The following is a 47,022-nucleotide window of genomic DNA, read 5'->3' as shown; positions in this document are numbered from 1 at the left end:
GCGGTGGTCATGGCTCAGGTGAGACGCCCGGTCCCATTCCGAACCCGGAAGCTAAGGCCTGACACGGCGAGGGTACTGCACTCGATAGGGTGTGGGAGACTAGCACGCTGCCGCATTATTCTTTTTAGCGGGGAACGTTTGTTCCCCGCTTTTTTATTATCCCCCCGCATACTGTTATGGGTTATAATCCTCCAAACACGCGCTAGTATCCTCATGTTTGGAGTGTAGAGCGAGGGTTAACCCTCCAAACATGAGATAAACTCCGGCAAATGTTCCAAAAAACCACCAAAACAACAACAAACGCCGGAAATTTTCCGGTAAATGTTCCAAATCACTAAACCGATTTTTCCTTTACAGTCATGTAATGTAAATGTCGAAATCTCGCCAGAAAGCGATTAAAACTTTACAGTCGTGTAAAGGAATAATCGCGCGCTAAATCGCAGCGCTCAGGCAGGCGCTTTGACCGAGCTTGAAATCATTGGGATTTCAAGCTCCTTCAAAGCGTGATTTGGCTCAATTGTGAAGCACGGTGTGCTTAACGCTCGCGCGGGTAACGCGCTCGCTACTGAGCTTGCGTTGAAAGCACATCGGTGCTTTCAACCCTGAGCAAGCTCAGCGAATCGAAGTGACTTCTCGCGCATTATGCAGCTCGAAGTCGTCGATTCGCAAATCAGCCGAACGGCTACCAATAGCCGTGAGGAATAAACGCTCACTACTGAGCTTGCGTTGAAAGCACCCCGTGCTTTCAACTTGAGCAAGCTCGGCGCTCCGAGTTGCCTTCGCGCGCTAAATCGCAGCGCTCAGGCAGGTCGTCGCGCATGCCAAACAAATTGCAATATAAGCATACGTTGCTCCTGCAGTACGTAATCTGCGCTAGTAACGTATAATCCCGTTTTTTCGTTACTAGCGCAGTCAGTGCTCTGCACGAGTAACACTCAATAACGTTTTTTCGTTACTGGTGCAGAAACTAAACTGTGATATGTACACGCATTTTAGGGAATAACCGCAATTTCCAACAATCAATTAATACAAAAGCCTGCTGAATTATGCAAATTGTTGCAAACCAGCAGGCTATTTTGTAGTTTTGAAACTTTAGTTTTCGCTTGATTTGGTTAGTAACTATTAGTCAATCAAACCATACAAGCGATCACCGGCGTCGCCAAGACCTGGAACGATATAAGATTTGTCGTTCAGATGCTCGTCAACAGCGCAAACAACAACCTTAAAATCAATGGAAGGATCAAGTTCCTTCTCCAAACGCTCCAAGCCTTCTGGGGCTGCCAAAATGTTAATAGCAGTAACATCTTTAGCGCCGCGCTCAGCCAAATAGTGTGTAGCGGCAATAAGAGTGCCACCGGTGGCAAGCATTGGGTCAAGAAGGAAGCACTGACGTCCAGTCAAATCTTCTGGCAAACGGTTGGCATAAGTGATGATATCGAGCGTCTGCTCGTCGCGCTTCATACCAAGGAATCCAACCTCAGCGGTTGGAAGAAGACGAGTCATGCCGTCGAGCATACCGAGGCCTGCGCGCAAAACCGGCACAACCATTGGGCGTGGACGGTTCAAATGCTTACCGGTCATTTTGCAAATAGGAGTTTCAATCTCACGATCGCTAACTTCCAAATTGCGGGTTGCTTCGTACGCTTCGAGGGTTACCAATTCGGAAACCAACTCGCGGAAAATGTTAGAAGGTGTATTCTTATCGCGCAAAACGGTGAGCTTGTGGTCCACCAGCGGATGATGTAAAACATGAAGATCCATACCTTCTAGATTAGTGCAAGCATTGCATGTTAAGCTAGCGGCGTGCCGTTACTTTTGTGCAAAATATAAACAAATGTGAGTAAAAAATATATTTTATCTAAAACTCGCTAGCAAAAATCTAAAATCAAAAATCTAAACTTCAAACTTTAAAACAAAAAACGATACTGACTTGCGAAAGCGCCTGTCGGCGCAAACGCCGCTCGCAGCGGCAAAAAATGGAGCCCGGGGCTTAAACACAAGCCAGCATCATTTTGAGTATACATTGTTTTTTATTCTCACGCGCCGCGCAATTCTAATCGTAAATAATTTATTCCAGTTTTCCTGCTCGCCACAGTTTTGCGCCATGAGCAAAAGATAACGAAAGTGCGTGAAGATTTGCTGCAGTATGCAACTTGCGTGCAATCTTTTGAGTGTGGCTAACGCTTTTATTCTGTTCATCCAACTTTTTTGCGTAAACTCGCATACCGCGCGCAATAATCGAAGTAAAAGCTGAAGCGCGATACAGTGCTACAGCAAAGTCGCCCGTAAAAGCACCCGAAAGAATAGAATCTGCAAGGCGTGCAATATCTTCCCCAGTAGGCGCTTCGTCAATTCCTGTAATAGCTGAAGCACTCGTAGCTTCAGGCTCCCCAAGGCTCCAATATTCAGCGTAAGCCTCGCGCTGCTTACGCAACGACATGCGTAACAAATATAGTCGCCACAACATTCCGGGGAGAGACTCGGCTTCTGCGTGACTCCACAAATCTGCAATAACTTCAATACCCTCATTCTCAACTAAATTCAGCACGCGCTCAACGATTTCCGGAGATTGCGTTTTATGCACGCGATTAAGCAAAACGGCAGCGGAAGTGCGGCTAATTTCATGCACAATTTGCGGATCGGTGCCACCTTCAATTTGCGCGAGCATTGCTGGGTCCATTTGTGCAGGTCGGCTTGGGCGAGCAGATCCCGTAGGACTTGGCATAAAAGCCGCGCGGCCCGAATGAATGGAACTCGATTGCGAATTAAGACTAGTAGACACTTGGAATAACCTTTTCAATATCAATAATGCGAGGACCTTGAGGAGTGTTTGTCAGGTGCAAAACCACGGCACTTCCAGTTGGCATATAAGGCGATTTTTGACTAAGGATGCGTTTGTGTGCTCGAGGTTTTGTAATTTTGCGCAAGTAATCGAAGAATGTGCCGATAACTGGGCGATGCAAGCACATGACGGTCGTGTTGTTGGCCGTGTTGTTGGTTGCGCTTTCGTTCGCGTTTTGTGCGTTGCGCTCAAGATTTTGTATTTCGTTCACAAGAACAGACAACGTAGATTTTGGTTGCTTTTCGTGACAATCTTCAGTAAGTTCCGCAACCTGTTCTATAGGAAGCGAAGAGTCGTGTGCAAAAGCTGCAACTGTTTCTACGCAACGCTTCCAAGGAGACGATATGATTTTATTCGGCGCGTAGCAGGCAAGTTCACGGCCTAGAGCGTATGAAGCGGCAGCACCCAGAGGTGTGATTGGTCGAGTTGCTTCACTTCCTTGCCAAGTTTTTCGAGACTCAGCTTTTCCGTGACGTACCAAAAGCAACGTGCTGTATTCTGCTTGGCCAGCGTGGAGCTTCTCTAAGAAAGCGTCTAGCACTTCGCGGTCGCTATCGTGCGTAAGTTTTTTGCGAGCCTTAGAAGGAGTGAGCCACAGAATATTGCCAATTTCCGTAGGTTTTGCTGGCTTAATTGGTCCGAAAGCAGGTAAGCGTTTTGCTGCGGTTGGCTTGTCGATTTCACGCATCATCCAATAGTGGATTCGTTTAATAACTTCCGGTTGTGTATTGTGTGAACCATTGCCATTTTTAGCAGTTTGCTTTTTGCCCTCGTGCTCGAGCGGGTATTCGATTTGTGTGATATGGGGGCCGAGAACAACGGAGTAGCCTGTTTCTTCGCCAACTTCGCGCACTGCAGTGTGGCGATGTGATTCGTTTGGCTCGTTCTTGCCCTTTGGCCAGCTCCAATCGTCGTATTTAGGGCGGTAAACAAGGCAAAGTTCGAAGTCGTCGTCGCTTAGTTTGTTTGCCTGGATTGGCTTTATTGGTTGGCTGCTCGGGTTCCCCGTCTCGCCAGCGTTTGAGCTACCTGTAATATTGCGCCTGCGATAAATAATGCCGCCAGCCGCTTCAACGTATCGCGTCGTCACTACACTCATGTTCACTATTTTAGCGGTTTTCTTTCGCAATTTTTAGTTGCGCTGTAACCTTTTACTTTTGTCACAGTCATAGCAGTAACAAAAAGTTGTTATTGCTTTATAATCCTTAAATTTGCTAAAACTGGCAAATGGTGGCGTAAAAAACCTCCTAAAACTGGCAAATGGGGGAGTAAAAGGCATGCTAAAACTGGCAGATGATGCTGTAGAAGATTTCGGCTATTGCCGGAACGCTTGAAATTTAGCTGAGATAACAATTTACAGTGCTATTTGTGTTGGATATTACCGAAGCTGGTGCCGTAGTCGATATGCTTGGGACTCCGGCTTCAACTTCCAATCCTTAAGAAAAGATAGTTGTATTAACGCATAACTTGTGAGATATACTAAAAAGCATGATTGCACAAACTTTTGAAGCGCTCGCAAAGTCGCGATTTTCTGCACGTGATTTTCTAAATAAACCGGTCGATTCTAAGATACTTGAAACTATTTTGCAAACAGCTGCACAATCGCCGAGCTGGTCTAACACTCGTGGCTACATGCTCGCTATTGCTCAAGGAGAACGCAAGCAGCAGCTTATTGATGCATATACGCAAAAATGCAAAGCAATGTTTCGCACTAAAGACGCAACTCTTAGCGAAGAAGAACGCCTTATAGCCCAGAAAATGAGCCAGCCGGATGGAGATTTTCCTGTAATGGCTCCGTATCCGCAATCGCTTAAAGAACGCAGCGCTCGTTTAGGATTGGCGTTGTATAAACATTTAAATATTGATCGCAAAGATTTTCCTGCTCGAAATGCTCACACTTTGCGCAACTTCCAGGCATTTGGTGCGCCAGTTATGGGATTTGTGCTTGTTCGCCGCGATTTTCTGCCGTTTGCTGCGCTGGATGCTGGAATTATGTTGCAAACGTTACTGTTGGCTGCCAAAGAGCAAGGCGTAGATTCATGTCCACTTGGCGTTCTTGCTACATGGCGTTCACCGCTTGACGAAGTATTCAACATTCCGCCGGAGTATGCGCTGATTACTGGTTTTGCGCTGGGGTATGCGTCTGAAGCGCACGTAAATGCTTTCCGCGCGGAGCATCCGCCAATCGAACTTGTGCAAGAAAAGTAACTTCGCACAAACCAATCTATCTTGCAAACCCAAAGTACTTTGGAAAATATCAGATAGAAGTGTGTGCATTGCGGTTATGGATTTATACGATTTTTTGTATGCAATGCCTATTTACTGAATTGATAAATAGGCATATACTTATATGTGTGAAGCGAAAAGAGTTGGAGAAAAGACTTAATTAATGAGTGTTACTGAGCATGATAATGCAACAAATTGTTTGCAAAAGGTTACCGCTATAGCTCGCAGATGCGATGACTGGTGGGCTATAGAAGTGCCGGAAATACCAGGATTGTTTACTCAAGTACGTAGACTTGATCAGGTTGCAGCAATGGTAAAAGATGCTGCTGCAACTTTAAATGTTAAAGTAAATGGCGTGGAAGTAACTCCGAAACTTAGTGAGCAAGATGAGCTTATGCTTCAACGTATGTTAGATGCAAAATCTGCAGCTATAAAAACTCAGCAAGAGGCATCTATACTTATGCGTGAAACGGTTCGCATACTAAGGAATCAGGGCTTGACGGTTCGTGATGTTGCAGAGCTTACGGGGGTTACTCCGCAGCGAATAAGTTCGCTTAAAGCTTAGTGATTTAAAGCAATGTGGTTGAGGCTATGCGCAAGTAAGTCGCTTAGTAGTGTATAAACTCTATGCAAAATAAATAAATAACGGATAAATAAGTAAAGGTCAAGCCGTAGGATGCATGGCTACAACTTGACCTTTGAAAATTGCGATATGTTTTTAAGTTAAAATCGCAATCTAATGCTTTTATTTATTCTTGGCAATTCCAAGAGCTTTTGAACTTTCATCCTTGTCAAGGCCTATAAATAAAAGCACGATTATGCCAATAATCAGCGGAACATAACCGTATCCAGATCCGTGGATTATGCCGAATATTTCCATAAGCCCATTTGCTATTACGGCTAGTGAAGATACTATAAAATATAGCTGCGCGCACCACGGTTTTTTAATGAGAAACATGGTTGCAAGTCCAAATAATCCAGCGATAATTTGAGGCACTCCCCATAGATAATCATTACGCATTACAATCAGTGCAATTCCGCTAGCAAGAAATACGCCATTGGCTATTGTCCAAAATACGGATGGAATTTGTGCTTTTGTATATTCTGAATTACTCATATTTTTCCTACTATAGCAACATCATAATTGCTTTTGTTACAACCCAAGCCATCCAATCTGGCATCCCTGCTGATTTGCAGGCATTATAAATTCCGTCTTCAATCTTTCCAGTCCAATGCTCCAAAAATTTTATAAGCTCATTTAATCCTAAATGACTTTTAATGAATTGTTTAACTTGCTTAGGTAGTTTATGATAAATAGTTTTAATTGTTTTAACTACAAGACTAATTTTTCCACGTTCTTGTAATATGTTACGAAGCTCTGCTTGCGTTGGTTCTGCGTTAGATGCTGGAATTTTAATGAGATATCCATTAACTACATACACGCGGTAACCATCTTTTGTTGTGATGTGTTCGCATGCTATGTTTTTTTCAACGGTGCTATCTGTTGGCTCAAGAGCGAGTGCAGTAGAAGAAGGAACAACAATACTGCTAAAAATTAATGAAGCAGATAATACGCATGCTATAGCTAACTTCTTCATAATATGCCTTTCTGTACGAGAAGTAACTGTTTATGCCAAAAACCTTGACAATTTATAAATTAATGGCGTGCTAAAAGGTAAACAATATCTTGTCTAGGAAAACCTTTACAAATAATTACTATCTAAAACTGCTTAAGATTCATTAATCTTTTAAACTGAATCAGTAAGGCATACTATCTATACAGTTATGTTCATTTTTGAAAGGGATAACTGCATTACATTCCCAATACTTACCAAAGGCTCGAAAATAGAGTGAACCGCCTAAATGCTTTAGGGTATCGCGATGAAGCAGAAGTCCTTTTTGAGATACTGAGCGAATTGCATCTTTACTTTTCCCGCCCAAAAATCGAACATTGAACTGTTTTATAACAATTTGTTTTTCACGTATCGAAATTCTGATGTAATAAACTAAAGAAGCATATTTTCGCATGTTCAAATATAGTTCTTCGATTAATTCAATAACTTCACAGATGATTTCATCGCTAATGTCTTCAGGAATATCGTTACTAGATATATTGCATATTGATTTTCCTTTTAATCCACAAGATGTGTTGATTGAGTCGTTCATTTGTAGTGTATCTTCAATGTGCTGGATGAACTCGCTTCGAGCATCTTGCTTAGCAGTATTTCCACGTAGAATGTCGATAATATTATGTCCTTCTTCAAAAGCCTGATCTGCCAAATCATTTATTGCCTCAATAGCACTTCGCTGTTTTTTAGAAATAGACTTGTCAAGTAATGCTATTTTACTTTGTAGTGCAATATCTGCAATCTTATTAGTTAATCTATCGTGCATTCGCACAGCCAGATGAAGATTATTAATTGTTTGCTTATCTTTTTCATAAAGAACCATTTTTTGGTGAGAAATGCGCAAAATAATACCAGTGCAAACGCAAAATATATTTATTAAAAGGTAAGCAATAAGATACTTGAAAGACAAAGTTGATAAGTATCGGTATGCAACGTAGTGTAACGCATCTATTACTAAGAATAAAGGTAGTGTAAATTGAATCGGATATAAATACGAAATAAAAACAAATGATATGATTAGCCCGAAAGTTACTGGTGGAAGATTCAGACTAGGAATAACAAGAATGCTTAGATGTACAAAAATATAGAACATGCTCATAAAATGCGGGAGCAAGCAAAGAAACAGATTTATAGCAGCAAGAATCATGTAAACTATGACAAGTTGTATTGTGATATTGTCGCTATTTGAGTAAATATATGCATCCATTGTGCTCGACAAGCATCCCAATAGTAAAAATGTTTTATTGTCAATAAGCTTTTCTCGCAAACGACGCATTAAGAAAATAATCATTGTGTATCATTTCCTAAATATTCATCATGCAGCCATGTAGTAATAAGTCGTGAACGATTTGTCACATTCAATTTTTTGAACACGCGACGAAGGATAGTTTCCACAGTACAAGTTTCAACAAATAAACGTTTAGCGATTTGCGCATTAGTCATGCCTTTACTGCACAACTTTACAATTTCAGTCTCATGATCCGTTAAAGCAAGGCGTCCATTTTTGGGCTTATTTTGCAAACGTTGAAATGCTGTCATCGTGTCGTCAAAATGAAAATCTCCTATTATTTGTGGCTTGAATGTGCCATGGGCAATACTGCTAAGCATGGCGCAAATAGTTTCTGGGTGGTTCTTTCCAACAATGCCTTGTGCGCCTGCTGTTGATGCTTTTAAAGCATAATCGTTGATAGGGAATGAAGTTATAGCAATTATTATTGGGAGTGAGTATCTTCTTCGCAATTCGTATAATATTTTGATTCCCGAAACCCCAGACATATACATGTCAATTAGCAGCACGTCCGGGCATTGATTTTGACAAAACTGAATTGCTTGATCGGCAAACGTGGACAACCAGCAAATATTGCAGGACGGAACAACCTGTTCAATATATGTTTTTAGGCCGTGTAGACAAAAACAATCATCATCAACAATGCCAACAGTAATATGCTTTGCTATCATATTGCTCCTTTAGAAAAGCATTATTTAAGTAATAATAGTACTTGAATTTGTATGATGAATATCTTGTCTAGGAAAACCTTTACAAAGCAGATTGTATAAAGGTAGTTACTGGAGCTTACGGGGGTTACTCCGCAGCGAATAAGTTCGCTTAAAGCTTAGTGATTCAAAGCAATGTGGTTGAGGCTATGCGCAAGTCAATCGCTCAGTAGTGTATAAACTCTATGCAAAATAAATCATTCTCTGGTATTACGCAAGCTCCAAGAATCATAAATAAAATCATCATTTAGTGTGATGCAAACTCTTTACGTCGATTATAGGCTATTAAGCAAAAGCTGAAATCCTCAATAAAGTGTCAATCATAAAAGCGTTAATTGCAGCATTAACGAGCCCTTTATTTATTTTGGATCAGTTTGAGAGGCTTGTTTCGACGCATCCTATGCGTTTACGAGTTTGGAGAGTAAGGAGCTTTGTGTTATGCGTAAGTTTACGAAAGTATTCTTGTTAGCTGCTCTGCCAGTGTGTTTGCTTACTGCATGCTCTGGTAGAGCAGTTGATAATAGTCAACAGCAGGCATCACATGATTCAGTTCCACTTGTTTCAGTCAAAAAACAGCCTTTAACACAAGTTGTGTCTGGTAAAGCAGCAATAGAACAATCGTCTACCTTTGTTATAACTGCTGTAGGTAGAGGGAATTTTTCTCCATCGGTAAAAGCAGGAAGTGCTGTAAAAGCTGGAAGTATTTTAGGCTACAATGCCGGTAACAAAATTATTGCTCCCGTAGACGCTAAAGTTGTGTCAGTAGCTGAATCATCTGCGGACGTGCCTAAATCTTTCCCACTATTCACTCTTAAATATGAAGGTTTTTCAATAAGCCTTAACGCAAAAGCTTTACTTCGTTCTGCGGATATTACAGATGTTAAAGGTCGCTTCCAAGTTGAAGACGGTGTTGGACCAACCAATTGTTTGCAAATAGTACAAAGCGGTGGAACTTCTACCGATATTGCAGCTTTGGGTAGTAGCAAGAATGATAATGCTGATTCGACTCAAACAGATGAGTCGAGTGTGCAAAGTACACCTAGTGTATCGTCAAAAGTTTTAACGTGTTTAATAGATAAAAGCGCAGAAGTAGAATCAGGCCAAAATGCGACGCTTGTTTTTAATGGCAAGCATAAACAATCGGTTCTAACGCTGCCCGTTAGTGCGGTTGCTGGAAGAGTTCAAAAAGGCTTAGTCTCATACAAAAAAGGCGATAATTGGGAGCATAAAGAAGTTGGTCTTGGAATCAGTGACGGCGCTAATATTGAAATTACGTCTGGCTTGAATGAGGGTGATGTTGTAGCAGGTGTTTCTCCTGATCTCATTCCAGGAGTGCAATGATTATGGGAAACAATCCTGTTCCACTGGTTGAACTACAAGACGTGTCAGCGCGTGTAAAACTAGGCAATGGCGAATGGCTTACCACTGTCAACTCTGCGTCTATGCTACTTAATCAAGGTGAAACATACGCGGTAGTTGGCAGGTCTGGATCTGGCAAAACGAGCCTTATTTCTATTATTGGATTTTTGAATAAAAATTTTACTGGAAAATACTATTATTCTGGCAAGTCAATCCAAAAGTGTAGTGATAATACAGTATCGCATATGCGCGCTAGAAATATTGGTTTTGTTTTTCAAAACTATTCGCTTATTAAGCATTTAAGTATTAGAGAAAATGTTGAGTTGCCGCTTTTATACGCAGGACTACAACAAAGCAAGCAGAAAAGAAGAAAAACGATAGAAGAAGCATTATGTGCTGTTGGATTGCAAGATAAACTAAACGAATACCCTGGAAGTCTATCAGGCGGTGAACAGCAGAGAGTTGCGATAGCGCGTGCTCTCGTCACTAATCCCGAATTACTTATTTGTGACGAGCCAACTGGTGCGCTCGATAGTAGTACGGGAGAAAAAGTGCTTCAAGTGTTGCATGATCGTGTTCAAGAATCTGGAACAACATTACTATTAGTCACTCATGATATGAAAGTGGCTCGTTCTTGCTCTCACATTTTTACTATGGAAGGCGGTGTTCTTTATGATCATGCTGCTTAAAGATTTGCGCCTGTCTCCTATGAGATCCTTCCTCACAGGTTTTTCAATGTTTATAGGCATCATTGCCGTTATTGCGTCAGTGCTTATCGGCACGGTTGGTAAGGACTATCTTATTGCAACTAACGAACAGCTAAACGGTCGTAGACCAACATACGAGATTACTTTTTCAGCACAAAATTTTGACGAATATTCAGTATTTAACAAATTCTTAAATCGCATTGAATCCGCAAACCGTAACGCTAACGTTATGCTACAACCAAACACTGGACTACTGTTTAGCGCTTCTATGCCAGCCTCGAATAGTGTAAAAATAAGCAAAGAATATAAGACAAGCAATCTTCAATATGTTGACGCTGTTTACACTACGGCAGGATACAACAAAGTTTATAACTTACCTATTGTAAGTGGAAGATGGTTTAGTAATAGCGCTAAAAGCAACGCATTAGAAATGGTAGTAAACCAATCTGCTAGCAAAAGATACAAGATTGGTGAAGTAGCATTTATTACTTCTCGCAAAACAACACAAATGAGTCCTATAAGGATTGTTGGAGTTGTGAACGATGGCGTAGACTCAGCAAAAGTATACGTGAATATTCTAGGATTATTACGTTACGCTTCAACTCTTTGGGAATATTCTGGAAAAGAAGCTCAAGGTTCAATCTACTGGTTGAATAAAGAAAATCGTTCTCAAAAATCAATTAAATCTTATGTTTCAGATGCTCTTTACGACTGTTGTAGTGGACAAGTAAACGAAATTAGAAGACATGATAATAGTGATGATTACGAGAATGTGATAACAGTATTGCAATTAAGTTTTGCTATCGTAGCAGCATTATTGCTTTTTGTTTCCGCGCTAGGTTTAATCAATATTGGTTTAGCATCGTTGGAGCAGCGCACGCATGAACTGCTTATACGCAGAGCTTTGGGTGCTACTAGATGGTCGATTGCTTCACTCGTGTTAGGCAGTGCGATCATTTTAGCGCTGATAGTTTCGATTGCTGCTGTTGCTGTTTCTTTTGGTCTTGTGTCTATAGCATCAAGTTTTTGGGATGCAGCAAGCCCAGTTAGTCCGCCAGTTTACCCATATGAAGCTGCTATTGGAGCTGTTATTGCGGCTTTTATTACAGCGCTTGCTGGAAGTGTGGTGCCGGCAATAAAAGCATCGCGTTTACAACCAGCATTAGCATTGCGTTAATTTTCAAAAAATAAGAAAGAAGGAATAATGAATAATCATACTATTGGTAAAGCAACTCTTATTGTTGGTGTGCTTAGTGCGCTTCTTATGTTTAATGCGTGTGGAGGAGTAGGCAACAATAATGCGAGTGGTGTGGGTGGTGAGCGCTCGCAAAATAGTTCGCCTAGAGAGATTGTTGATTTTGCTCATATAGAGAAGGAATATCAGGAATCTGTGGCAAAGCTTAGTTGGCCTGAAAAATATAAAGCTCCTGCAAACTTGGTTGGAGAAGAAAAAGACGGTCAGTTCCAGAGTGGATATGGTGATACGCAAGCATCTAATTATTATCAGTGTGCTTGGGAACGGCAATGGCTAGATACGTATGCTAGTGATGAACAAGCGGCAAGTAAAGCTTTGCATGAGCTTGAAAAAGTGCCTAGCATGCCGTTTATGGGTCCAGATCGTTGTGATGATGCAACGCGAAACTTTTTCAAAGAGCACATGCGTAAAGCAAAACTGGGAGATCCGTCAGGATTCCAACAGGATGTGCAAACTAATTGCCCTGTGATGTAGTTGCATTTGCATAGCTTTATTGTGCTTTCGCACTAAATAGCTTGTTATATGCTTCTTTTTACCCATGTTGATGGTGTCCAATAATCTTTGGTAAGCATTGATGGGTATGTTTGTTTACGAGTTTGAATAATCCATAAGGCTATACCTGTTGAAATAAGTATTACGCCAGCTGCAATCATTATGAATAATGATGAATTTAGATTTCCCCATGCTAGTACGCTTGCATACCCTACGATAATGCCGCATTGCTCCATAATAGAAGTAAAAGTAGTAGTCGCGCCGAGAATGTGTGTTGGTATGCCGTCGAGAAGAGCTGTTTGCCCATAGACAATAGTTGCGTCAAAAATAATACCTGCAATGAAAGCAGAGCAAAGAAAAAGAGCAATCCAATTATTAAGTGCAAAAATAAGTAAAGGAATAGAAAGGAATCCAGGTAATAAAATAGAGTATAAAATCTCATAATGTAGCACAATATATTTGCATAATAGCGAACCTACAATCATGCCAATGTTAAATATGCTGACTATTGATCCCCATGTGGATGCCGAATGAAAAAGTGTGAGACAATGGTGTGCTCCCATTAGTCTGAATGCAGCAAGCCATGAGCCTGATTGTAATGCTGATACTACTCCTAAGACTATTAACCATGGTGTAGATTTCATATAGTGTAGAGAAGCTGCAAAACCAGCAGTTTTATTGCTTCCTGTTTTCGTATTGTTTGCGCTATTTTGTGTTTGCTGGTTTAGATTAACTAACAGTAGAGGTAGCGCCGCTAGTATCATCACAATAGCAATGCTCGTAAAGAAAATGAGCGGGTTGCATATATCAACAAATATGCCAGTAATCGCAGGTGCAGCAAGCCTGCTGAGATTAATCCACATGCGCATGCTTGCTAAAAATTTGGTTTTTTCGCCAGTCGGTGCGCTATACGCCATCAATACTTTTTGATTAGGCGAAGAAAATGCGGTAAAGAACCCGAATATTATGCCGAGTAGTGTAACCGTAATAGCAATAAGATTATGCTGTGCTACTAAAGCGAAACCGTATCCAGTGCACAACAAGGCAAAACAGAACGTTAGCGCTATAAACAATCTAGTTGGTGGATATTTATCTGCAATAATTCCGCCAAGCGGTGCTGCTACGCAGGTCATAAGTGCTACGGAAACCGCGTTAAGCGCTGCGTGAGATAAGTCGACATGTATTAAAAGATATAGACTTACGCCAAATCTACAGCTTGTTATAAGAAAAGCATTAAGCGATAAAACGGATATAATCAAACCCGATCGTACTCGTGTTCCAGCGTTCATTACGTGCTTTTCTTTCATATTATGAATGATATGTGTCTATTGATATTTACACCTTTATGTACACCTTTTTCTGGACTGCGAGTGTAATGAGTGTTCTGTTGCTGTGTTTTACTCTTAACTACTCTTAACTACTCTTAACTACTCTTAACTGTGCTGAGCCCTACTCTTGTATAGCTTTGTTGGGTTTTTGCTGTGTTTGTTGCTGTGTTTTACTCTTAACTACTCTTAACTACTCTTAACTACTCTTAACTACTCTTAACTGTTTTTTGTGCTTGATCTAATCTTTTATGCGCGCATAATATTGCTTAGGATCAAGTTTAGAATTTCCATGCCACAGTAGAGCGTGTTTATTAGCAAGTCCACGTAATAATTTTCGCGCTGTAGCTTCGCTCATATTAATAAGATTTGCAGCTGTTTTTACGGTAATTCGATCATTGCTATATGAATATGCGAGAATCTTTCGCTCATTCTCATTGAACTCGCCATTATTTAGTTTTTCCTCTAACTCATTTATATGATCGTCCATGCGCATTTGACGCGAAGCATAGTTATTTTCTAACGTCAGCAATAAAGAGTAAGGATTTTGCTGGCTGTATTGAGGATCATTGAGATAAAATTCCGCCATTTCCTCATAAATTCTATTAATTCCTTCATTGAGTTCTCGAACCCAGCCGAAGTTAACTAGCGCGCGAGCAATACGAGGATTCCTAGCGTAGCGCGTATGTCGCATATTCTCTAATGTCACAATATCTGGCAAGGAGCCAGGGCTGAATATCTCGAATCGATCGTCAAACATGCTAACGCGAATATAATCGCCTCTTAATGAATAATCGCGATGTGCTACGGCGTTAACAATTCCTTCAAACCAAGCAAATTCTGGATATTCTGGTACGACTTTGAATCTTCCATCGTTTCCAAGATATTCAAATTCGCGCAATTGCGCTCGTATAGCTGTTTGTGATTGGCGAATAATTGTTGGAATCGGTCCGTCAAAGGTTTGATCTTTAACAATATTCATTCGTGCTCCAGTCTCACGATGTGTTCCTTCATATCGCAAGAATCTCAGACGAGCTTGTGGGAAATAATAGCTTGGATTTTTGCCAAACATTAGAATTGATGCGGCAGTTAGTTGACCTTGATGCATAAATCCGCGAGCTTCTAATACTTGCTGATTAGGTAAATGCTCGCAATTAAGTTGTTTTTTATATTCATTCAACAATTGTTCATCAAGATCTGCCAGGTTAGCATCTGGAATCAGATTATCCTCGAATAATCTTTCGCCTTTAGCATACTCTAATTGCTTAATTTGAGAGTAATTTTGTTTGACGCTTTTATCTCCAATTCTTAAATAAACTTCTTCACTTCGGTTTTTAATAAGTCTATTTTTTGAGCAATCAATATGAATGATGAATAATGCATTTTTGCCATCTTTGGATTCATAGTCTAACTTACTGTAATCGATTGAAGGCTGGCCAATGATATCTTGTTGGATTGCTAGTTCATATTCGTCTAAAGAATGAGCTTCCGTATAATTTGTGCCAGATAATTCGCCATTATCATCGATGCCGATAGCTAATGTGCCTCCGTCTGCGTTGGCAAAGGCAATGACGTGTTTTAATATATCTTTAGGTTTTATGCGAGCACTTTTGCGATCAAAATACTGACCTTCTTTCAGGTCTTTAATATCTTCAATCTTGTACTCTTCCATTGTTCCGCCTTGAATATCGAAGCATTACTGCGCGATTTTTATACGAATAATTCTTGTGATTACTATATCAAAAGAAGGATATAGAGAGTGTTATTATTTCAAGGATTTGACTGGAATGCCATGTGAGTAAATTAGGAGTATTTACAGCGTGTTATTAAGTACATTGTTGTTTTACTCTTAACTACTCCGAAGTGTGTTGAGCCCTACTCTTGTATAGCTTTGTTGGGTTTTCTTTGTGTTTGTTGCGGTGTTTTACTCCGAAATACTCCGAAATACTCCGAAATGTACCTACTTGCGTTAGCTGTTTGTACTGTGATTTGTAGTGCTGCAGTTTGCAAGCAAGATGCATAATTACTGGCGATAGTAGGAGAGGAAGCTGGAGAGTTTGCCCATTGCGTCGCGAAGCGTTTGCAAGCGCGGCAAGTAGACTACGCGGAAGTAGCCTGGGGTCTGCCAATTAAAGCCTTTGCCGTGCACAATCAGCAGCTTCTGATCGCGAAGCAAATCAAGCGCAAACTGTTCGTCGTCGTGAATGTTGTAGCGAGCAGGATCAAGCTTTACAAACATGTAGAAAGCAGCGTCTGGCCGCTCGACGCTTACGCCATCCATCTCCTGAAGCGCGTTATAGCAGTATTCGCGCTGCTCATACACGCGACCGCCCGGCTCCAAATACTTCTCAACGCTCTGGTATCCGCCCAAAGCAGTCTGAATAATCGACTGCGCAGGAACATTCGAGCACAATCGCATATTAGACAGCATGTTAAGCCCCATAATGTAGTCGCGAGCCTTGGATTTATCTCCCGAAAGGCTCATCCAACCAATACGGAAGCCAGCAATCATGTGCGACTTAGAAAGTCCGCTAAAAGTTACGCAGAACACGTCTGGAGCAAGAGAAGCAATCGAAATATGCTTCTTGCCGTCCATAACAAGACGGTCGTAAATCTCGTCCGCAAAAATAATCAAATTAAACTCGCGCGCAATCTTAACAATTTCTTCCAAAACTTCGCGACTATACAGCACGCCCGTAGGATTATTCGGGTTAATAATCACGATTGCTTTAGTGCGAGGCGTGATTTTAGAGCGAATATCGGCAATATCCGGGTACCAATGCGACTTTTCGTCACACATATAGTGCACAGGAGTGCCGCCAGCCAAGCTCGCGCACGCAGTCCACAACGGGTAGTCCGGGCTTGGAATAAGAATCTCGTCGCCGCAATCAAGCAGCGCTTGCATAGAAAGATTAATCAGCTCGGAAACGCCGTTTCCAGTGTAAATATCTTCCATTTGCACGCCTGGAATGCCCTTAATCTGATCGTATTGCATAATCGCCTTGCGCGCGGAGAAAAGTCCGCGGCTATCCGAGTAGCCTTCGCAATCAATAAGCTGCTGCTGCATGTCGTAAATTACTTCGTCTGGAGCGCGGAACCCGAAAGGCGCAGGATTTCCAATGTTGAGCTTTAGAATGTGTGTTCCGTTTGCTTCCATGCGGTTTGCTTCTTCAACAACAGGGCCGCGAACGTCGTAAAGCACGTGTTCAAGTTTGGTGGATTTGTTGAAGGTTCTATGTTTGAGTGTTTCGGAAAGTTCAGCTTCTGTAAGCTGTGGCTGATTTAATTGTGGTTCTTCTGCAGACTGGCAGTTTTGCTTGATTTTTGCGCAAGAATGACCGCCTTTTACCCCGTCGTCGCTAATTCCAAGAATTTCAGCTAGCATGTTATGCATGTCTTTGCGAGGCTCAGTTTTGCCGCTTAAATATTGGCTTAACTGGCTTTTGCCAAGCTTATGGCCGTTTTTTGCTGCAAGCTCGATTACGTCAATCTGCTTGTATCCCTTGCGCTTCATAGCTTTCTTAAGCTCGTCAGCAAAATTCTGTGCCATAATCTGTCTTTCTCGTAAAACCAGCATTTATAAATTGAACAAGTTTATGGCAAAATCCACAATAAAGTTCAAAATATAAGTATTAAATTGAATTATTTGCCTAATGTTAGTCGAAAAGATTACTTTTGTATAGTATTTTTTCAAAAAATCGTAGAAAAATGACGAGAAATAGTGACGAAATTGAATTTTTGTTGAATTTTAGCTAAGTAATTGAACTAAAGTATAAGGAATTGAATTTATTTTGAACGTTTATAAGTGTGATTGTTGCCGTAGGTTGGGAATAACGCGTGATTTCTGCTATTGCGCGTAACTTATATAAGTTGTGTTAAGTGGTTTGCTACCATAAAAGTTATGTATTTCTTTACTCCGAAGCGCTGCGAAACTACCCAAAAAATCATGTATAAGAATAAAGGGCAGGCTCTTATGGCGGCGGAGCAAAGTTTACGAGAGCGCGGTGCAAAGCTGTGGGTGTACGCTTGCGAATATTGCGGATGCTGGCATTTGACGCATAAGAATCCGGTAGATCGCATGTATTCCGATATGCGCCCGCCGTCTGCAAGTACAAAGCCAAGGTCTAGAAAGCGTGGATATAAACCAAGACGGCGTTAAACTAATGCGGCGCTAATTACGTAACGTTAAATCTTACGCAATGCTAAAACCTACGCAACGTTAAAACCTTGCCTTGCAACTTGCTCAACGTCTTCTGCCTCATGCTTTTTAGCGCTACTATCCGCTGCCAACGCAACAATTTGCGCACTAAAAGCGTCAACCGGTCGGCTAGCATTTCGCAAATCGTAATATTGATGCACACGAGCGTCAAAATCAGCAAGATTTTCTAATAATTCAGCGTTGTCAGCAGGGTAACGGTTCTCAAAAATCTGCATGTTAGTGCTCATGCGCGGCTTTAATTCCGGATTTTGCGCAGGCTTACCAATTGCTAAGCCAAGCACAGGGTACGTGTATTCAGGCAAATTCAAAATATCAATAAGCTGAGTTCTGCTGTTCAAAATTGAACCAAGAATTACGCAACCAAGCCCCAAAGATTCCGCAGCAGTTTCCATAGCGTGAAGCGCCAAAATAACGTCGTTTTGAGCCTGCGTAAAGCGGTAGCGCGTTTTAAGCATAAACTCATCGCTGCTAGTATCTACATCTACGCCATTTTTTTGCGCGATTACAGCGTTTCTGTGTTGGTCAATAATAAAAACATACAGCAGCGGAGCAGTGGCAATATATGTTTGGTTGCCAATTTCGGAAAGCTTCTGCTTAATTGCGCTATCCGTAATTTTAATCGCTGACCAGTCGTTCAAAAACTGACTGCAAGCGGCTCGCTGAGCCACTGTTTCAAGAGTCGCGACTGTATCTTCGTCAATTGCTTCGTTGCTAAAAGCGCGAATAGAGCGGCGGTTCAGTAAAGTATCAATAGTTTCGTTATGACGTAAGTTTTGCACGTTATTATTATCCCTTATTATTCCTTATTATCCCTTATTTTTTTTTATATCTCTTTTATTATTTCGCTTATTTTGCCTATTTTTGCATTCTCAGTTCATTTGTTCAAAATCAGAATTTATTTTTTCTAAATTGACGCTTTCTTTGCCTTCGTGCAATATAAGACAAGGTTCCGTGACTTACTAAGCGGCCAACGAGCGTAGTAATTATCGCAGAAAATACTGCAAATCCAAGAGACATTAGCAACGGCTCTTCTTGCTTAACACGTTGCTCTTTCGCAATTTTTTCTTTAGAAAGATTATTAGAACGATTATTAGAGTTTAAATTGATTTTTTTAGTATCAACATGTTTTTTCCATATTAACTGCGCAATTTGCCCTGCTATAAACGTTGCAAAAGACGGAAGCGCGGCTTTAAGCAACGAATCTCCTAAAGTATTTGGGTTTTTTAATCGGCGCTCGCGAAGCACATCAATCTTATGATTTGCTGCATTAAGTCGTTGCACGGCAGTTTGAGCTGCACGGTGGCTGTGAGCAGATTTACTATTTGCCGATGATAATTGCGTCATATTTTCTATGTTAGTGGTAACGAAATACCAATTTTGGCGGTAACATAGAACAGTAATCTCGATTTGCGGCAAAGTAGCTGCATTTTAGGAAGTACTTATTTGAAGAATATTCGCGCTGCGGGGCGCCCGGCGCGGTAGCAGGGTACATGGCGCGTTAAAGGAACGTGAAACTATGCAGAATAATGGTACTCAAGAGTTAGTTGAAAAGGAGTGCGCGAAGCAGGGGCGTTTGGTGTTACTTCGTCATGGTCAAACTGCTTGGAGTGTGTCTGGTCAACATACCGGGCGCACGGATTTGCCGCTTACTGAAGTCGGTGTTGAGCAGGCAAAAGAGGCTGGCGCTAGATTGCAGTGTGCGTTCACAAAAGGTTTTGATGAGGATTGTGTGCTTGTTAGTCCGCTTCGTCGCGCGCAGCAAACAGCTCAGTTTGCTGGATTTACTTCGTATACAATTTGTGATAGTGCGCTGGAGTGGGATTATGGTGCTGCTGAAGGTCGTACTAGAGGCGATATTGCAGCGTTAAGTGGCGTTGAGGCGTGGGATGTGTGGAAGCATGGTCCTAAAGTTCTTCCTTCTCACATGGTTAGTGACGCTAAAGAAGTGCTTCCTAGTGGAGAAGCAGTAGATGTGCACAGGACTTCTGGAGAAAGCTTGCAAGAGGTTTCGGATCGTACTCAAAAGATTATTGATATGGCAATGCCTAAATTGAAATTAGGCAAGGACGTGCTTGTTGTTGCGCATGCTCATGTATTGCGTATTCTTACTGCGCGCTGGCTTGGAGTAAATCCTGAATTTGCGCGACTTCTTCGTATGGATACTGCTCATTATTCTGTGTTGGGCGAGTACAAAGGCGACAATGTAATCGTGCATTGGAATTGCTGAAATACGGTTTAGAATTTCAGATATTTTCAGATATTTTCAGATATTTTATTGCGATTTACGCAAATTTTTTTGCAAAGATATTTATATATTTGAGTCTTGCATTTGCTGTAGTATTAGTTCACTACTGTGGTTTAGACAGTATTCAATAGCGGTAATTAGTTAGTTTGGAAGAGATTAGCAGTATATGGAAAGGTTCGATGATGAGTCGTTCAGTTAAGTCGATTATTGCGCTAGTTGTTTGCGCTGTTTTGGCGGCTTGCGCGTTTACTGCTTTTGGTTTTTCTAAGTCTTTTGGTGCAAATACCGATAGGTCTGCTGGTGGGAAAGTTATTTTCTTCAACTTCAAGCCTGAAGGCAAGGATATTTGGGTAGATGTTGCTAATGAGTATAAAAAAACTCATCCGGGGGCTGATATAGATGTCAAGACTCCGCAAAGCAACAGTTACGAAGATGAGCTTCGTGATGCTGTTAAAAATAATCCTGATGCCATGCCTACGCTATTCCAGATTAACGGTCCTGTTGGCTACGCTAAATGGAAAGATTACACGGCTGATTTAAGTAATTCCCCTCTTTATAAGCAGCTTAGTAATCAAAAGCTTGCCATTAAAGACAATAATAAGCCGGTTGCAGTGCCGTATGTTACTGAAAATTACGGCTTGATTTACAACAAGGCTTTGCTTGCTAGGTATGCGGATCTTCATAATTCAAAGTTGGAGCCGGAAGAAAACGGCAAATCTTTTGAAGATCAAATAACTACTTTCGGTAAGTTGAAAGAAGTTGCAGACGATTTGCAAAAACGCAAGGATGAGCTTGGAATTGACGGTGCTTTTACGTCCGCAGGCTTCGATTCCAGCTCTGACTGGCGTTTTAAAACACATCTTGCAAATATGCCTCTTTATTACGAGTTTAATGGCGACACTAAGCAGCCTGCAAAAATAAAAGGCAGCTATTTAGATAATTTCAGGAAGATTTTTGACCTTTATATTTCTGATTCCACAACTCCTGTAAGTCAGTTAAGTACTAAAACTGGTGAGGATGCTGTTTATGAATTTGCGCTTGGTAAGGCTGTGTTCTACCAGAATGGTACTTGGGCTTGGGGTGACCTTGCAAATTCTGGCATAAAACGTGAAGACGTTGGCATGCTCCCAATTTACATTGGCGCTAATGGCGAAGAGAATCAGGGCATGGCTACGGGTTCTGAAAACTATTGGTGCATTAATAAAAAGGCTTCAAAAAAGAATCAAGAGGCGACTAATGAGTTCTTGCAGTGGCTGCTTACTGACAGCTGGGCTCAGGATGTTTTAGCTAATAGGTTGGGCTTTGCTACTCCTTTCAAAAAATTCCCTAAAGCAAAAAATCCTCTTGTTCAGGCTGCTGTAGATTACACTGCTAAAGAAGGCAAAGTACCTGTTACGTGGGTGTTTGTTACCATGCCATCTAACGGTTGGAAAGACGATGTTGGCTCTGATCTGCTTACATACGCTCAGGCGACAAAAGACGGTATGACTTCTATGGGCGCTAATCAAGCATGGGATACTCTTAAGAAAGCGTTCGTGGATGGCTGGGCTAAAGAGTATGCGATTGCTCACAGTAAGAGTTAGCCTAATTAAATAATTTGTTTTAAACTATAATCCTCAAGGGATTGCGCAATCGTTTGCTAAATTATTGCGTAATCCCTTTAATTATTTCCAATAAATACCTGCCAATTTTATTAAATATATTATTATGTGCCGTTTTTATGGTGACACGCGTTAATTTTGGTTATGCCATCGTTTGCAATATTCAAATAGTTGAGGCATAATAAATATTGTCGATAAGGACACCTAGAGGTGTGACAGTCCAACGAAGGGATTGTCGGCATAGGAGAAAGGTTCGATGATGAATCGTACGATTAAATCAACAATTGCATTGGTAGCATGCTCAGCAATGGCGTTTGGCGCGCTTGCAGCTTGCGGTTCTTCTTCCAGCGATAAAGCTGCTGAGAAGGGTAAGGTTTACTTCCTGAACTTCAAGCCAGAAGCTGCTAACCAGTGGAAGGAAGTTGCTAAGGAATACACCAAGAAGACTGGTGTACAGGTTAAGGTGCAGACCGCTGCTTCCGGCACGTATGAGCAGTCGTTGAAGAGCGAAATCAGCAAGGGTGACGAAGCTCCTACACTCTTCCAGATTAACGGCCCAGTTGGCTATGCAAGCTGGAAGGATTACACCGCTGATTTGAAGGATACTGAGCTTTACAAGCAGCTTCAGAACAAAGATATCGCTCTCAAGGATGGCGACAAGGTTGTTGGCGTGCCATACGCAATGGAAACCTACGGCTTGATTTACAACAAGGCTTTGTTGAAGAAGTACACCGAGCTTAAGGATGCAAAAGTTAAGTCTGCTGAAGAAATTAACTCCTTCGATAAGTTAAAGGAAGTGGCTGACGATATTCAGGCTCATAAGGCAGATCTTGGTGTCGACGGTGCCTTCACTTCTGCTGGCTTCGATTCCAGCTCTGACTGGCGTTTTAAGACACACCTTGCAAACCTTCCTTTGTACTACGAGTTCAAGGAAGATCACGTTACCAAGCAGCCTGCAAAGGTGAAGGGTACGTTCCTCGATGGTTACAAGAAGATTTTCGATCTTTATATCACTGATTCCACCACTCCTGCAACGCAGCTCAGCTCCAAGACCGGCGAAGATGCAAACGCTGAGTTCTCCCAGAACAAGGCTGTGTTCTATCAGAATGGTACTTGGGCTTGGGGTGATCTCTCCAAGGCTGGTATGAAGGCTGAAGACCTTGGCATGCTCCCAATTTACATTGGCGCTAAGGGCGAAGAGAAGCAGGGCTTGGCCACTGGTTCTGAAAACTACTGGTGCATCAACGAGAAGGCTTCGGATGCTAACAAGAAGGCCACCAAGGACTTCTTGAAGTGGCTGCTTACCTCCGAAGAAGGCAAGGATGCTTTGTCCAAGAAGATGGGCTTCACCACTCCATTCAAGAGCTTCGCAGACATTAAGTCCGACAACCCATTGACTCAGGCTGCTGTTGAGGATGCAAAGTCCGGTAAGACCCCAGTAAGCTGGAACTTCACCGTAATGCCATCTGACAACTGGAAGAACGATCTTGGTTCTGCTTTGCTTGAGTACGCTCAGGGCACTGGCAAGTGGGATAAGGTTAAGACTGCGTTCGTTGACGGCTGGGCTAAGGAATACGCTCAGGCTCACGAAGATGAGGACTAATCTTCATTCAAATAAATTAATAGACGTTGCACCTCTGACGTAAGTAAGCAAAGGTGACGTAAGCGGATCCGCTAGGATACTGGCACTTATGATATAAGTGTTAAGTCCTAGCGGATTTTGTTATTTGTAGGCTTGTTATTTGTAGGCTATTTAAAAAATCGCGCATTGCCTAAGGATTGTATGTTATCTAGGTAATCGCGTGCTATTTAGGTAATCGCGTGCTATCCCCAAAATTATGAAATCTATTCGCTTAATAAAGCTGCAGTGCTTGAACGCACAATAAGTTGTGCCGGCACCATAAGATACGGATTCTCAAGATTCTCGCCATTAATAAGCGCAAGCGTCATATGTGCTGCTGAAGAAGCGATATCGATTGGATCCTGCCTAATAGTGGTTAAGCCAGTTTCGTGAGCATAAAAACTATCGTCAAAACCAATAATCGACACATCGCCAGGAGTTGCGTAACCGCTACGCGCAAGCTGGAACATAAGCGGTATTGCAATTCCATCTTCCTGGCAAGCAATAGCAGTCGGCATATTTGTATTCCCAAGAAGCATAGAAACTATAGCGCTTATTCTGTCTAAATTTGCAGGTGTCACAATTTCTGCCGGCACAATTCCGCTAGTCTTACATTCGTCAATAAACGAATGATAACGTTGCAGTACACTAAAATGCAAAGAAACATCGCGAGTGGTGCGAACATATGCAATATTCTTATGCCCTAAACCTATGAGGTGACGTGCCATAAGACGAGCACCTTGGTCGTCGTCAATGTTGATGGTTGCGTCAAAATCACAATTCTGTGGGTGTAAACAGTTAATACCAATAATAGGAACGCCAGTGGTCTTGAGTTGTGCAATTTCGTCACTGTTTACGTCAAAAGAACATACGATAACTGCATCAGCATTACGCCTTGTAGGAAGCATGGTGAAAAATTCTCGCCGTTCTTCGCTACTTGAAATTTGGAAAATTGATAAGTCATAGCCAGAAGGGTGGAATACCTGGTTTAGGCCTTGAATAATTGATGCGCTGAACCAGAGACGAATTTGATCGCTAATCAGTAAAGCGATGCGCAATGTTCGTCCAGATTTCAATGCGGCTGCGGAACGTGAAATAGAAAAATTGAGGCGTTCTGCGATGGCTAAAACTTTGTTGCGTGTGGAAGCAGAAACTAAATCTGGTCGCGTGAAGGAGCGCGATACTGTAGAAACTGACACGTGTGCCTTATCTGCGACATCCTGAATGTTTGCGGACATGTGAACTCCTTCATTCCCACACAACAAACGCTTACCACAACTTTGTGTTTGCAAGTTTGCTATCGACGTTATAGCCCATAATAAACAAACGTTTGCAACCGTTTCCATTCTAGCAGATTTTGTTAAAAAGCCAATGATAACAAGCAATTTTTTAATTTGAAAACAACAAGTCGTCATAATCTCTTTGCAAGAAAATGACAACGTTTGACATAACTCGTTCATGTAGTAAAATAAAAGTATTGGTTCGGGCATCGACGTCTATGGTGACGTCGCACTCAAGGAGGAGAAAGTGACGAGTCATGATTAGTATGAGCGGAAAAGCAATACGTAAATGGTGGGCGTTATTTGCCTTGCCAACATTTGCGGCTTTTATTATTGGTTTTGTTGCCCCGTTTGTTATGGGCGTGTATTTGAGCTTTACCAAATTCCACACTGTTACAGACGGTAAGTTTGTTGGTATCCGTAATTACCGCAAGGCATTTAAGGATCCACATTTTGTTCATTCGTTAATTTTTACTACGGCGTTTACTGTAGTTACCACTATTCTTATTAATGTGATTGCCTTCGCAATTGCATATATGCTTACTAAGAAATTTAAGGGATCAAACGTTTTCCGCACCGTGTTCTTCATGCCAAATTTGATTGGCGGCATTGTGTTGGGTTATGTTTGGCAGCTTGTGCTTAATGGTATTTTGGCTTACTTTGGTCGTTCTATTACATATTCTGCTGTATATGGCTTCTGGGGTTTGGTGCTGCTTATTTGCTGGCAGCAAATCGGCTATATGATGATTATTTATATTGCTGGTTTGCAAGCTCTTCCAGGAGATGTTATTGAGGCTGCTGCTGTTGATGGTGCAACCCCAATGCAAACACTGTTTAAGATCACCATTCCTTTGATGATGCCATCGATTACTGTTTGCACATTCCTGACAGTTACTAACGGTTTCAAGCTCTTTGACCAGAACTTGGCTTTGACTAATGGTATGCCTTCGCATAAGTCTGAAATGTTGGCATTGAACATTTTCAACACGTTCTACGGACGTACAAACGGTGAAGGCGTTGGCCAGGCAAAGGCAGTTGTGTTCTTCGTGATTGTGGCTGTGCTTGCTTTGGTTCAGAATATGCTTACTAGGTCTAAGGAGGTAGTGGCATGAACGAGAAAATGAAGCATTCTACACTGTGGACAATCTTCTTTACTGTTGTAAGCTTACTTTGGATTTTCCCGATTGCTATAGTTTTTATAAACTCTTTCAAGTCGAAGATTTACATTGCAAGTGAGCCTTTCAGCTTAACTCCAAAATCTTTTATTGGACTTGGGAATTACTCCCTAGGCATTGAGCGCACGAATCTTATAATGAGCTTCTGGTGGACCATCGTGATTACCGTTGGAGCCGTGATTTTGATTCTGCTTTGCACATCGATGTGCGCATGGTGGATTGTTCGTGTGAACAATTGGGCTGCAAAACTTTTGTACGTTTTGTTCCTGTTCAACATGATTGTGCCATTCCAGATGGTTATGTTCACCCTTTCCGACATCACTAACAAGCTCGGATTGAATACTCCATGGGGATTGTGGATTATTTACTTAGGCTTTGGTGCTGGTCTTGCGGTGTTTATTTTCACTGGCGTAATTAAGGGCATTCCGCAAGAGCTTGAAGAGTCTGCGATGATTGATGGCGCTTCTGTGCCACGTATATTCTTCCAGATTATTGTGCCGATTATGAAGCCAGCAATTGTGTCTGTATCCATTTTGCAAACTATGTGGATTTGGAATGACTTCCTGCTTCCGTACCTTACCTTGGACTTGAACAAGTACAAGACGGTTTCGATTGCAGTTCAGTATTTGAAGGGTGGCTATGGCTCCGTTGAGATGGGTGCCATGATGGGATGCTTGGTTCTGGCCATTCTTCCAATTATCGTCTTCTACCTCATCTGCCAGAAGTATATTATCAAAGGCGTTATGGCTGGTGCGGTAAAAGGCTGAGATTTCTTCTCCTCCAAAATCTCAAGTGGTTAAAATAATGGTGGTGACTACGGTCGTAAGATTTGTAGTCACCACCATTGTATTGTTAGTAAGCGTAGTTAATAAGTTGGCTATAAATAGCGCAAACAAAACGTAAAGGAGATAGCGCATAATGTTCTCATTCGGAAGCCCGGATTCAAAGTTTGCGCAAGGTATGGAAGCATTTGCTAATGCAGTATGGCTTACTGTATTGATGATTATAACAAGCATTCCATTGATTACTATAGGCGCTTCTCTTTCCGCCGGGCATGATGCTGCAAGACGCGTAGAAAATGCGGAAGGACACATGACTTCTGCCTACTTCCGCGCTTTTTCTAGCAACTTTTTGAAATCAACTGTAATCTGGATCGTGATGGGGCCGCTTCTTGCGCTTATATTATGGGCTTGGATTGCAGTTAGAATACCGCCGCTTTTAATCCCGCAATTTGCAATAAGCTTAATCTGGCTGCTTATAGCAGAATGGGTTTTCGCATTGCAGGCGCGTTTCGAAAATTCTATTGGGAGAACCCTCTTAAATGCGCTTATTTTCAGCGTTGTATACTGGCCGGCAACGATTGGAATGATTATTATAGACGCCGTTTTCGTAGGACTTGTAGCTGCTTCAATTATTTATTTTCCGCAAGGTTTACCTTTGCTATTATTCATTGGTTGGGGATCGACCATTATGCTTCATACGCCTTTATTAGAGCGTATTTTCGCAAAGTATATTAAGAAGTAATTTATACAAATAATTAATGAGGCGAGCATCATCATAGACGCTCGCCTCATTTAGGACATCATTGCAAGCAATACTTTTGATTTGCTACTATGCAAACCGTATTTCTTGCAGGGGAATTGAGTCGGTTCTCTTTAAACCAACAGTTTAATTATACTCACTTCCTTGTATTTTCGCCGCACATAACAGCCGCCATAGCAAGTACGCGTGGCGACTTAAATACTTCATCGGTATGAACTACGCGACCGTCTGCGTCAGCAAGCGGAATGCGCCAGTTTGGATACTCCGTGCTAGTGCCAGGCTGGTTCTGAGAACGGCGCTCGCCAACAGCATCAACCAGTGCAACTTGCAATAGTAACGATGGGGAAGTGCGCATAATTGCGTGCATTGCTTCCACAATCTCTTGCGCGTGGCCTTCTACATCCTCAGCAGCTTCCTCACTAATCCAGCCGCCCTTAAGAAGCATCTTCATCATTGCGTCGCGTTCCGCTTGAGCTGCTTCCTGGAAGGTTTCTACGGAGTCTGTGAGCAAGTGAAGCTGCTCGCGAAGCTTCACATGCTCAAACGCAAGATAACCCGCTGTAGGTGGCATATCGTGCGTTGTAACAGAAGCAAGTGCGTACTCACGATAAGTAGAAGGATCAGCGAAAATAATCTGCTTCTTTCCAGCCTTCTTAGAGGCAGCCTCAGCCTCATCGTCATGCGTAAACCACTCAACAACAGTGCCAAGCACACCATGGGCTGCAAGAACCTTAGAAACATACTTTGGTACCGTTCCCAAGTCTTCGCCGATTACCACGCCTCCCGCACGCGTTGCCTCAATGGTGAGCACCGCGAGCATAGCATCCACGTTATAGTAAACGTAAGCGCCATTTCTTGCGCCCTGACCTTGTGGAATCCACCACAAGCGGAACAATCCAAGTACGTGGTCAATGCGAGCTGCACCCGCGTGCAGGAACACATTGTGAACCATGTCGCGGTAAGCAATATAACCAGTTTCGTCTAGGTAATTCGGATCAAATGGAGGCTGGCCCCAATCCTGGCCTTGCTGGTTATAGAAGTCAGGAGGAGCACCCACGCTTACACCATTAGCAAAGCGTTCTGGACTCCACCACACGTCGGCACCGTAACCGTGTACGCCAACAGCCATATCCTGCATAAGGCCAATTGCCATGCCAGCAGCTTTAGCCTCTGCATGAGCAGCAGCAACCTGTTCGTCAGCAATCCATTGCAGCCAGCGATGGAACTCAAACAAGTCGGCATGCTCACGTTTAAGCGTTTCAATTTGTGGCGTACCCTTACCGGTTGTATCAAACCACAGGTTATCTCCCCAAGGGGCACCCCACACTTCAAACGCGACGCACCACGTTGCAAAAGCATCAAGATCTTCGCCAGAACGATGCTTAAACTCAGTAAATTCACGTTCACGCTCAGCAGAACGAGGTTGCTTAAAGATGATGCGCAGCGCAGGAAGTTTAGCATCCCATGCGGCATTAATATCCATAGGATTTGGATTGTTATTCTGCGGAGCGATTGACTCGTGCAACTGCTCTACCTTGGCGAGATCCTCGCCGCTCAATTCAGCATATTCAGGAATATCTTGCGGACGAATATACGTAACGTTCAAGAACCTACGCGACTCAGGTAAATAAGGCGAAGGCTCAAGAGGAGTGACCGGTGCGCTGGCGTGAATTGGATTAATCAGCATAAAATCAGCTTTGCCAATCTCAGCTGCATCCTTAAGTAAGCGCCGTAAGTCACCATAATCACCGATACCCCAGGAATCTTTGGAGCGTACGGAATACATTTGCGTCATGTAACCCCAACGATGACGAGCCTTTACGCTTTCTGGAAGAGGAATACGCGCTGGAGCGGCAATAAGCGTGGCGTCAGCATGGCTTACGACTCCACCGTGCTCATCTACAACCTGAGCGTGCAGCGTATGGTAGCCCATTGGCAAATCGTCTGGAAGCTCCAAGTATAAGTCATCGCCGTCAGCTGTAATAGCACCTAACTCACCCTCGTAAGTGGTGCCATCTTCTAACGCAAGCGTTACGCAAATATTTTGAGGCTTAGTGGTGCCAGCGTGAACAGGCACGCGCGTTTTAGCCCCACTAAACGAAACAACAGTTGGCGGAAGCAGTTCACTTGCACGCTTACGCAACACACTTTCGCATGATGCTTCAATATTTTCTGGCGTGTTTGCTGGCATACCCAACGCTTCAAGTACCCCAACCAATGCTTCGTCGGTAATCTCTGTGTAGCTGCCCTGCTGGTCAATGTAGAAAGTAGCGACTCCACATGCTTTTGCAAGTTTAATCAACGGGCGTGCGAGACGCTCTGGACTTTCCTCTTCCACAGGCGTGGCATCTTCAGCTTTGCTGGTAGCTGTTGTGCTCATAATGCTCCTTCTATCTCGTGGTTTTGGCACATTTCTAACTTCGTCGTAAGCGTGCCAAGTGCGGTAATGGCGAGAGTGTGTATCCCGGCACATCTCTGGATTGGAATACACCCTAAGCGACAATTATATAAATAACTGACATCGTTTGCAATATAAGCTGCAGTATGGCGAGTTGGGAACACGCCAACTACGACAATACCCAATCACAATTTGTATCATGATTGGGTATCGCAATTTGCTTTAGTGCAGTCTACTTACGAATTGTTACGCAACACACGAATTATTACGCAACACACGCAACGTATCGCTTATTTAGAACTCAAAACTACAAAAGTGCGGCTTGGAATATGCAAAGTGTGGGTATTCCCGTCATTGACAATAGAAGCGGCTTGAGTTGGTTGCGTATGCGTCCATTCTGCAAAATAGTCGGTAGAATCGAGCACGCAATGCCAGCCTTGAGTTTTTTCGCTATGAATTACAGGCAACTCAACTGTTGCGTCAGCATTGTACATAGGGTTAGCGCAGACAATAAGATTGTTGCCAACGCGCGTAGCCAAAACCGTCTTATTAGATGCAGGAAGCTGCTTACGTTTGCCATCGTACAACGCACTGTGTTCGGCACGAAGCGCAATAAGCGCGCGGTACCACTTCACCAGCGGCTGGAACTGCTCGGTGCGTGCCCAATCCAACTGATTCAGAATGATGCCACGATTATAAGAATTGTCACAGCTGTACTTTGTGCGACCAAACTCTTCTCCGCTGAGCATAAATGGTGTGCCAGCCGAGCATAAAATCATGCCTGCAGCAAACATGTTGGCGTTAATGATATCTGCCACTTGTTGCGCATCGCAAGCATTAAAATCGGATTCTCCAGCATTGTCGCGCATGGAAATGCAGAGCTTATCCCACAACGTCAAATCATCGTGCGCAGAAGTATACTGCACAATTTGGCCGACTTCTTTTCCAGCAGAAGGAGTATCTCGCCAAGCGTCTAAGGCTTGTCGAGCAGCATCGGCGCACCAAAACTCGTTGCCGTTAACGTAACCGCGATCGAGGTGATTCATCACATTACCCTTAAGGGAATCGCGCGACTCGTCACTAAACCAACCAATACGCTCGTTAAGAGTTTCGCGGCCTTCTTTATCTCCCATTGGCAATTTTTCATCTACCGCAGGCTCCGAAGCTCCCCAAGGTTCGCCATACATAACAATATCCTTGCCGCCAGGAAGCTCATCCAGCGCTGCTCGAGCCTGATTCAAAGTTTCAGTATCCATCAAGCCCATAAGATCGAAACGGAAGCCGTCAATATGGTAATCCTTTGCCCAATGAAGCAACGATTCAATAATAAACTTGCGGAACATAGGGTGTTCGGAAGCCATTTCGTTTCCACAGCCGGAACCATTTGCAAAAGTGCCATCTTCATTGCGCCTGCAGAAATAGCCAGGAGCCATGCATTCGAAAGCATTTTCAGCAGCTTTATACATGTGATTGTAAACCACATCCATAATTACGCGTTGACCATTTGCATGCAATGCCGCAATCATTGCTTTACATTCTCGTACGCGCACAGTGCCATCGTACGGATTACTCGAGTAAGCACCTTCCGGAACATTGTATGCGTGAGGGTCGTAGCCCCAGTTATACAAAGAATCCAGTTCTTCTGCAGAGGCATTATTTTTGCGTGCATTATCAATTGCAACCTCGTCGACTGTAGAAAAATCGTAAATTGGTTCAAGCTGCACGTGCGTAACGCCGAGCTGCTTAATATAATCCAAGCCAGTAGGCAGGGTAGTAGCAGTAGCAGAGGAGCTTTCGCTTTGCAAAGTAGTGTGCTCGTCAGTAAAAGCAAGATATTGACCGCGATGTTCAGGCTTAAAGCCGCCACGAGGGTCGCTGCTGAAATCAGCAACATGCGTTTCCCACACAACCATGGCGTGACGTACAAACTTAGGTGACTTATCTTTATGCCAGTTTGCCGGAGTGACGCGATCCTCATCAATTACCAAGCTGCGCTCGCCGTTCACGCCGCTAGCAATACCCCAAGGGTCGCAAGTGCGCTTTACCGTTCCGTCAGGGAAAGTAACAAGATAGTCGTAGTAAACTCCATCGAGACGTTTACGGAAGATTGCGCGCCAAGCGCCATCGCGTAGAGGTTTCATTTCGTGCGTCTGCGTTGGTTCGCTATTATTTCCGGTTTCAAAAAGTCTTAAAGTTATAGCTTGTGCAGTTGGTGCCCACGCAGTAAAAGTGGTGGACTTAGGGTTCAAAGTAAAACCGAGAGGACCTTCGTACACTGGCCAAGTTGCCGAAGATGGGAACGTCATGTGTAATATCCTTCTTATTTTGTTATTTCGTAAGTACTATCTTACTGTATATTTTACTTACTGTATATTTTGCAATTAAGTGTGATATTAAATTTTACGATTTACTTATTTTTAATTTATTATTTGCAATTTTTATTTGTACGTAACTTTATTCGAGCGTTATTTGGCTTAATGCAGTAAGGTTTGTTAACCAGTATCGTTTTGAGTCAAACTGCGAGTGGCTTAAGTTATTTTAAATTATTTTTTAGCCTCGACTATTTAATTTTTTATTTTTAAATTATTTAGTTAATTGATTTTTTGAAGCGTTGAGTTGTGGAATAAAGAAAGCCGAAACGCTCGAAAGCGCCTCGGCCTTCTTTAACTTTACAATCTGTTGTTATCAGCCCTTAACAGAACCAGACATCGACTCTTCGTAGAATCGCTGCATGATGATGAACAGGATTGCGATAGGAATCGAAACGCACACAGCGCCCGCGCAGAATCGTGCGAACCAGTTGCTAATGAATTCCCTATCGAGCATCTTCCACAAGCCCAAAGCAACAGTGTAGTTGTCTTGGCTGTTGGCAATCGTCTTAACCATAACGAAGTCAAGCCATGGACCCAAGAAGCTTGTAATTGCCTGGAACACAATCATAGGCTTGCAGATTGGGAGGATAATCTTGTAGAAGACCTGCCAAGTAGTGCAGCCATCCAAGTAAGCAGCTTCATCCAAAGACTTTGGAATAGTATCCATGTAGCCCTTCATAACGTAGAAGCCGGCGCCGCTACCTGCAGAGTAGACGATAATAAGTGCGATTAGAACAACCGAACCATTCGTCAAACCAAGAGCCTTCAAAATGAAGTAGATAGCGATAACTGCCATGATGCCTGGGAACATGCCCAGAATCAAAGCAATATTCATGAATGTCTTACGACCGCGGAAGCGAAGGCGAGACATGCAGAACGACACGGCAAGTACGAAGAACAAGGAGATAATGCACACGAAAATGGACACAATCAAAGTGTTCAAGAACATGCGTGGGAAGTCCAAGGCTTCGCGCTCGGTGAACAAGCGGATATAGTTATTGAACGAGTACTCTGTTGGGAAGAATGTCTTTTGGAATGGGGATTCGTTCTTGTTGAAGCTTTCCAAGAAAACCCAAACAATTGGAATCAACCAAATAATAGACAACACAGCCAAGAATAGGTGAGAGAATACGTCACCAATTATTCTTCTTACGCGCTGGTCTTTGAGCAGAGAAACACTACGAGTGCTGTGTACAACAGCGTTTGTGCTCTTAGTGGTATTTTTTTCACTCACCGGAATCCCTCCTCGTTCTTATAAGATCCAGAGTTGCGGTACGTAACAAGTGCTACGACGGCAAGAACAATAAACGTCATAATGCCGATAACAGCACCGATGTTGTAGTCTCCGCGATCCACTGTTAACTTGTAAAGCCAAGTAATAAGCAAATCAGTCTTGCCTGCTGTAGAACCAAGTGATGTTGGTGCGCCGCCAGACAAGAGGTAAATAACGTTGAAGTTATTGATGTTGCCAGTGAAGGTAGTAATCAAGTATGGAGTCATTACGAAGACGATGTATGGCATGGTAACGTTCATGAAACGCTGCCACCAGGTTGCACCATCGAGTTCTGCAGCTTCGTAGAGCTCTGCAGGAACGTTCTGCAAAATACCCGTAATCTGCATAATCGTGAATGGAATACCAACCCAAAGGTTAACAAGAATAACTGTTACTCGAGCCCATGTTGCGTCCTGGAAGAATGGAAGAGGTTGATCAATCCAACCATTTTCCATAAGCAGTCGGTTAATTGCTCCATTCTGCTGAAGCATGTTGTTCATGACGAGCAAGGATACGAACTGTGGAACTGCGATGGTAAGGGAGAAGCATGTGCGCCACAATCCCTTAAGGCGCGTGCTCTTGCGGTTAATAATCATTGCAATGAACATGCCGAAGAAGAAGTTAAGGAATGTTGCAAAGAATGCCCAAACAAGAGTCCAAACCAAAACGTCGAAGAACGTTGCTGCGTTAATAGAGCTCTTAGGGTTACCAATTGCGAAGAAGTTATTTAAACCAGTCCAAGTGAATAAGGTTGGATGGTGCTTATCGTAAGAGGTAAATGCCATAGAAATCATGAAGAGCAATGGCAAAATAGTAAAGAGAATGATGCCAGCGGTTGGAAGTGTCATAAAACCAACGTGTGCCTTGCTGTCGAGCAAAGATGAAGCGTCTTTAACAAAGTTTGCTGGCTTTTCTCCACTTGCTGTAATAACTTGTGCCTTATAAGCGCTACGTAGAGAGAGCGTTGCTAAATAAATGAGCACAATAATTGCTGCAAGAGACATAACGCCGTACAGCAAAATTTCAACGGAATTATCACCTGCGGTATAATGCCAGAAACCATTTATCTTAATCTTACCTTGCTTTTTTGTGCCAAGCGTAAGAATCTTTGGAAGGTATTCTGAACCGGTTGTGAATAAGAATCCGAAAAGAACAGCTTCACACAGAAGGAACAAAATGCCTTTAGTGAATTGTTTGCGAACAAAAGTGCCGAAGCCGAAGATAACGATGGAAATCCACGAAAGAATGTCTGCGTGCTCTGCAGCCTCTTTCAGTGAATATGGCGAAGGAGCAAAGCGTTCTACAACTGACGTCTTCTGGCGCCTTTCTCGCTTTGTGGATGTCGTGCCAGTCATGACATACCTTTCATATAAACAGTGAGTGCTTTAGAGAAGTATATAAATAACACGCCCCGGCCCCTTTTCACTAGAGTGGGGACTGGGGCGTGTTATTTGTGAATGCATAAAACAATTATTATTCGTTTATGCATTCTATATAGATTTATTTATTAAGCAAAGCTAATGCTTACTTTGCTGTTTCAGCCAAACCCTTGGCATATTCTGCAGTCTTCTCTGCAGCATTGCTTTCGGTAACGTCCTTCTTACCTGCGATTGCTGCGCCTAAAGTCTGGGTTGGATCCCAGAAGGTGCCCATCTCAGGGACTGTTGGCTGCAGTACAGAAGTCTTAGCAATGGTTTCCATCTGAGCAACAGCAGCTGGATCAGACTTTACGGAATCAGCAAGAGACTTGTCGGAAGGAATTACGCCCTGCTTCTCGTAAGCAATCTGCTGGGACTTCTTGGAGCCCAAGAATGCAGCAAACTTAGCAGCCATCTCTGGGTGCTTGGAGTTAGGGTTGTAAGCAACAGCCTTGGAGCCAGCGAAGGACTTCATCTGGTGCTCGCCGGATTCGGTCTTGAACTTTGGAAGAGAAGCAGCTGCATAGTTGTCGCCCAAAGCTGCCTTTACGTTTGCGGCATCCCAAGAGCCAGAGAAGATGGCGTCGACGGAGCCGTCCTTCAAACCGGACAAGCCGCTGCCATCGCTATCAATAGCGAAGTTCTTGTTAAGAACTAACTTCGCGAGGTACTTAGTGATTTCAGCAGCCTTGTCGCCGAGCTTCATGCCAGCCTTAGCATCGTTGCTCTTCTCGCCGAAGAGTGTCATGTTGCCATCGAGGTAGAAGCCTGGGAGGTACCAAGCGTTGGAAACGCTGAATGCAACCTTGCCCTTCTCAAGCATTGCGTCGAGAGACTTGATGTCGTCAGCAGAGAACTTGGACTTGTTGTAGTACATGAACCAAGTGTTACCGGTGTAAGGAACGCCGTACATCTTGCCATCCTGAGCGGTGACGGAATTAACCAAAGTTTCTTCGTTCTGTTCCTTAACCTGCTTTACAGCGTCATCGCTTAACTCGCCGATTGCGCCAGCCTTGACCAAGTCGCCAAGCTGATCGTTAGGGAAGAGGTAAACGTCAGCAGCAGCCTTTGCATCCTTCTTTACAGACTCAGCAGCTTTTGGTGGCTCAACAACAGTGTTCTTGAACTTAACGTTTGGATTGGCCTTCTGGAATTCCTTCTCAACGGTGTCAACCCAGCCGCCTGCCTTCTGATCCTCAGAAGCAGACCAAACAGTGAGCTGAACAGTGGAATCAGCAGCCTTCTTGTCGCTGTTGGTGCTAGAACCGCATGCTGCAAAACCGAAGAGAGTAGCAACTGCGAGGCCTGCGCCCAGCATCTTCTTAATATTCGTCATCCTTGACCTCCTATATCATGCCAAAAATTGGCATATCATTTGGTGGCGTAGTAACGGATCTTATTGTGGTGCAACATTGCGATGTTATTGCATAGAGCAGCGTCACATGTCTCACAAAATCCGTTCGTAAGCAATGTGCAGTATACACGAATATGATGTCGTTTGCAAATGAGTGGCGGCTTGGTTTATGTGTTCAAACAAACACAGTGTTTTCAAGCGGTATCGAGTAAACTAAATAATACAACACAAGAAGGGTGGAATAATGGCATTGTATGACCATGCAACTTGGCTAAAAAACGCTGTTTTTTACGAAATTTATCCGCAAAGTTTTTGCGATACAAACGGTGACGGTATAGGTGACATTCAAGGAATTATTAAAAAATTGGATTATGTGAAATCGCTTGGTTGCAACGCAATTTGGCTTAATCCTTGCTACGACTCGCCTTTTAAGGATGCTGGTTACGATGTGCGTGACTACAAAAAAGTTGCGGCGCGTTACGGAACTAATGAAGACTTACAACAGCTTTTCAGTGAAGCACACAAGCGCGAAATGAGTATTTTGCTTGATTTAGTGCCAGGACACACAAGTGAAGAACACGAGTGGTTTAAGGAAAGTTCTAAAGCTGAAGAAAACGAGTTCAGCAAGCGCTATATTTGGACCGATAGCGCATTTTCCGGCTATTCCATGCCGTTTATTGGTGGCGAAAGCGAGCGCGACGCAACGTATATTCTCAACTTTTTCAAATGTCAGCCTGCGCTAAATTACGGTTTTGCGCATCGAGATCGCGCTTGGCAATCTTCGCCTGATTCTGAAGAAGCGGCTGAAACTCGCGCAGCAATGGTTGATGTTATGCGATTTTGGCTTTCGCTCGGCGCGGATGGCTTCCGCGTTGATATGGCTGATTCTCTCGTAAAAAATGACGACAACAATGGCGAAGGAAGCCTTGGCAAGGATAATACGATTCGCGCTTGGCGGGAAATGCTTGGAATTGTTAAAGAGGAATACCCTGAAGCTGCTTTCGTTTCCGAGTGGGGCAGGCCGCGTCAGGCGCTTGCTGCTGGCTTTGATATGGACTTTTATTTGAGTTGGCGCTGGGATGGCAATCCTAATGGTTATGCACGTTTGCTTCGTGACGTTGATAACGCTTTAGATAACAATCCTGAGCACGATCACAGCTACTTTTCTGCGCGCGGCGGCGGAAGCATTTGCCCGTTCTTAGACGATTACTGCCCGCAATACGAGTCGACCTGCAACCAAGGATACTTTAGTTTTATTTCGTGCAATCACGATACGCCTCGCATGGCTCCACGCCTAGACGATCGTGAGCGTCGTGTAGCTTTTGGCATGCTACTGACTATGCCGGGAGTACCTTTCGTTTACTATGGTGACGAAATTGGCATGAAATATCGCGATATTCCAACAAAAGAAGGCGGCTATGCTCGAACCGGCACGCGCACGCCAATGCAGTGGGATGACACAAAAAATCTTGGTTTCTCAACGGCTGCAAAATCGAAACTATATTTACCTGTTGAAGCGCGAGCGGACGGGCGCACTTGCGCAAACTCTCGCAAACAAGCTGTAGAAAGTGGCGAAATTCCAACGGTTTCTGCGCAAATTAATTGCGAAGATTCCTTCCTTTCTTGGGTTCGCGCGCTTATTGCGCTTCGCCACAATCGCGCTTCTTTGCAAGCTGACGCGTCTTGGCGAGTGCTGTACGCTCCTGTTGATGGCCGCGGATTTGCTTACGAGCGTTGTGCAAAAAGCAACGAGGGAGAATCAGCTGCCGAAAGAAGCATTGTGGTTATGAATCCTGGAGTAAGTGCCGAAACGGTACCGTTTGCAACGTTGGCAAATCTTACTCAGGAAGCAGTCGAAAATCCTCTGTTGAGAATTGGCGAAGTGCTAAGTGACGGAAATTCCTTGAAACTTGGCGCACAAAGTTTTGCAGTATTCGATTTGCCGCTTTAATTCGCAATAAATACTGCGATACAATAAACGGTAGTAAAACAGAGCAGTAGAAAAATAAGACAACGTTACTTAAGACAACGTTACTTAAGACAACGTTACTTAAGACAACGTTACTTAAGACAGTATGCGTGTAAATACAAGGGAGTGCGAAAGTTATGGATACGCTAAAGCCTAAAATTCGTGCAGATAAAAACATAAAAATGGGCATTACTTTGCGCAAGTTTAAGATGCTTGGCGCATTTATGATGATGCTTAGTGCATTTAGTGCTCCCGTAATACCGCATTTGTTTGGCGGTTTAAGAAGAGATAATATGCTCGCTCTTACATTCGCCGTTCTTGCCGAAGTAGTGAGCTGGACGGCGATGCCATGGTACGCGTGGATTCTTATGCGCGGGTATCACAATACGCATAATGTGAATCTTTACATACTGCGACTGCTGATTTTGGCAGTAATTTGTGAATTGCCGTACGATCTCACTACATCCGGTTGCGCGTTTGATTTGCGCTCGCAAAACCCTGTATTTGCGCTGGTAATTGCGTTATTCGTTCTTATGGGAATCGACATGATTCGAGAGCGTTTTAGCGGTTTTTCGCGCGGCGCTGCGTACGTTGCGCTAGTGGTTGCAGGATTGCTTTGGAATATTATTGGCAAAGTTTATGTGCGCCAGCAAATTTTCTGGGGAGGCGCAATATTTCTTGTGTTCGTGCTGATTTTTGAGCTGATGCAAAAGCATGAAATTCGCATGGAACTTATTTCTGGAATGTTTGGCGCTATGTCGATGCTTGCGCCTGGTATTGGCGTGGCAGTGTTGCATTATCGCAGCCCCTACGGTGATGGGCATAAGGATTCGCCGGTATTTCGCTGGATTATGTACGCGTGGTATCCGGTAATGCTGGCGGTTGCAGCATTATTTGCAGTATTTTTGCGTTGAAAACATTTCGTAGCAGTTTTGGATTTGTTTGTACGGCGAGTTTTACTGCAAATCAGTTTGCAGATGTAATGTCTGGGGCAGGACCAGTTGAGTTTCGTATTAGAAGCTGAAGCGGAGCTGTAACATGGCGTCTTGTGATTGGCTGCTCGTTAATAAGTGCTAAAGCAATATTGGCGGCTTGCTGAGCCATCAGACACGGATTTTGTCGAATGGTAGTTAAGCCTACTGCTTCTGCAAAAGTACTGTTGTCAAAACCAATGATAGACAAATCTTCTGGCACTCGTATGCCTAGTTTTTGTAAACGAAACAGGAACGGTATTGCTGTGGAATCTTGGTGAAAGCACAGTGCAGTGGGAGGGTTGCTGCTTGAAAATAGTTCTGAGATAGTGGTATCTAAGGGATTGTCTCCAAAGTCAATTGGTAGGATTTTCCCTTGGACTCCGGGTGTATCGTTGCATATTGTTTCAAAGCTGGTGATTCTCCTCGAAGAGCTGAAGCGAAGTGGTGAATTAAAATGTTCGTAAACGTACAGTAGTCTTTTGTGGCCTAAAGTAGTGAGATGGCGTACTGCAAGTTTAATTCCTGCCGCATCGTCAATGCTGATTGCTGCAGAAAGAATTTTAGACGCCACGCAATTAATACCCACAATAGGTACTTTTATGCGTTGAAGCTGTTCTGCTTCATTGTTGCTGATATCGAAAGAAGATACGATTACGGCATCAGTATTACCGCGTAAAGGTAGTTCTTTGAAGAAAGTTTTACGCTGTTCGATACCATCTACTGAATAAATTACTAAATCGTATCCGGCTGCGTGCAATGTAGCGTTTAATCCTTCAATAATACAAGCGCTGAACCATTCTATGCGACTGCTGCCAATGAGTAATGCTATGCGGTATGATTTGCCTGATTTCAGTACTCCTGCGGTTCTTGATACAGTAAAGTCGAGTTGTTCTGCTGCTTGTGTAACTTTTGCTCGTGTTGCTGGTGTTACTTTGTCTGGGTGGGCGAAAGTTCTAGAGACAGTTGCTATAGAAACCCCTGCTAGCGTAGCTACATCGCTAATACTATTTTTTGACATTTTGTTCCCTTCTGATCTTCTGCCTCTTTTTGCTCAAATATGAAGAGTGTTACATATACGCCTTAAAAAGAACATATAAGTGTTATGTAAATACAATAAATGTAAAGGTTTACATTTTTAGACACGCGGGTAAAAAAGTATTTATTTTTGCAAAAATAGTGCAGTTTAACGGATTTGAAATGAAAACCTTTACATTAACATTTTTTCTGTTTGACCAGTAAAAACTTTTCGCAATATCATAGATTTTACCCATTAATTTCACGAAGAAGTGGAGTAACAATGAACATTAGAAAAATGTGTATTTCATGTGTCGCCGTTTTAGGCATGCTTGCTAGTGTTAGCGCATGCGGCAGCAATTCTGCCGGTGTCACCGACGCGAAAAAAGACAAAGGTTTGCCGGTAATGGGCGAGGCATTGAAATATGATCCTAACCACCTTGTTAATCAAGGCAAGCCAATTGCTTTGGAATATTGGAGCTGGGGAGATAGCAGTACAGACCCAATCTACGATATGATTAAGCAGTATACGAAAATCTACCCTAATGTAACGTTCAAAACGAAGAATGTTGCTTGGGATGATTATTGGACGAAACTGCCGTTAGCGCTCAAAGGCAAAAACGGCCCGGCTCTGTTCAATATTCACAATTCCAAGGATGAGCTTATACGCCCATACGCTGCCGACTATAACGTTGACAAGGCAGCAATGGAAGCCGATTACAGCTCCTCTGTTGCACACGAAGATGCCAACGGAAAAGTAAAGTATATTGACTCGGTTATCAATACCGGCAATATTTACTACAATAAAAAGCTTTGGAAAGAAGCCGGTTTAACGGAAGCAGATATTCCTACGACTTGGGACGAACTACGCGAGGTGGCAAAGAAACTCACGAAGTGGAACGGTTCTAAGATGGTACAAGCCGGTTTCAATGTTAATGGTGACGCATACCCTGCAATCAACCAAGGCTTGAACTATCAACGTGGCGAACTTGCGTTCGATAAAAGTGGTAAAAAGCCTAATTTTGACAACAAAATTACGCGCGAAAACATGCAATTCCTAAAGAATTTGTACGACAAAGACAAAGTTATTGCAACAGACTTCGGTACTGATTACACGCAAAGCTTTGGCAACGGACAATCCGGAATGGTATACGCTTGGGGTTGGCTTGAAGGCCTACTGAAAGAAAAATATCCGAACATAGAATACGGTATTTTCCCAACTCCAACATTCACGAAAGAAACGCCATTTGCCTACGATCGCTACAACGGCGAATCCACTCCAGGAATCAACGCTCACCAAAGCAAAGAACAGCAGGCCGTGGCACAAGACTTTATCAAGTTCATTCTCGCTAACGACGCTTTTATTCGCTCTGCAGTGAAACATCTGAACTCGTTCCCAGCGAAGAAATCGCTACAGAATGATCCAGAGATTCTTAAGGCCCCGGTAATGGCTGCTATTCAGCCTCGCGTGAATAGGTTGATTTGGCCAGGCATCACTCCTTCTACGGTGGAAACCAGCAGCAAAGCAGCGTTCCAAAACGTTATGCAAAATGGTCAATCTATTGATTCCGCAGTAAAAGAAGCACAAGCGACCATGGTAAAAGACATGAAGAATTCCAACTTTAAGTCCGCAGAAAGCAAGTATGAATTCTTCAAAGAACACAAGTAAAAGATTCATAAACTGAAGTGTGTTCTCGCAAGTAAGGCAAGGGAAATCATGGAACAAGTAAATCAGAAATCTCATTCAACTCCTCTGAGAAAAAAATTTGGTGGTATAGCAAAAGTAACCGCTGCGTTGTCTCGAACCTTCTCCTTTCGCAATGTGGCAGTGACATTTCTGGTTGCTTATTTCGCGATTTTCCTTGCCTATCCTATTTATAAAGCGTTTGCCGGCAGCTTCCACGAGTGGAATCCGTTGGTTGGAACGTACAACTGGGTTGGGCTCGATAATTTCAAGCAGATTTTAACCGACGGCTTATTCTGGAAGTCAATCGGGAATACGGCGATTTTCATGGCAGTATCCGTGATTTTCCGCATTATTCTCGGTTTGGGCTTGGCAATGTTGCTCAGCTCCAAGCTCGTGCATTGCAAAGATTCGCTGCGCGGCCTATTTTATATGCCAACGATTACGCCACTTGTGGCAGTAAGCTTCGTGTGGATGTGGATGTTTGATCCGCAGTTTGGCATGATTGATAAAGTTACGGGATTGAATATTAATTGGTTGCATAGTTCTACTTGGGCTATGCCGGCAATTATTATCATGACCATTTGGAAAGATTTTGGCTACGCAACCGTGCTATATTTGGCAGGCTTAATGAATCTTCCAAAAGACGTGTATGAAGCCGCCGATATTGATGGCGCTAACAGTGTGCAAAAATTCTTCCGCATTACTTTGCCGCTACTCAAACCAACAACGTTATTCATTGTGATTACGTCAATGATTGCTTACCTGCAAGCCTATGTGCAGATTTTAGTTATGACTAACGGTGGTCCAGGAACAGCAACTTACACTATTAGCTACTTAATCTTTGATCAAGCTTTCCAAAAGTATAACTTTGGTATTGCGTCGGCTATGAGCGTAGTGCTTTTTATCTTTACTGGCGCACTCACGATAATCATGTTCAAAGCTTCTGAGGACGGTGAGTTGGTATGAGCAATAAGACGAAAACGGTGGAAGTTGCTGTTACGGCGCCGGCTAAGGGGGGTATTGTGAAAAAATTACGTAATCGTGCAAGAAACAGCACGCGTCATGCGGTGTTGAGTTGGTCGCTTACTATTTTTCTTTTTCTGCTTTCTGCGCTGACAATTATTCCGTTTGTGTGGATGTTCATTTCTTCATTTGCACCAAATAGTGATATTGTGCGCGTCGATGGCGGACTGTTCCCTATACCGAGTACGTTCGATAACTATGTTGGGATTCAGGAAAAATTTGATTTCTTGAGATTGTTCTGCAACTCGTTGTTTGTTGCCGTAGCAAAAACGGTAATTGCTATTTACACCAGTGCAGTGTTGGGGTACGTATTTGCAAAAATGCGTTTCCGTTGCCGTAATTTGCTTTTTGGTATAGTAATGAGCACCATGATGGTTCCGTGGGCCGTAACTATTATTCCGCAGTACGATATGATGACAAGCTTCGGTTGGCAGGATACGTATCGAGCCTTAATTGTGCCGGGATTAATTAGTGCTTTCGGCATTTTCCTTTTCCGTCAGTCAATAACAGGTATTTCTGACGAACTCATTGAGGCTGCAAAACTCGATGGCGCATCTGATTTCCGTATTTTCCACAGCATCATCCTTCCTATGAGTCATAACACGATTGCTGCGCTCGCCATCTTCACTTTCTTGTGGAATTGGGAAGATTATCTGTGGCCGTTCTTGATGATTTCGGACGAAAAGAAGCAGCTGCTCGCAGTGGGTTTGAAGGTGTTTAGTGGGCGATATGGCACTGATTATGGTGGCTTGTTTGCAGCGACTTCTTTGGCGATTGTGCCGGTTATTATAGTGTACGTAATTTTCCAAAAGCAGTTTATTGCCGGTATTTCCACTGGTAGCGGTAAGTAACACGCAGAAGTGAAAGATAGATACGTAAGTGCTGTGCGCGAAAGTGTGGTGCAACAAGTGTTGCGTAACGAATGTTGCAGTGTGGCCTTGCGTACTGAAGTAAAGGTGCTGCTATGAGTGTGGTAAATATGAGCAAGCAAAATGAATCACAAATTATCGGTAAAGCTGTGAAGTATTCGGATTCGCAATCTCAAATTTTTGCTGACGTTGCAAATTCGCAGTACGCCAAAGCACAGGATATTCAGGTAATTAAAGGCGAAAAGTGGCGGATTACGGTTATTACAGATTCGCTACTGCGCCTTGAGTGGAGTGACGACGGCGAATTTGCTGATGCCCCTACTCAGACGGTAATTCGACGCAATTTTGCCGATAACAAGGCCGGCAATGATGACAATGCCAGCAGTGACGCGAATCCTGGCGTGCAGCCGAAGTTTTCTGTGCGTAAAAACGAAGACGGTTGGCTGGAAGTTGAAACTGAGAAGCTGCTGCTCACTTACAATTGCAAACCTTTTAGTAAAGAAGGTTTAAGTATTGTCGTTCGCGGAGTGCCGTGTACGCAGTTTAATACGTGGCACTATGGTGACGCGTGCCCTGGCAATCTTCTTGGAACTTTTAGAACTTTGGATCAAGCGAATGGCCCGGTAAAACTTGGTACGGGCATTCTTTCGCGCGACGGATGGTCTGTTTTAGATGATTCTGCAACTTGCGAAATTGTGCCTGCTGAAAAAGTTGATGGCAAACCGAATCCGTATGGGGCTTGGGTGCAGCCGCGCGCACAAAAAGTTAGCGAACAAGACGGCAAGTACAAGGACCTATACTTCTTTGGTTACGGACATCGCTATATTGATGCAATTCGAGATTTTTACCGGCTTACTGGTTCGCAGCCGTTACTGCCGCGCTTTGCTCTAGGTAATTGGTGGAGTCGCTACTATCGTTATCGTCAAGACGAATATTTGCAATTGCACAATCGTTTTAAGGGCGAAGGAATACCTTTTAGTGCAGCCGTTATAGATATGGACTGGCATGTTACTGACGTTGATGCGAAATACGGTTCAGGTTGGACTGGTTACACTTGGAACGAGGAGCTTTTCCCAGACCATCGTGCTTTTTTGCGTAAACTTAACGCGGCTGGTTTGGCTCCAACTTTGAACTTGCATCCGCGCGACGGCGTGCGTGCGTTTGAAAAAGATTATCCGCAGGTTGCGCGAGATGCTGGTATTGATCCGGCGAGTGGGAAAGCTGTGGAATTTGATTTAACGAATCCGCAATTCGTGGAAGCTTACTTCAACATGCATCATCGCATGGAAGATGAAGGCGTGCGATTTTGGTGGATTGACTGGCAGCAGGGAGGTGTGACGCGCGAGCCTGGTTTGGACCCGCTTTGGATGCTGAACCACATGCATTATGAGGATGCTGCGCGCGACGGCCGTTGGCCGCTTACATTCTCTCGCTATGCGGGGCCTGGTTCGCATCGTTACCCAGTTGGATTCTCGGGAGATACTGTTACTACTTGGGATTCGCTTGCTTTCCAAACTTACTTCACTTCTACAGCTTCAAATATTGGCTACGGATGGTGGAGTCACGATATTGGCGGTCACATGCTTGGCGTGCGAAATAACGAGTTAGAAGCGCGATGGTACGCTTTCGGTTCGTTTAGCCCGATTAATCGTTTGCACTCGACGTGCTCGCCGTTTGCTGGGAAAGAGCCGTGGAATTTCCCTCAGGAAACTCGTGAAGCAATGGTGAAAATGCTTCGTTTGCGCGCGGAACTTTTGCCATACGTTTATACGATGAATTATCGCGCAGCTTTTGAAGGCAGGCCGATTATTGAGCCAATGTACTGGCAGTCGCCGGAAGTTGGAATGGCTTACGAAATTCCTAACGAGTACCGTTTTGGAAGCGAACTTATAGTGGCGCCGATTACTTCGCCTAATGATTCTGCTGCTTTGCGCGGATGCGCTGGAGTTTGGTTGCCTGAAGGCGACTGGTACGATTTGTTTGACGGGCGCAGGTACGTGTCTCGCGGCTGGAATGGTCGCAGGTTTGAAGCATGGCGCGAGCTTGATCGAGTGCCTGCTTTTGCGCGAGCCGGAGCAATTGTGCCGCTGCAAGTTTTGCCGGAAGTTTTAGATTGTGCTCGTAATGCTGAAGCTGCTGAATCGGTTAACAGTATTGCAAATCCTCGTAGTTTGCGCGTTCTTACATTCCCGGGTGCTGATGGCGAATTTGTGATGCGCGAGGATAACGGCGACTTTGCTGCCGCGTCTGCTGGGAATACTGCCGACACACGTATGAATTTTGTGTGGCGCGACGGCAATAGTTCTTCGCAATTTATTATTTCTGGCGTAGAAGGTGCGGAAGCTGCTGTAGAATCTGTGCCGCAAACCCGCAACTGGAACGTGGTATTTAGAGGCGTAGATTGCGCAGACTTCTCGAACGTTCGTGTATTTGTAGGAGGTCGAGAGCTTAACGCAAGCGAGTTTGTAGTTTCTTACGAAGGCGAAGATTCAACTTTGAGCTTAACTGTTTCCGTAAATGACGTTCCTGCTTGCGAAGAAGTTCGTGTAATTGTTGACGGCGGATTGCAAATTGCTGCCGACCCTAAAGTTGGCGACGTTTACCGATTCCTTCTTCAAGCGCAAGTGCCGTACCGTGGTAAGGAAATGGCTTTTGACGCAGTGCGTGAGGCTGGCGGAAGTGCAAGCGCTATTGCTGCAATCTCAACTCTTGAATACGAAAACGAATCGGAAGCAGAAAAGTATCGCAACAATGTTGATATGCTTAACGCTTACGCAACTGATCAGCCTTCCGTAGTGAAGTGGGCGCAGTGGCGTTGTACTTTGCCTGTTTCTGTAAAGCATGTGCTTGAGGAGATTTTACTTCGCTCAGTTGAGTAGGTGAATCGATTGTTGAGCCTGTGTTGCAGTTGATTGCAGCGTTGCGTGCTTGTGTGAAGTTGGAAGCGACTTATCTTAATTGTTTATTGCAATTATCACGTGAGTTGCTTCCAACTTTTTGTATATATCTTGCAAATATACTGTATATAATTAAATTGATATTAATAACAAAAGTTTAGATTTGTATAGACAATTAAAGTTTTTGTTGTGCTTTTTTGAAGATTTTGATACAAATTTGTGATAAATAGGCTTGGTTTTAGTAATAAATCGGGGGGGGGGG

At 43.3% G+C, this 47,022-nt stretch carries 39 protein-coding genes and 1 rRNA gene; 21 read left to right on the top strand and 19 right to left on the bottom strand.

Annotated elements, in window-relative coordinates:
• Positions 1 to 116: ribosomal RNA gene (gene rrf, locus AXE77_RS06585) — 5S ribosomal RNA — on the top strand.
• 1,006 nt (positions 117 to 1,122) lie between these two features.
• Here rrf and upp read toward each other — a convergent pair.
• The 3 genes from upp to AXE77_RS06570 all read right to left on the bottom strand — a co-directional run bounded on the left by upp (position 1,123) and on the right by AXE77_RS06570 (position 3,941).
• A complete protein-coding gene (gene upp / locus AXE77_RS06580; protein WP_102155552.1) occupies positions 1,123 to 1,761 on the bottom strand; it encodes a uracil phosphoribosyltransferase in 639 nt (212 codons plus the stop codon).
• Between the two features lie 307 nt (positions 1,762 to 2,068).
• On the bottom strand, positions 2,069 to 2,725 hold the full coding sequence (locus AXE77_RS06575; protein ID WP_116712679.1) for a thymidine phosphorylase: 657 nt from the start codon (positions 2,723 to 2,725) through the stop codon (positions 2,069 to 2,071).
• A gap of 46 nt (positions 2,726 to 2,771) precedes the next feature.
• The gene (locus AXE77_RS06570; RefSeq protein ID WP_165846105.1) at positions 2,772 to 3,941 is read right to left on the bottom strand and encodes an NUDIX hydrolase; all 1,170 of its coding nucleotides are present in this window, start codon (positions 3,939 to 3,941) and stop codon (positions 2,772 to 2,774) included.
• Between the two features lie 112 nt (positions 3,942 to 4,053).
• Between AXE77_RS06570 and AXE77_RS06920 the strand changes: the two genes are divergently transcribed.
• The 3 genes from AXE77_RS06920 to AXE77_RS06560 all read left to right on the top strand — a co-directional run bounded on the left by AXE77_RS06920 (position 4,054) and on the right by AXE77_RS06560 (position 5,633).
• Positions 4,054 to 4,176, top strand: coding sequence for a hypothetical protein (locus AXE77_RS06920; protein ID WP_276308806.1), 123 nt, complete (start codon positions 4,054 to 4,056; stop codon positions 4,174 to 4,176).
• A 154-nt stretch (positions 4,177 to 4,330) separates the two neighbouring features.
• Positions 4,331 to 5,050: a nitroreductase family protein gene (locus tag AXE77_RS06565; protein ID WP_116712674.1), complete on the top strand. Its 720-nt coding sequence runs from the start codon at positions 4,331 to 4,333 to the stop codon at positions 5,048 to 5,050.
• Between the two features lie 181 nt (positions 5,051 to 5,231).
• The gene (locus AXE77_RS06560) at positions 5,232 to 5,633 is read left to right on the top strand and encodes an XRE family transcriptional regulator (protein ID WP_116712673.1); all 402 of its coding nucleotides are present in this window, start codon (positions 5,232 to 5,234) and stop codon (positions 5,631 to 5,633) included.
• A gap of 180 nt (positions 5,634 to 5,813) precedes the next feature.
• Here AXE77_RS06560 and AXE77_RS06555 read toward each other — a convergent pair whose 3' ends face one another.
• The 4 genes from AXE77_RS06555 to AXE77_RS06540 all read right to left on the bottom strand — a co-directional run bounded on the left by AXE77_RS06555 (position 5,814) and on the right by AXE77_RS06540 (position 8,655).
• On the bottom strand, positions 5,814 to 6,185 hold the full coding sequence (locus tag AXE77_RS06555; RefSeq protein WP_116712672.1) for a hypothetical protein: 372 nt from the start codon (positions 6,183 to 6,185) through the stop codon (positions 5,814 to 5,816).
• Positions 6,186 to 6,195: 10 nt separating this feature from the next.
• Positions 6,196 to 6,666, bottom strand: coding sequence for a hypothetical protein (locus tag AXE77_RS06550; protein ID WP_004108217.1), 471 nt, complete (start codon positions 6,664 to 6,666; stop codon positions 6,196 to 6,198).
• A gap of 160 nt (positions 6,667 to 6,826) precedes the next feature.
• Positions 6,827 to 7,987, bottom strand: a complete 1,161-nt coding sequence (locus AXE77_RS06545; RefSeq protein WP_116712671.1) for a histidine kinase — start codon at positions 7,985 to 7,987, stop codon at positions 6,827 to 6,829.
• Positions 7,984 to 8,655, bottom strand: coding sequence for a response regulator transcription factor (locus AXE77_RS06540; RefSeq protein ID WP_116712670.1), 672 nt, complete (start codon positions 8,653 to 8,655; stop codon positions 7,984 to 7,986). The genes AXE77_RS06545 and AXE77_RS06540 overlap by 4 nt, the downstream gene beginning before the upstream one ends.
• A 474-nt stretch (positions 8,656 to 9,129) precedes the next feature.
• Between AXE77_RS06540 and AXE77_RS06535 the strand changes: the two genes are divergently transcribed.
• Genes AXE77_RS06535 through AXE77_RS06520 form a run of 4 tightly spaced genes read left to right on the top strand, consistent with a single transcriptional unit; the run spans position 9,130 to position 12,486 of the window.
• Entirely contained in the window at positions 9,130 to 10,032 is a 903-nt protein-coding gene (locus AXE77_RS06535; RefSeq protein ID WP_116712669.1) for an efflux RND transporter periplasmic adaptor subunit, read from the top strand.
• The gene (locus tag AXE77_RS06530) at positions 10,029 to 10,739 is read left to right on the top strand and encodes an ABC transporter ATP-binding protein (protein WP_116712668.1); all 711 of its coding nucleotides are present in this window, start codon (positions 10,029 to 10,031) and stop codon (positions 10,737 to 10,739) included. The genes AXE77_RS06535 and AXE77_RS06530 overlap by 4 nt, the downstream gene beginning before the upstream one ends.
• The gene (locus AXE77_RS06525; RefSeq protein ID WP_116712667.1) at positions 10,723 to 11,934 is read left to right on the top strand and encodes an ABC transporter permease; all 1,212 of its coding nucleotides are present in this window, start codon (positions 10,723 to 10,725) and stop codon (positions 11,932 to 11,934) included. Before AXE77_RS06530 ends, AXE77_RS06525 begins: the two co-directional genes overlap by 17 nt.
• A gap of 27 nt (positions 11,935 to 11,961) precedes the next feature.
• Positions 11,962 to 12,486, top strand: coding sequence for a hypothetical protein (locus AXE77_RS06520; protein WP_116712666.1), 525 nt, complete (start codon positions 11,962 to 11,964; stop codon positions 12,484 to 12,486).
• 44 nt (positions 12,487 to 12,530) lie between these two features.
• Here AXE77_RS06520 and AXE77_RS06515 read toward each other — a convergent pair whose 3' ends face one another.
• The 3 genes from AXE77_RS06515 to AXE77_RS06505 all read right to left on the bottom strand — a co-directional run bounded on the left by AXE77_RS06515 (position 12,531) and on the right by AXE77_RS06505 (position 17,379).
• Positions 12,531 to 13,793 (bottom strand): MFS transporter, encoded by a 1,263-nt coding sequence (locus AXE77_RS06515; RefSeq protein ID WP_116712678.1) that lies wholly within the window; start codon positions 13,791 to 13,793, stop codon positions 12,531 to 12,533.
• 277 nt (positions 13,794 to 14,070) lie between these two features.
• The gene (locus AXE77_RS06510; RefSeq protein ID WP_116712665.1) at positions 14,071 to 15,501 is read right to left on the bottom strand and encodes an ATP-binding protein; all 1,431 of its coding nucleotides are present in this window, start codon (positions 15,499 to 15,501) and stop codon (positions 14,071 to 14,073) included.
• A gap of 351 nt (positions 15,502 to 15,852) precedes the next feature.
• The gene (locus AXE77_RS06505; protein ID WP_116712664.1) at positions 15,853 to 17,379 is read right to left on the bottom strand and encodes an aminotransferase class I/II-fold pyridoxal phosphate-dependent enzyme; all 1,527 of its coding nucleotides are present in this window, start codon (positions 17,377 to 17,379) and stop codon (positions 15,853 to 15,855) included.
• A 351-nt stretch (positions 17,380 to 17,730) separates the two neighbouring features.
• On the opposite strand from AXE77_RS06505, the gene AXE77_RS06905 reads away from it, so the two are divergent.
• Positions 17,731 to 17,988 carry a hypothetical protein gene (locus tag AXE77_RS06905; RefSeq protein WP_116712663.1) on the top strand — a complete coding sequence of 86 codons (258 nt, stop codon included), beginning with the start codon at positions 17,731 to 17,733 and terminating at the stop codon, positions 17,986 to 17,988.
• 50 nt (positions 17,989 to 18,038) lie between these two features.
• Here the strand turns inward: AXE77_RS06905 and AXE77_RS06495 are convergent, their stop codons facing one another.
• Both AXE77_RS06495 and AXE77_RS06490 read right to left on the bottom strand, forming a co-directional pair.
• Positions 18,039 to 18,827 carry a nitroreductase family protein gene (locus AXE77_RS06495; protein ID WP_116712662.1) on the bottom strand — a complete coding sequence of 263 codons (789 nt, stop codon included), beginning with the start codon at positions 18,825 to 18,827 and terminating at the stop codon, positions 18,039 to 18,041.
• A gap of 109 nt (positions 18,828 to 18,936) precedes the next feature.
• Positions 18,937 to 19,392, bottom strand: coding sequence for a DUF4235 domain-containing protein (locus AXE77_RS06490; protein WP_116712661.1), 456 nt, complete (start codon positions 19,390 to 19,392; stop codon positions 18,937 to 18,939).
• A 172-nt stretch (positions 19,393 to 19,564) separates the two neighbouring features.
• Here AXE77_RS06490 and AXE77_RS06485 point away from each other — a divergent pair, with 172 nt between their 5' ends.
• From AXE77_RS06485 to AXE77_RS06475, 3 genes are all read left to right on the top strand, one after another.
• Positions 19,565 to 20,275, top strand: a complete 711-nt coding sequence (locus AXE77_RS06485; protein WP_116712660.1) for a histidine phosphatase family protein — start codon at positions 19,565 to 19,567, stop codon at positions 20,273 to 20,275.
• Between the two features lie 197 nt (positions 20,276 to 20,472).
• Positions 20,473 to 21,876: an ABC transporter substrate-binding protein gene (locus AXE77_RS06480; protein WP_116712659.1), complete on the top strand. Its 1,404-nt coding sequence runs from the start codon at positions 20,473 to 20,475 to the stop codon at positions 21,874 to 21,876.
• A 274-nt stretch (positions 21,877 to 22,150) separates the two neighbouring features.
• Positions 22,151 to 23,497, top strand: coding sequence for an ABC transporter substrate-binding protein (locus AXE77_RS06475; protein ID WP_116712658.1), 1,347 nt, complete (start codon positions 22,151 to 22,153; stop codon positions 23,495 to 23,497).
• 242 nt (positions 23,498 to 23,739) lie between these two features.
• Here the strand turns inward: AXE77_RS06475 and AXE77_RS06470 are convergent, their stop codons facing one another.
• Entirely contained in the window at positions 23,740 to 24,753 is a 1,014-nt protein-coding gene (locus AXE77_RS06470) for a LacI family DNA-binding transcriptional regulator (RefSeq protein WP_116712657.1), read from the bottom strand.
• A gap of 299 nt (positions 24,754 to 25,052) precedes the next feature.
• Here AXE77_RS06470 and AXE77_RS06465 point away from each other — a divergent pair, with 299 nt between their 5' ends.
• From AXE77_RS06465 to AXE77_RS06455, 3 genes are all read left to right on the top strand, one after another.
• Positions 25,053 to 25,907 (top strand): carbohydrate ABC transporter permease, encoded by an 855-nt coding sequence (locus AXE77_RS06465; protein WP_116712656.1) that lies wholly within the window; start codon positions 25,053 to 25,055, stop codon positions 25,905 to 25,907.
• A complete protein-coding gene (locus AXE77_RS06460; RefSeq protein ID WP_116712655.1) occupies positions 25,904 to 26,737 on the top strand; it encodes a carbohydrate ABC transporter permease in 834 nt (277 codons plus the stop codon). Before AXE77_RS06465 ends, AXE77_RS06460 begins: the two co-directional genes overlap by 4 nt.
• A 151-nt stretch (positions 26,738 to 26,888) precedes the next feature.
• A complete protein-coding gene (locus AXE77_RS06455; RefSeq protein WP_116712654.1) occupies positions 26,889 to 27,494 on the top strand; it encodes a DUF624 domain-containing protein in 606 nt (201 codons plus the stop codon).
• A 154-nt stretch (positions 27,495 to 27,648) separates the two neighbouring features.
• Here AXE77_RS06455 and malQ read toward each other — a convergent pair whose 3' ends face one another.
• The 5 genes from malQ to AXE77_RS06430 all read right to left on the bottom strand — a co-directional run bounded on the left by malQ (position 27,649) and on the right by AXE77_RS06430 (position 36,309).
• On the bottom strand, positions 27,649 to 29,892 hold the full coding sequence (gene malQ / locus AXE77_RS06450; RefSeq protein WP_116712653.1) for a 4-alpha-glucanotransferase: 2,244 nt from the start codon (positions 29,890 to 29,892) through the stop codon (positions 27,649 to 27,651).
• 308 nt (positions 29,893 to 30,200) lie between these two features.
• Positions 30,201 to 32,216, bottom strand: coding sequence for a type I pullulanase (gene pulA, locus AXE77_RS06445; RefSeq protein ID WP_116712652.1), 2,016 nt, complete (start codon positions 32,214 to 32,216; stop codon positions 30,201 to 30,203).
• Between the two features lie 379 nt (positions 32,217 to 32,595).
• Positions 32,596 to 33,516 carry a sugar ABC transporter permease gene (locus AXE77_RS06440; protein ID WP_116712651.1) on the bottom strand — a complete coding sequence of 307 codons (921 nt, stop codon included), beginning with the start codon at positions 33,514 to 33,516 and terminating at the stop codon, positions 32,596 to 32,598.
• Complete coding sequence (locus tag AXE77_RS06435; RefSeq protein ID WP_116712650.1) at positions 33,513 to 34,910, bottom strand: carbohydrate ABC transporter permease; 1,398 nt, start codon at positions 34,908 to 34,910, stop codon at positions 33,513 to 33,515. The genes AXE77_RS06440 and AXE77_RS06435 overlap by 4 nt, the downstream gene beginning before the upstream one ends.
• A 169-nt stretch (positions 34,911 to 35,079) precedes the next feature.
• Positions 35,080 to 36,309 carry an extracellular solute-binding protein gene (locus AXE77_RS06430; protein ID WP_116712649.1) on the bottom strand — a complete coding sequence of 410 codons (1,230 nt, stop codon included), beginning with the start codon at positions 36,307 to 36,309 and terminating at the stop codon, positions 35,080 to 35,082.
• Between the two features lie 262 nt (positions 36,310 to 36,571).
• Between AXE77_RS06430 and AXE77_RS06425 the strand changes: the two genes are divergently transcribed.
• Both AXE77_RS06425 and AXE77_RS06420 read left to right on the top strand, forming a co-directional pair.
• Positions 36,572 to 38,278 carry an alpha-amylase family glycosyl hydrolase gene (locus AXE77_RS06425; protein WP_116712648.1) on the top strand — a complete coding sequence of 569 codons (1,707 nt, stop codon included), beginning with the start codon at positions 36,572 to 36,574 and terminating at the stop codon, positions 38,276 to 38,278.
• 155 nt (positions 38,279 to 38,433) lie between these two features.
• A complete protein-coding gene (locus AXE77_RS06420; RefSeq protein ID WP_116712647.1) occupies positions 38,434 to 39,210 on the top strand; it encodes a TraX family protein in 777 nt (258 codons plus the stop codon).
• Positions 39,211 to 39,262: 52 nt separating this feature from the next.
• Here the strand turns inward: AXE77_RS06420 and AXE77_RS06415 are convergent, their stop codons facing one another.
• Entirely contained in the window at positions 39,263 to 40,288 is a 1,026-nt protein-coding gene (locus AXE77_RS06415) for a LacI family DNA-binding transcriptional regulator (RefSeq protein ID WP_116712646.1), read from the bottom strand.
• 279 nt (positions 40,289 to 40,567) lie between these two features.
• Here AXE77_RS06415 and AXE77_RS06410 point away from each other — a divergent pair, with 279 nt between their 5' ends.
• The 4 genes from AXE77_RS06410 (at position 40,568) to AXE77_RS06395 (ending at position 46,742) form a co-directional block, all read left to right on the top strand.
• Positions 40,568 to 41,953: an extracellular solute-binding protein gene (locus tag AXE77_RS06410; protein WP_116712645.1), complete on the top strand. Its 1,386-nt coding sequence runs from the start codon at positions 40,568 to 40,570 to the stop codon at positions 41,951 to 41,953.
• A gap of 48 nt (positions 41,954 to 42,001) precedes the next feature.
• Positions 42,002 to 42,937 carry a carbohydrate ABC transporter permease gene (locus AXE77_RS06405; protein WP_116712644.1) on the top strand — a complete coding sequence of 312 codons (936 nt, stop codon included), beginning with the start codon at positions 42,002 to 42,004 and terminating at the stop codon, positions 42,935 to 42,937.
• The gene (locus tag AXE77_RS06400; protein WP_240612680.1) at positions 42,934 to 43,845 is read left to right on the top strand and encodes a carbohydrate ABC transporter permease; all 912 of its coding nucleotides are present in this window, start codon (positions 42,934 to 42,936) and stop codon (positions 43,843 to 43,845) included. Before AXE77_RS06405 ends, AXE77_RS06400 begins: the two co-directional genes overlap by 4 nt.
• 128 nt (positions 43,846 to 43,973) lie before the next feature.
• Positions 43,974 to 46,742, top strand: a complete 2,769-nt coding sequence (locus tag AXE77_RS06395; RefSeq protein WP_430886660.1) for a glycoside hydrolase family 31 protein — start codon at positions 43,974 to 43,976, stop codon at positions 46,740 to 46,742.
• Positions 46,743 to 47,022: the final 280 nt, after the last annotated feature.

Source organism: Gardnerella massiliensis, from assembly GCF_003408845.1.
GTDB lineage: Bacteria > Actinomycetota > Actinomycetes > Actinomycetales > Bifidobacteriaceae > Bifidobacterium > Bifidobacterium vaginale_H.
The sequence above is the reverse complement of the archived record's forward strand: the minus strand, read 5'-3'. Positions and strand labels throughout refer to the sequence as shown.

Coding starts and splice junctions, on each gene's coding strand:
- upp (WP_102155552.1), bottom strand. CDS start 1,761: ATGGATCTTCATGTTTTACATCATCCGCTGGTGGACCACAAGCTCACC.
- AXE77_RS06575 (WP_116712679.1), bottom strand. CDS start 2,725: ATGCCAAGTCCTACGGGATCTGCTCGCCCAAGCCGACCTGCACAAATG.
- AXE77_RS06570 (WP_165846105.1), bottom strand. CDS start 3,941: ATGAGTGTAGTGACGACGCGATACGTTGAAGCGGCTGGCGGCATTATT.
- AXE77_RS06565 (WP_116712674.1), top strand. CDS start 4,331: ATGATTGCACAAACTTTTGAAGCGCTCGCAAAGTCGCGATTTTCTGCA.
- AXE77_RS06560 (WP_116712673.1), top strand. CDS start 5,232: ATGAGTGTTACTGAGCATGATAATGCAACAAATTGTTTGCAAAAGGTT.
- AXE77_RS06555 (WP_116712672.1), bottom strand. CDS start 6,185: ATGAGTAATTCAGAATATACAAAAGCACAAATTCCATCCGTATTTTGG.
- AXE77_RS06550 (WP_004108217.1), bottom strand. CDS start 6,666: ATGAAGAAGTTAGCTATAGCATGCGTATTATCTGCTTCATTAATTTTT.
- AXE77_RS06545 (WP_116712671.1), bottom strand. CDS start 7,987: ATGATTATTTTCTTAATGCGTCGTTTGCGAGAAAAGCTTATTGACAAT.
- AXE77_RS06540 (WP_116712670.1), bottom strand. CDS start 8,655: ATGATAGCAAAGCATATTACTGTTGGCATTGTTGATGATGATTGTTTT.
- AXE77_RS06535 (WP_116712669.1), top strand. CDS start 9,130: ATGCGTAAGTTTACGAAAGTATTCTTGTTAGCTGCTCTGCCAGTGTGT.
- AXE77_RS06530 (WP_116712668.1), top strand. CDS start 10,029: ATGATTATGGGAAACAATCCTGTTCCACTGGTTGAACTACAAGACGTG.
- AXE77_RS06525 (WP_116712667.1), top strand. CDS start 10,723: ATGATCATGCTGCTTAAAGATTTGCGCCTGTCTCCTATGAGATCCTTC.
- AXE77_RS06520 (WP_116712666.1), top strand. CDS start 11,962: ATGAATAATCATACTATTGGTAAAGCAACTCTTATTGTTGGTGTGCTT.
- AXE77_RS06515 (WP_116712678.1), bottom strand. CDS start 13,793: ATGAACGCTGGAACACGAGTACGATCGGGTTTGATTATATCCGTTTTA.
- AXE77_RS06510 (WP_116712665.1), bottom strand. CDS start 15,501: ATGGAAGAGTACAAGATTGAAGATATTAAAGACCTGAAAGAAGGTCAG.
- AXE77_RS06505 (WP_116712664.1), bottom strand. CDS start 17,379: ATGGCACAGAATTTTGCTGACGAGCTTAAGAAAGCTATGAAGCGCAAG.
- AXE77_RS06905 (WP_116712663.1), top strand. CDS start 17,731: ATGTATTTCTTTACTCCGAAGCGCTGCGAAACTACCCAAAAAATCATG.
- AXE77_RS06490 (WP_116712661.1), bottom strand. CDS start 19,392: ATGACGCAATTATCATCGGCAAATAGTAAATCTGCTCACAGCCACCGT.
- AXE77_RS06485 (WP_116712660.1), top strand. CDS start 19,565: ATGCAGAATAATGGTACTCAAGAGTTAGTTGAAAAGGAGTGCGCGAAG.
- AXE77_RS06480 (WP_116712659.1), top strand. CDS start 20,473: ATGATGAGTCGTTCAGTTAAGTCGATTATTGCGCTAGTTGTTTGCGCT.
- AXE77_RS06475 (WP_116712658.1), top strand. CDS start 22,151: ATGATGAATCGTACGATTAAATCAACAATTGCATTGGTAGCATGCTCA.
- AXE77_RS06470 (WP_116712657.1), bottom strand. CDS start 24,753: ATGTCCGCAAACATTCAGGATGTCGCAGATAAGGCACACGTGTCAGTT.
- AXE77_RS06465 (WP_116712656.1), top strand. CDS start 25,053: ATGATTAGTATGAGCGGAAAAGCAATACGTAAATGGTGGGCGTTATTT.
- AXE77_RS06460 (WP_116712655.1), top strand. CDS start 25,904: ATGAACGAGAAAATGAAGCATTCTACACTGTGGACAATCTTCTTTACT.
- AXE77_RS06455 (WP_116712654.1), top strand. CDS start 26,889: ATGTTCTCATTCGGAAGCCCGGATTCAAAGTTTGCGCAAGGTATGGAA.
- malQ (WP_116712653.1), bottom strand. CDS start 29,892: ATGAGCACAACAGCTACCAGCAAAGCTGAAGATGCCACGCCTGTGGAA.
- pulA (WP_116712652.1), bottom strand. CDS start 32,216: ATGACGTTCCCATCTTCGGCAACTTGGCCAGTGTACGAAGGTCCTCTC.
- AXE77_RS06435 (WP_116712650.1), bottom strand. CDS start 34,910: ATGACTGGCACGACATCCACAAAGCGAGAAAGGCGCCAGAAGACGTCA.
- AXE77_RS06430 (WP_116712649.1), bottom strand. CDS start 36,309: ATGACGAATATTAAGAAGATGCTGGGCGCAGGCCTCGCAGTTGCTACT.
- AXE77_RS06425 (WP_116712648.1), top strand. CDS start 36,572: ATGGCATTGTATGACCATGCAACTTGGCTAAAAAACGCTGTTTTTTAC.
- AXE77_RS06420 (WP_116712647.1), top strand. CDS start 38,434: ATGGATACGCTAAAGCCTAAAATTCGTGCAGATAAAAACATAAAAATG.
- AXE77_RS06415 (WP_116712646.1), bottom strand. CDS start 40,288: ATGTCAAAAAATAGTATTAGCGATGTAGCTACGCTAGCAGGGGTTTCT.
- AXE77_RS06410 (WP_116712645.1), top strand. CDS start 40,568: ATGAACATTAGAAAAATGTGTATTTCATGTGTCGCCGTTTTAGGCATG.
- AXE77_RS06405 (WP_116712644.1), top strand. CDS start 42,002: ATGGAACAAGTAAATCAGAAATCTCATTCAACTCCTCTGAGAAAAAAA.
- AXE77_RS06400 (WP_240612680.1), top strand. CDS start 42,934: ATGAGCAATAAGACGAAAACGGTGGAAGTTGCTGTTACGGCGCCGGCT.
- AXE77_RS06395 (WP_430886660.1), top strand. CDS start 43,974: ATGAGCAAGCAAAATGAATCACAAATTATCGGTAAAGCTGTGAAGTAT.